General features: G+C 44.3%; 32 protein-coding genes and 2 pseudogenes. 22 read left to right on the top strand and 12 right to left on the bottom strand.

Annotated features, from left to right (window positions below; all coding sequences use genetic code 11):
* The first annotated feature begins 42 nt into the window (after positions 1–42).
* The 7 genes from BHV83_RS08975 (at position 43) to BHV83_RS09005 (ending at position 13963) form a co-directional block, all read left to right on the top strand.
* Positions 43–1023, top strand: coding sequence for a FecR family protein (locus BHV83_RS08975; RefSeq protein WP_122206063.1), 981 nt, complete (start codon positions 43–45; stop codon positions 1021–1023).
* Positions 1024–1256: 233 nt separating this feature from the next.
* Positions 1257–4562, top strand: a complete 3306-nt coding sequence (locus BHV83_RS08980) for a TonB-dependent receptor (RefSeq protein ID WP_286757414.1) — start codon at positions 1257–1259, stop codon at positions 4560–4562.
* 12 nt (positions 4563–4574) lie between these two features.
* The gene (locus tag BHV83_RS08985) at positions 4575–6368 is read left to right on the top strand and encodes a RagB/SusD family nutrient uptake outer membrane protein (RefSeq protein ID WP_122206064.1); all 1794 of its coding nucleotides are present in this window, start codon (positions 4575–4577) and stop codon (positions 6366–6368) included.
* A 101-nt stretch (positions 6369–6469) separates the two neighbouring features.
* Positions 6470–8950: a hypothetical protein gene (locus BHV83_RS08990; RefSeq protein WP_286757415.1), complete on the top strand. Its 2481-nt coding sequence runs from the start codon at positions 6470–6472 to the stop codon at positions 8948–8950.
* Positions 8951–9033: 83 nt separating this feature from the next.
* Positions 9034–10467, top strand: coding sequence for a hypothetical protein (locus BHV83_RS08995; RefSeq protein WP_286757416.1), 1434 nt, complete (start codon positions 9034–9036; stop codon positions 10465–10467).
* A gap of 58 nt (positions 10468–10525) precedes the next feature.
* The gene (locus BHV83_RS09000; RefSeq protein ID WP_286757417.1) at positions 10526–12391 is read left to right on the top strand and encodes an FAD-dependent oxidoreductase; all 1866 of its coding nucleotides are present in this window, start codon (positions 10526–10528) and stop codon (positions 12389–12391) included.
* 120 nt (positions 12392–12511) lie between these two features.
* The gene (locus tag BHV83_RS09005; protein WP_122121848.1) at positions 12512–13963 is read left to right on the top strand and encodes an alpha/beta hydrolase fold domain-containing protein; all 1452 of its coding nucleotides are present in this window, start codon (positions 12512–12514) and stop codon (positions 13961–13963) included.
* Positions 13964–14015: 52 nt separating this feature from the next.
* Here the strand turns inward: BHV83_RS09005 and BHV83_RS09010 are convergent, their stop codons facing one another.
* Entirely contained in the window at positions 14016–14603 is a 588-nt protein-coding gene (locus BHV83_RS09010) for an RNA polymerase sigma-70 factor (protein ID WP_119215826.1), read from the bottom strand.
* A 143-nt stretch (positions 14604–14746) separates the two neighbouring features.
* Between BHV83_RS09010 and BHV83_RS09015 the strand changes: the two genes are divergently transcribed.
* The 7 genes and pseudogenes from BHV83_RS09015 (at position 14747) to BHV83_RS09045 (ending at position 29290) form a co-directional block, all read left to right on the top strand.
* The gene (locus tag BHV83_RS09015) at positions 14747–15679 is read left to right on the top strand and encodes a FecR family protein (protein WP_122206068.1); all 933 of its coding nucleotides are present in this window, start codon (positions 14747–14749) and stop codon (positions 15677–15679) included.
* Between the two features lie 229 nt (positions 15680–15908).
* On the top strand, positions 15909–19235 hold the full coding sequence (locus BHV83_RS09020; RefSeq protein ID WP_286757418.1) for a TonB-dependent receptor: 3327 nt from the start codon (positions 15909–15911) through the stop codon (positions 19233–19235).
* A 12-nt stretch (positions 19236–19247) separates the two neighbouring features.
* A complete protein-coding gene (locus BHV83_RS09025) occupies positions 19248–20948 on the top strand; it encodes a RagB/SusD family nutrient uptake outer membrane protein (RefSeq protein WP_122206070.1) in 1701 nt (566 codons plus the stop codon).
* A 94-nt stretch (positions 20949–21042) separates the two neighbouring features.
* A complete protein-coding gene (locus BHV83_RS09030; protein WP_122206077.1) occupies positions 21043–23508 on the top strand; it encodes a hypothetical protein in 2466 nt (821 codons plus the stop codon).
* 11 nt (positions 23509–23519) lie between these two features.
* Positions 23520–24758: pseudogene (locus BHV83_RS09035) on the top strand (alpha-L-fucosidase).
* A 268-nt stretch (positions 24759–25026) separates the two neighbouring features.
* Positions 25027–25188 (top strand): glycoside hydrolase family 88 protein, encoded by a 162-nt coding sequence (locus tag BHV83_RS21745; protein WP_309369812.1) that lies wholly within the window; start codon positions 25027–25029, stop codon positions 25186–25188.
* Between the two features lie 145 nt (positions 25189–25333).
* The gene (locus BHV83_RS09045) at positions 25334–29290 is read left to right on the top strand and encodes an AlbA family DNA-binding domain-containing protein (RefSeq protein WP_286757419.1); all 3957 of its coding nucleotides are present in this window, start codon (positions 25334–25336) and stop codon (positions 29288–29290) included.
* Here the strand turns inward: BHV83_RS09045 and BHV83_RS09050 are convergent.
* On the bottom strand, positions 29287–30447 hold the full coding sequence (locus tag BHV83_RS09050; RefSeq protein WP_005642503.1) for an MFS transporter: 1161 nt from the start codon (positions 30445–30447) through the stop codon (positions 29287–29289). The two genes, BHV83_RS09045 and BHV83_RS09050, sit on opposite strands and share 4 nt — an antisense overlap.
* 229 nt (positions 30448–30676) lie before the next feature.
* On the opposite strand from BHV83_RS09050, the gene BHV83_RS09055 reads away from it, so the two are divergent.
* The 4 genes and pseudogenes from BHV83_RS09055 (at position 30677) to BHV83_RS21750 (ending at position 38759) form a co-directional block, all read left to right on the top strand.
* Complete coding sequence (locus tag BHV83_RS09055; RefSeq protein ID WP_005635854.1) at positions 30677–33043, top strand: ABC transporter permease; 2367 nt, start codon at positions 30677–30679, stop codon at positions 33041–33043.
* Positions 33044–33076: 33 nt separating this feature from the next.
* A complete protein-coding gene (locus BHV83_RS09060) occupies positions 33077–35449 on the top strand; it encodes an FtsX-like permease family protein (protein ID WP_286757420.1) in 2373 nt (790 codons plus the stop codon).
* A 179-nt stretch (positions 35450–35628) separates the two neighbouring features.
* The gene (locus BHV83_RS09065) at positions 35629–36309 is read left to right on the top strand and encodes an ABC transporter ATP-binding protein (protein WP_119216391.1); all 681 of its coding nucleotides are present in this window, start codon (positions 35629–35631) and stop codon (positions 36307–36309) included.
* A 122-nt stretch (positions 36310–36431) separates the two neighbouring features.
* Positions 36432–38759 (top strand): annotated as a pseudogene (locus tag BHV83_RS21750) (ABC transporter permease).
* Positions 38760–38766: 7 nt separating this feature from the next.
* Here BHV83_RS21750 and BHV83_RS09085 read toward each other — a convergent pair.
* From BHV83_RS09085 to kbl, 5 genes are all read right to left on the bottom strand, one after another.
* Complete coding sequence (locus BHV83_RS09085; protein WP_005638869.1) at positions 38767–39618, bottom strand: DUF6261 family protein; 852 nt, start codon at positions 39616–39618, stop codon at positions 38767–38769.
* Between the two features lie 674 nt (positions 39619–40292).
* On the bottom strand, positions 40293–41960 hold the full coding sequence (gene phoR / locus BHV83_RS09090; RefSeq protein WP_502687961.1) for a two-component system sensor histidine kinase PhoR: 1668 nt from the start codon (positions 41958–41960) through the stop codon (positions 40293–40295).
* A 120-nt stretch (positions 41961–42080) separates the two neighbouring features.
* Positions 42081–42767 carry a two-component system response regulator PhoB gene (gene phoB / locus BHV83_RS09095; protein WP_286757424.1) on the bottom strand — a complete coding sequence of 229 codons (687 nt, stop codon included), beginning with the start codon at positions 42765–42767 and terminating at the stop codon, positions 42081–42083.
* Between the two features lie 104 nt (positions 42768–42871).
* Positions 42872–43717 (bottom strand): histidinol-phosphatase, encoded by an 846-nt coding sequence (locus BHV83_RS09100; RefSeq protein WP_005650269.1) that lies wholly within the window; start codon positions 43715–43717, stop codon positions 42872–42874.
* A gap of 143 nt (positions 43718–43860) precedes the next feature.
* Positions 43861–45051: a glycine C-acetyltransferase gene (kbl, locus tag BHV83_RS09105; protein WP_005638878.1), complete on the bottom strand. Its 1191-nt coding sequence runs from the start codon at positions 45049–45051 to the stop codon at positions 43861–43863.
* A gap of 240 nt (positions 45052–45291) precedes the next feature.
* Here kbl and BHV83_RS09110 point away from each other — a divergent pair, with 240 nt between their 5' ends.
* From BHV83_RS09110 to BHV83_RS09120, 3 genes are all read left to right on the top strand, one after another.
* Complete coding sequence (locus BHV83_RS09110; RefSeq protein ID WP_005642513.1) at positions 45292–46245, top strand: NAD-dependent epimerase/dehydratase family protein; 954 nt, start codon at positions 45292–45294, stop codon at positions 46243–46245.
* 458 nt (positions 46246–46703) lie between these two features.
* A complete protein-coding gene (gene mgrA / locus BHV83_RS09115; RefSeq protein WP_005638883.1) occupies positions 46704–47696 on the top strand; it encodes an L-glyceraldehyde 3-phosphate reductase in 993 nt (330 codons plus the stop codon).
* 40 nt (positions 47697–47736) lie between these two features.
* Positions 47737–50667 carry a PD-(D/E)XK nuclease family protein gene (locus tag BHV83_RS09120; RefSeq protein WP_122206074.1) on the top strand — a complete coding sequence of 977 codons (2931 nt, stop codon included), beginning with the start codon at positions 47737–47739 and terminating at the stop codon, positions 50665–50667.
* A 5-nt stretch (positions 50668–50672) separates the two neighbouring features.
* Here the strand turns inward: BHV83_RS09120 and BHV83_RS09125 are convergent, their stop codons facing one another.
* Positions 50673–51344: a DUF2461 domain-containing protein gene (locus BHV83_RS09125; RefSeq protein ID WP_122206080.1), complete on the bottom strand. Its 672-nt coding sequence runs from the start codon at positions 51342–51344 to the stop codon at positions 50673–50675.
* A 17-nt stretch (positions 51345–51361) separates the two neighbouring features.
* Entirely contained in the window at positions 51362–52231 is an 870-nt protein-coding gene (locus tag BHV83_RS09130; protein WP_022322318.1) for an AraC family transcriptional regulator, read from the bottom strand.
* A gap of 122 nt (positions 52232–52353) precedes the next feature.
* Between BHV83_RS09130 and BHV83_RS09135 the strand changes: the two genes are divergently transcribed.
* On the top strand, positions 52354–53532 hold the full coding sequence (locus BHV83_RS09135; protein WP_119216393.1) for an MFS transporter: 1179 nt from the start codon (positions 52354–52356) through the stop codon (positions 53530–53532).
* Positions 53533–53740: 208 nt separating this feature from the next.
* Here the strand turns inward: BHV83_RS09135 and BHV83_RS09140 are convergent, their stop codons facing one another.
* From BHV83_RS09140 to BHV83_RS09150, 3 genes are all read right to left on the bottom strand, one after another.
* Positions 53741–55147, bottom strand: coding sequence for an aldo/keto reductase (locus BHV83_RS09140; RefSeq protein WP_122205912.1), 1407 nt, complete (start codon positions 55145–55147; stop codon positions 53741–53743).
* Between the two features lie 25 nt (positions 55148–55172).
* Positions 55173–56663 (bottom strand): 4Fe-4S binding protein, encoded by a 1491-nt coding sequence (locus BHV83_RS09145; protein ID WP_286757425.1) that lies wholly within the window; start codon positions 56661–56663, stop codon positions 55173–55175.
* 109 nt (positions 56664–56772) lie between these two features.
* Positions 56773–57633 (bottom strand): alpha/beta hydrolase, encoded by an 861-nt coding sequence (locus BHV83_RS09150; RefSeq protein WP_122205905.1) that lies wholly within the window; start codon positions 57631–57633, stop codon positions 56773–56775.
* Positions 57634–57671: the final 38 nt, after the last annotated feature.

Below are 57671 nucleotides of genomic sequence, written 5' to 3' on the forward strand. Positions count from 1 at the left end.
AAGAAGTAACTTGCGTGTATTTATATATGTAAAGCGATTGAAATGGAATACAAAGACAAAAAATATATACTAAAGAAACTAATGCAGGATGCGCTGACCGAAGAAGAGCGCATAGCCTTGCAATCATCTCGCCGGGTGACAAAAGAAATGGAGCGGCAATGGAATAATGCTCTGGATGCAGTGGAGAGCGATCGTCCGGACGAGCCGTCTATCTGGCGGAATATTTGTAAGGAAGTCTGGCAGCATGATGAAGGACGGAAAGTTGTCTTTTATAAGATATATAGTATGGTCGCCTCCATCTTATTGGTATTGGGGGTGGCAGGGACTGTTTATTTTGCGTTGCGGGACAAGGCGAATGTCCCAATGTATGTTGTAAGTTCCGGCATACAGAATATGGAATCCGTCTCTTTGCCGGATGGAACGAAAGTACAGATGGGACCGGGTAGCCGTTTGACCTATCCGGCTCGTTTCTCCGGTAAGACGCGTGAGATAACATTGGATGGGCAAGCCTTTTTCGATGTGGCGAAGAATCGTGAAAAACCTTTTATCGTCCATACGGAGGGTATGAGTGTGGAGGCTTTGGGGACTGCGTTCGAATTGTTCAGCTACAAGGTGGAAAATAAGATGGAAGCGATTCTTTTGAATGGAAAGATCAAAGTAAGTGTGGCGGATAAGGAAACAGACCAAATGGAAGAATACTTCGTCTCTCCCGACGAAAAGATCTTGGTGGACCGGCAGACCGGCAAGATCACCAAACAGATTGTGGATGCCGACAAATATACCGCTTGGCGCAAACAAAAGATGCTGAGTTTCGAAAACGAAAAACTATCCATGATCATCCCACGTCTCGAACAGTGGTACGGCAGAAAGGTGATGTGCCAAAAGGATCTGGCTGATAAATACCGGTTCACTTTCAAGGTGAGGGATGAGTCGCTAGATCGGATACTTTTTATGATAAAAGCTTCTTCTCCATTACAGTATAAAGAGGAGAAGAATGGTGATTATACATTGACTTTAAAATAACTTATTATAAACAACTTAATTCTAATGCTTATGGGATAAAAAAGAGTTAACCTTTAAAAAATTGGAAGATGCCGGCAAGCACCTTCCAATCAGAGAGTTTTCAAAAAATGCTTGTCATAGGAGTCCAAGCCAAAGACTTGCATTTATTATTCATCAAAAACTATTACAAAGTTATGGAAAAAAACAGTGAGAGGGGGTATTGTATCCCGTTATTTAGAAAAACTAAACGTATCATGAAGATCACAACCTTATTTTCGTTGGGAGTTGCATGCTGTATTTCTGCCTCTACTTATGCGCAGAACTACAAAGTGTCGATCAACAAGCAGAACAGCAGTATTATTGAAATCCTTAGAGAAATTGAAAAAAGCAGTGAGTTTACATTCTTTTTTAACGATAATCGTGTGAATGTCAACAAAACTGTGAGTGTCAATGCTCAAAATGCTACATTGGAAGATGTACTGGACCAAGTGTTGAAAAATACCGGCTACAAGTATCAAATTATCGATCGCCAAGTGTTGATCAAGGCTTCGGACAACCTCTTATTGAGCGGTGTTCAACAGAATAAGAAAACTGTTACAGGTGTAATCCTCGATGAATCCGGCTTGCCGGTCATTGGTGCCAATGTGGTGGAGAAGGGGACTACCAACGGCACGATAACGGATGTGGAAGGGAGGTTCTCCCTTAATGTTGCATCAGATGCAACATTAATAGTTTCCTATATCGGATATATTCAGAGTGAAATATCTGTAAAAAATAAAACATCTGTGTCTATAACAATGAAGGAGGATGCGGAATTGTTGGATGAAGTAGTGGTAATTGGCTATGGATCGGCTCGTAAGGGGGATTTGACCGGTCCGATATCCAGTGTCAAAGGAGCTTCCTTAACAGAACGTTCTACTCAAATGCTGTCTACGGCTATGCAGGGGCAGATTTCGGGTGTGGAGGTTACTCGTTCTTCCGGAGGTCCTGGTAATTCTGCTACGATACGTGTTCGTGGTGTGACGACACTTTCCAATAACGACCCGCTTGTAATTATAGACGGTGTACCCGGTTCATTGAATGATGTCGTGGCTTCAGATGTAGAAACCATGAGTGTTTTGAAAGATGCGGCATCGGCTTCTATTTACGGATCTCGTGCTGCGGCCGGTGTTATTTTGATCACAACCAAAAGAGCTAAGGAGAATAAATTCAATTTAGATTATAATTATGAATATTCCATTGACAAACCGACTACACGACCGACTAATGGAAATGTGATCGATTGGATGAATGTTCAAAATGAGATTAAATGGAACGATGGTGCTTCTAATCCTTATTCGCAATATTCGCAGGAAACCATTAACTCTTGGATGGCTAATAATGCAATGGATCCTTATCATTATCCGAATACGGATTGGGTTGATTTGCTGTTGAAGAATACGACTTCTCATCAACAACATAACTTTAACGTTTCAGGCGGTACAGATAAATTGCAGTCCAAATTCTCGTTCAATTATCAGACGGCAGATGGGTATTATGCGAATAAATCGTATGAGCGTTATGCGGGTCGCGTCAACAACGATTATAAAATCAATTCTTGGATTCGGGCTAATATTGATGTTGATTTTTCTGCGTCGAAAAGTGTATCTCCTGCGACTGTCAATCCTATTTATTGGGCTTATTTGACTGCTCCATATTATAATCCTCGTTGGGAAGACGGGCGCTATGCAGATGTGAAATCCGGGGCCAATCCATTGGCTATGCTCAATGAAGGGGGAACGGATGGAAAGAATTATTATAAGTTTGGGGGAAAGGCCCAACTAGATTTGACTCCGCTTAAGGGATTAACGCTTACGGCCGTTTTTGCTCCTCGATATACGTTTGAAACAGGGAAAAAATTTACAAAAGCAGTGAATGTGTATTATGAGGATGGAAGCTCCATTGCTGCACAAAGTAATAAGACAACATCTTTAAATGAAACACGGAATATGACACAAAGCCGTACTTACCAGTTTTATGCTAATTATCAGAACAAATGGACTGACCATTCCTTGAATGCGATGGTAGGTTATGAGGGGTATAAGCATAAATGGGAAAATTTGGGTGCATCAAGAAATAATTATGAATTGGATACTTATCCTTATTTGAATCTTGGTCCGGAAGATTATCAGTATAATTCGGGCAGTGCAGGTCACAATGCTTATCAATCTGTTTTCGGACGTGCTATGTATTCATATAAGGACCGGTATATGTTACAAGCGAATGTTCGTGCTGATGCCTCTTCTCGTTTTGCTTCTGATTATCGCTGGGGGGTATTCCCTTCTGTATCGGCAGGTTGGGTTATTTCTAGTGAATCTTGGTTCCCTAAAGATAAGCAGATTGATTATTTGAAAGTGCGTGCTTCTATTGGGTCATTGGGGAATGAACGCATTAGTGATGCGGAATTTCCATATCAGGCGGCAATCAATTTCGGAAATAGTTATATGTATGATAAAGGTTCCCAATCGGTGACCGCTGTACAGAATGCTGCACAATATAATTATGCATTTAATGATATTACGTGGGAAACAACTACGACTTATGATATTGGTATCGATATTACTTTGTTGAATAATCGTTTGAGTTTAACAGGAGACTACTATTATAAGAAAACATCCGACATGCTTTTGACTTTAGGTTTCCCCTCTTATGCCGGTTTTTCTGCTCCGAAACAAAATGCGGGTGATATGTATACTCACGGTTGGGAATTTGAAGCAAGTTGGCGTGATCAGATTGGTGAGGTATCTTATGGTGTATCTTTTAATTTATCTGATTATCGTTCAAAAATGGGATATTTGGGAGACAGAAGAACTATAGATGGTAATAAGATTTATGAAGAAGATTCTTATTATTATGAGTGGTTTATGTATAAGACCGATGGTCTGTTTGTTACTGATGCAGATCTGTATGATTCGGAAGGAAACAAGTATCCGACACTCACTGCTAACGATAAGGCTGGTAATATTAAATATGTCGATGTGAATGGAGATGGCGTTATCAATGCAGATGATAAAGTTCGTTTAGGTAATTCTTTGCCGGAGTTTCAGTTTGGTGGTAATCTTTTCTTAGGTTGGAAAGATTGGGATTTCTCTCTTTCTTTTCAAGGCGTGGGGCATCAGAATGTTCTCTTTAATTCTGCATGGATACAGCCATTAAAAGAACAATGGGGAGCTGTGCCTTCTCTTATATTGGGGAATTATTGGAGCCAGCATAATACGGAAGATCAAAACCGGAATGTCAAATATCCTCGTCTTACATATACCAATACTACTAATACTTATACCGGATCTGATTATTGGTTGTTTAATGGAGCTTATTTCCGTGTCAAGAACATTACATTGGGGTATTCGTTGCCGCAGAAACTTATGGATAAGTGTTTCATCAGAGGACTTCGGATATATGCAACAATAAATGATCTACCAGCTATCAGCCATTATCCTAAAGGATGGGATCCGGAAATAGGTGCAAGTTCCGACTTTATATCCACGTCTTTTACATTTGGTGCGAATGTTAAATTTTAAATTTATAGTGATATGAAACAGATAAAATTTTCTATATGTACTGCATCCCTATTCATGCTTATGTCGTGTGTCGATCTTAATTTAAATCCTCTTTCTGAAGGATCAAGCGAGAATTGGTATTCTTCTCAAGCGGAAATAGAAATGTCTTTGAATGATTTCTATCGTACGGATTTTTTTCCGATTGATGATATGAAATGGGGAGATGATGTAACTGCTCGAAATGAAACATCTGCCGTGAATAACGGAACATTGACTTCAGAAGACGGAACGATTGCCAAACGTTGGGAAAACTATTATAAAGGTATCGCACGTGCTTTACGTATAATTAATAATATGGATCGAGCACGTGCTATGGGCGTTTCGGAGAAGGATATTGCTCAATATGAAGGTGAGGCTTACTTTTATTTAGGATATGCTTATGGTATGTTAGCTTTTCATTGGGGGGATGCGATTTTGGATAAGGTGGGTATGAGTTTAGATGAAGCTTATACCGCTTCCCGATCTCCGAAAGCAGATGTATTGGCTTACAGTTACGAATGTTTGGATAAGGCTGCGGAACGTTTACCGAATAGTTATCCAGGCATCCAGCGTGCCACGAAAGGGGCTGCTTATGCTTTTAAAGCAAGAATTGCTATTTATAATGAGGATTATGCAGCCGCTGCTACTGCTGCCAAGAATTGTATGGATTTGAATGTGTACAAATTGCATAGCAACTATCAGGATTTGTTTACGGCTTCTTGGTCTGACGAATGGATTTTCTTCTTCCGTGGAGATGTGACGTTGAAGAAATATTACTGGGCTGCGTCTGATGTGTTGAATAGCATATCTCGCCTTTCAGGAGGATGGGGTGGTCAAAAAGCTCCTTCCTATGAATTGGTCTGTGCTTATCCCTGTATTGATGGTAAACCGATTGATGAATCTCCGCTTTACAATCCGAAAGACTTTTTCGAGAACCGAGATCCACGTATGGCAATGACAATTGTTCCGTTTGCAACAGCATATAACAAGAGTGTGTTGGATGGAACGTATGATCCGAACGATTATGAATGGTTAGGGTATGAGTATTCTCCTTCTCCTGTTAAAACAACCGTTCAGAGAATTTCTGACGGTGCACAAGTGGGAAATAATGATTCTAAAGCAAGAGCGGAACATGCTTCCTATACAGGTTTATTATTTAAGAAATATGTTGATGAGTCATTTTTGGAAAATGGTAAAGCTGGTGCACCGACTACTTATCCGATGTTGCGTTACGGTGATGTTCTGTTGATGTATGCTGAAGCGATGAATGAGATGAATCAGTGTAGCCAAGAAGTGCTGGATGTTACGATTAATAAATTGCGTGAAAGGGCTTATAACGGAACAGGTCTTGAGTATCCACGAGTAACGGAAGGATCACAGCAGCAGTTACGTACGGTTATCCGTACCGAGCGTTTTATTGAAATGGCTTGGGAAGGTCATCGTTATAGTGATTTAATTCGTTGGAAGATTGCAGGGAAGGTATTTAATCGTCCAATTTATTTCTTGAATCGTGCGTGGTCCGGTAATACCTCTTGGAATGGTGATGAAAGTTCTGTCTCGGCCGAATACAAGCAGTTGATTCAGAACTGGAAAGATGGTAACTATCCGATAGGTGGTATTCCACAGATTGATGAAGACGGTATTGCAGATTTGAGTGGAATGGCGGAAAAGGGGTATATTACCGTGGCAACCGAACGTAAATTCGATGAAAGTCGTGATTATTTGTGGCCGGTTCCTGCAGCAGATAGATTAATTAACGAAAATCTGTCACAGAATCCGAAATGGTGATCGGTTTGGGATAGATTCGATATGATATTCATTTAAGGGTTCCTCGGCTTTATATGGTTATATAGAGGATGAGGAACCCTTGTTGTAAAAAATCAAATAATATGAAACTGAATAGTGTAATAGGATTACTGACTGTATTTTCGGTATTAGGATGTACTGCCCAAAAGGATGTCAAAAAAATACCGGAATCGATTTCCGGTATTTATCCCCGTTTGGCTTACTATAATAATGAAGGCGAATGTGGGACAGGGGCAGTCGTACCTTGGGCGGATCGTTTATGGGTGGTTACTTATGGGCCTCATTTACCGAATGGCTCTTCTGATAAATTATATGAAGTGACGTCCGATTATCGGCAGATCATGCATAAGGAGAGTATTGGAGGTACACCTGCAAACAGAATGATTCATAAAGAAAGCAATCAACTTTTTATAGGCCCTTATGCGATTGATAAAACAGGAAAAGTTCGTGTTATTTCATATACCGTAATGTCTGGTCGGCATACCGGAAATGCCCGTCATTTAACAGATCCGTCAAATAAAATTTATTATGGGACAATGGAAGAAGGATTTTATGAAGTGGATGTGAATACGTTGGAAGTAAAAGAATTGTATCAGGATGGCAATAAGAAACAACAGAAAAAAAATGATACGGATGCCGGACCGATAAATGCTTTATTACCGGGAGTACATGGCAAAGGGTTGTATTCTGGACAGGGTTGTATGTATTTTACCAACAATGGAGAAGGGACACAAGAAGCATTAAAGAAGTTTGATGTGGAGGCAGGTGTCCTAGCTGAATGGAATGGAAAAGAGTGGAAAGTAGTTCGTCGCAATCAATTTGTCGAAGTGACGGGGCCGGGTGGCATTTATGGAAATACGAATCCGGAAACAGACCCGATTTGGGCAACAGGTTGGGATTATAAATCAGTTATTTTAGGTGTACGCGATGCCGAAAAAGGGTGGGCTTTTTATCGTTTGCCCAAAGCCAGTCATAGCTATGATGGTGCGCATGGATGGAATACAGAATGGCCGCGTATTCGGAATGTCGGGACAGAGTCTCAACCTGATTATCTGGTGACGATGCATGGTATGTTCTGGCATTTCCCAGGAATGTTTACGGCCGATAATTCTGCAGGCATTCGTCCTCGCTCCGCTTATTTGAAAGTGATTGGTGATTTTACCCGTTGGAACGATCAGTTGGTTTTCGGTTGTGATGATTCAGCTCAGAAAGAATTCTTGAACAAACGAAAAGCAAAAGGGAGTATAGAGGGACCTGGTCAATCGAACTCTAATCTGTGGTTTACTTCTTTGACAAGACCGGATGAATTAGGACCAGCTACTGCAGAAGGTGCTGTTTGGGCAAAGGAAAGCGTGAAAGCAGGTGAGAGCTCTGAACCGTTCCTTTTTAGTGGCTGGACACATCGTTTCGGTTGGGTCAAAAATGAAGGAAAACAACCGGTGATCTTTACTTTTGAAATAGATGAAGCCGGCAAAAATGAATGGAAGACCTTGAAGAGTGTCATAGTAAATGCAGGAAAGTCGGTCTCTGTCCCTTTTGCTTCTACCGAAAAAGGAGAATGGATTCGTGTAAAAACGGATAAAAATACATTGGCAACGGTTAGTTTCAATTATACGACTGCCGATCCCCGTTCGACTTCTTCTGATCCGATTTACCAAGGTTTGACAACAGTTAAACAAAATACGACAATCGGAGGTTTGTTGTATGGGCTTGGTGACAACCGTCGTGCATTGGGAGTGTTGGCAAATGTGACGGTAGATGGAAAAACATCGGAAACCGGTTATTATGAAATGGGAGATAAATTGGAACTGGTTCGTAAGGAAGATACAAAAACGACTGATTTTATTCGATCAAAGTTTGCCATACCTCAACAAGTCGTTTCGATAGAAGAGGGTTCTGTCTTGATTGTAGATGATTTGAACCGGCGTTGGCGTCTTCCTTTGGGGAATGAAACGTATAAAGAATTGACTAACCAAGGTGTACTGCGTGTTTGTCGGGAAGTGGCAACGGAACGCGATATGTTCTCTTGTATGGGAACTTTTTACGAACTTCCTGCGGAGAATGCGGATGGATATGCAAAAATTCGTCCTATATCAACTCATAATTACCGTATCAACGATTATGCTTCTTACCGAGGTATGCTTGTTTTGACAGGTGTGACACCTGAAGAGGGAAAAGAGAATCCGCATATTATTGTTTCAGACGATGGAAAAGCTGCTGTTTGGGTAGGTGTTATTGATGATTTGTGGACATTGGGTAAACCGGTAGGTCATGGTGGCCCGTGGAAGGATACAAATGTAAAAGCGGGTGTCGCTTCTGATCCGTATCTGATTGGATTCTATGACAAGAAAGAGCTTTCGTTGTCGCATCAATCTGATAAGAAAGTCGTCATTACGGTTGAAGTTGATCCTACCGGCAATGGGGATTGGATGGAGTATGCCGCTTATGCAGTACAACCTGGAGAAAGGTTCGTTCAGCAACTCCCTGAAGCATTTCAAGCAAGATGGATTCGTTTTGTATCGGATACGGATACAAAAGCAACTGCTTGGTTGGATTATAAATAAAATGTAGAAATGACATCCGGTGATGATACTGATAAATCAATTACCGGATGTTGTTGAATTGTAATTTTTAAATCTATAGAATCATGAAATACATTTTAATGTCTGTCTTGTTAGTTTGGGGATGTCTGAATAATACAGTTTTGTCGCAGCAGCAAATAAACTGTAGTGGTGTGTTTCCGCATTTAGCTATGGTTGCAGATCAAACTCCGAGAACTGAAGCTGGGACGGGAGCTTTATTCCCTTGGGCAAATAGATTATGGGTTGTTACTTATGTTGCACATTTTTCCGCGACTGGTTTCGGTACTGGACTTTTTGAAATCAATGATAAGATGGAAATACATAAACGCCCGGAAAGCGTGGTGGGAACATATGCGAATAGATTACTCCACGGTCCTACGAATCAGTTGATCATAGGTCCGTATATAATTGATATGAATGGTAATGTACGAGTAATTGATGGGGTAAAAGATCATCGTTTGGCTGCAACAATGACGCATTTGACAGATCCGAAGAATAAAGTTTATTTTCTGGCTATGGAGGGTCAATTTTTTGAAGTGGATGTGAATACTTTAGATACAAAACCATTATTTAACCTTTATGATGAGTTGAAAGAACCGAAAGGGTCGAAACCTCATTTTAAATCTGGTTTTACAAGGCATGGTAAGGTTGTTGTGTGTAACAATAGTTATTCTACAAAAGATTATAATAAAGATTGGAGTGCAGGCCGTTTAGCAGAGTGGGATGGTAAAGTTTGGAAAATAATAGAAGAGAAGTCGTATACGGAAGTATGGAGCTCTTCTCATTTTGGTGCACCAATTTTGGCTACAGGCTGGGATAATGCTTCTGCTGTAATGAGTGTATTTTTTCCGAATACAAAGGAATGGAAGAGGTATCGTTTGCCAAAATCCAGTAAGACATTCGATGAGACGAGTTGTACGGAGTGGCTGCGTATTCGCGAAGTTGAAACAGAACGTGCAATGATGGATTGCCATGGGTTATTTTATGAAATAGGATTTCATCTATATGCTGATCAGCTGTGGGCTATTCGTCCGGTTTGTTCGCATTTGCGTGTAATCCCAGACTATTGCTCTTGGAGGGGCATGTTGGTGATGGGAGGAAATCAGGCGACGCCGATGAAGTTTGGTACTGCTGATGGAAATCCTTTGGCTGGTCAACCTCAAGCTGGATTGTGGTTCGGTAAGACAGACGATTTGTGGTCGTGGGGTAAACCAACTGGTGAAGGAGGGGTATGGTCTGATGATGAAGTTACGGCCCATGTCCCGTCTGATCCTTTTTTAATGTATGGATTTGATCAGAAATCTCTTCATCTTTGGCATGATTCGAATGAAGCTGTTTCTTTTAAAATAGAAGTAGACGTTGTAGGCAATGGGCAGTTTAAGATTTATGAAACCAAGACTGTCGGTTCTGGTGAATATATGCATTATGAGTTTCCTGAGAGCTTTTCTGCTCGATGGGTACGTGTAACCGCAAATAAAAATTGTAAATTTGCAAAATAGAAAATATAGAGAGTGTTGTGTTTTTCTTTGTTTTTGTTAAATTGTAAATATTAATATCATGAAGACTCGTGTAATTTTATCATTATTATTTTTATTGAGTTTTGGATCGGTTCGAGCTGCAGACCTTTTTATTGAGGCTGAAAGTTTCAGTAACAAAGGTGGTTGGAAGGTAGACCAGCAGTTTATGGATTTGATGGGATCGCCCTATTTGTTAGCGCACGGGATGGGTGTACCTGTCGATGATGCTTCGACCGAAGTGACATTTCCTGAAAAAGGAGAATATTATGTATATGTCCGTACCTATAACTGGACTTCCCCGTGGAAAAAAGGGGAAGGCCCCGGTAAATTCAGTTTGTCTGTCGGAGGAAAGAAGATGACTTCTCCATTGGGAGCGGAGGGTTCTGCCTGGATGTGGCAGATAGCTGGAAAAGTATCTGTCAAGAATCTGAAAACTGTAATCAAGCTGCATGATTTGACGGGATTTGACGGTCGTTGTGATGCGATCTACTTTACCACGGAAGTTGGCAAGATGCCTCCGTCGGATGTAAAGGAACTGGAAGCATTCCGTCGTCAAGCATTGGGATTACCGGATGAAGCACCGGTTGCCGGCGAATATGATCTTGTAGTCGTGGGAGCCGGTATAGCCGGGATGAGTGCCGCTGTGTCGGCCGCCCGTCTGGGTTGCAGGGTAGCTTTGATTAATGACCGTCCTGTGGTAGGTGGTAATAACAGTTCGGAGATACGTGTCCATTTAGGAGGCCGTATCGAAGAAGGAACTTATAAGGAACTTGGCGGTCTGCAGAAAGAATTTGGTCCGGAAAAGGGAGGAAATGCACAACCTGCAGAATATTATGAAGACCAGAAGAAAATGGATTGGCTAGCAGGTGAAAAGAATGTGTCTCTTTTCCTGAACTTTCGTGCGATAGGGGTGACAAAGGAAGGTGATAAGATCACATCGGTTATTGTCAAACACATCGAAAGCGGTAAAGAACTGAAGTTCGAGGCTCCTCTGTTTTCTGATTGTACGGGAGACGGGACGATCGGTTACCTGGCGAGGGCCGACTACCGTATGGGGCGTGAAGGTCGTGACGAGTATGGTGAGAGCATCGCTCCGGAGAAAGCAGACAAGTTGACAATGGGTTCTTCCGTCCAGTGGTATTCTGTGGATAACAAGAAATCGAGCCCTTTCCCGGAGTTCAGCTATGGAGTGGAGTTTAACGACAAGAATTGTGAAAAGGTGATGATGGGAGAATGGACGTGGGAGACAGGTATGAACTTCGACCAGATCAAGGACTTCGAACGTATCCGTGATTATGGAATGCTGGTTGTCTATTCAAACTGGAGTTATCTGAAAAACCGTATGAAGGAAAATGACCAGTATAAGAACCGAAAATTAGGTTGGGTTGCTTATGTCGCCGGCAAGCGTGAATCACGTCGTCTGATGGGGGATTATATTTTAAAGGAAGACGATATCACGAAAAACGTGTCTCATGAAGATGCTTCTTTCGCCACGACATGGAGTATCGATTTACATTGGCAGGATCCGAAAAACAGTGAACATTTTCCAGGCAATGAGTTCAAAGCGGTGACAAAGCATATTCTGATCCATCCGTACGCCGTTCCGTATCGTTGTCTGTATTCGCGTAATGTGGACAACCTGTTTATGGCCGGCCGTAATATCAGTGTGACTCACGTGGCATTGGGAACGGTCCGTGTGATGCGTACGACAGGAATGATGGGAGAGGTAGTAGGTATGGCTGCATCATTGTGTAAGAAATATGATGTGACACCTCGTGGTGTTTACCGTTCGCATCTGGAAGATTTGAAGACATTGATGAAAGAAGGTGTGAATAAGAAAGGGCTACCGAATAACCAGCGTTATAATGAAGGCGGTATGTTGAAAGACAAACCGGTTGTCCAATAATCAGAAAAGTATGGTGTGTGTCAAAATGTACTTGTCTCTGCGTCAAGCGTGGGGATAATCACATTTTGACACACATCTTTTTAATATATGCCCATAAAACTATTGCAAGTTTAAAAAGCCATGAAACATAAAGCTCTTTATTTATATCTGATATTATTTTTTTTATTGTGCTGTTCCGTTACTACCACCGGACAAGAGAAAAAACAGGAACGGTTTACCTTGATGGGATTAGGTGATTCCATTACGGAAGGAGCGGATTTCTTCACTTGCTATTTGTATCCACTTTGGGAAAAATTATTTACAGCCGGGTATCAGTTTGATTTTATCGGCCCTCGTGAGAGTAAATGTCGGATCGGGACGCTTAATCATTGTGGTTTCAGCGGTAAGAATGTGGAGTTTCTGGAGTCGAAGATCGACAGCCTTTACCGGCTTTATCCGGCAGATATTGTATTGCTCCATGCCGGTCATAACCATTTTGCGGAAGAGAAACCTATTCCCGGAATGATAGCTTCTTACAAGTCTATTATCAACAAAATACAGGCGATCAATCCGAATGTCCGTATTTTGATTGCCCAGGTAATACCAAGCGGGAAACTACCTAAATATTCGTATATCCCGGAATTGAACGAGAAGATTGCGGAAATGGTTGCCGGATTAAACTCCGGACAGGTCTTTTTGGTCAATCAGGCTCAGGGATTTAACTGGCAAGACTATACGGTACACGATAAAGTACATCCGAATAAGGCTGGTGCGGAGAAGATGGCGACTGTCTGGTTCGAGGCCTTAAAGAAAGTACTGGCTTCATCGGAGACGGTGTTCTCTCCTGAAATCGTTCGGTATAAGACATTAGAGGATGGAGATTCCCTGGCACTTCACATCTTCAAGCCCCGGAATATGCAGGCTGGGGAAAAAAGGCCGGCTATTGTATACTTCTTCGGAGGAGGTTGGAAGTTAGGTACTCCGATTCAGTTTTATCGTGAATGTGCTTATTATGCTTCAAAAGGAATGGTTGCTGTATCGGTTGATTATCGTATCGGATATCTGCACCATTCTACTCCGTTCGAGAGTTTTGAGGATGCCAAAGATGCGATATGTTGGTTGCGTAGCCATGCTTCGGACTATCAACTTGATCCGGACAAGATTGCCGTAGCCGGTGGTTCTGCCGGTGGACATCTGGCTGCCGCACTCGGAACGATCGGGAGTGATGAGACTGTTCCGGCGGGTTACAGGCCAAACCTCTCCGTGTTATATTATCCGGTTGTAGACATGGTTTCGCGAGGTTATGGTTTTCCGGAAATAAAAAGGGATTTTGAAAAAATTTCACCGATCCATCATGTGTCGGAAGCAACTCCCTCCACTCTTATATTGCTTGGCACGAAAGATCCTATCGTATCGGTCGAAACGATCGAGGCCTATCAAGATAAACTTTTGCAGAAGGGAGTGGATTGTGAACTCCATCTCTTTGAAGGTGCCGGGCATCCGATCTTTCTATACAGAAAGCCGCTTACGGAAGAGTATTATAAGGTTCGAAAGTTGACGGATGATTTTTTGAAAAGACAGGGATTCCTGTAGTATTTGTTATTTTTCTTAATCAGGATCTTCGTTTATCCGGGGTTATTGTAAATTATGGGATACAGTTAAGAAATAACAGGAACGGAAGATAATCTTTCAATTCTTTTTTCAGGATGTCAAGTGCTTTGTTCCGGTAGCGCTCTACTGTACGAACGGAAACTCCCATTATCTCTGCTATTTCGTCCATGCTTTTTTGTTCCATCCGGCTCATTTCGAAAGCCATTCTATACTCCGGGGGGAGTTTAGCCAAAGTTTGCTCTAACAATGTTTCCAATTCATTCAACATATACAGGTCTTCTTCCCCGTTTGAATAGATCGGGGGATTATCAATGATCTTTTTTTGATAGTCCTCTTTGTAGCCTTGTTTTCTCAGATAGTTCAAGCTTAAGTTTTTTACACAGGTGACCAGATAGTTTCGGGCGGAAATATTAGTTGATATAGATTTTCTTTTCTCCCAAATATTGAAAAAAATATCCTGCACAATATCTTCCCGTACATCCCGATCCTCTATGTAGCGTTTGGCAAACAGACAAAGAGCTGCATAATAGTGTTCAAACAGAGAACGATAGGCAATTTCGTCATCATTTACGGAAATATTCCACAGGAGATGATCAATATCGGGTACATTGGTGTCTTTCATTTTTAAAAGAAGAATTCTATATCTTTTGGTGTTGGCAAAAGTAATGAAATATAAGAGACATAAAAATATTTTTATAAGAAAAAGATAAAAAGCCTGTCGGGTTTGTCATCCCCGTGTGTCTATTTAGTAAAAGAGAATAGAAAATGACAGAACATACAGATGATATAAAGAAAACGATTCGAATAGCTAAAGCGATTGAGAATGACATTCGTGAATATAAATCTTTCGATGTACAGGCGGCATATCAAAAAAACAGGAAGAGACTGGATACTGGACGGAGAAAGTACCTTTTAACTTTCTATATATCGCGAATTGCAGCCATTTTGTTGTTGCCCTTAATCATATCGACAGGAGTATTATCTTATTTATATACCCGACAGTTGAAACAGGCCGATACCGTTTCTTATCTGGAAGTTTTATCTGCTCCGGGAATTGTTACCCAAGTCTTGCTGCCGGATAGTTCAAAAGTTTGGTTGAACGCAGGAAGTTCGCTTCGGTATCCTTCCCGTTTTACGGAAAAGGAGAGAAATGTCCAATTGAGTGGTGAAGGATATTTTGAGGTGCAGTCAGATAAGGAGTACCCTTTTTATGTCTCTTTGGACAATGGTATAAAAGTCAAGGCACATGGTACTAAATTTAATATAAATGCATATAAAGAGGACCGGGTTGTGGAAACGACATTGGAGGCCGGGCTGGTGGATGTTATATCTGCTTCCCGTACTATATGGTTAAAACCGAACGAGCAGGTCTGTTATGATAAGGAAGATGGACATTTTACCACTAGTGTAGCCAATATTGAAGAGAAAACAGCTTGGAAAGAGGGTAAATTGGTTTTCCGTAATGCGACCCTTGAAGAAGTCGTGAAAAAACTATCCAGAAGATATAACGTCGATATCGTGTTACATCGGGAAAACCAGAAAGACTATAAGTTCAGAGCTACTTTCTCATCGGAAAGTATCACACAAATATTGGATTATCTACGTATGGCAGCTCCGATAAGTTGGTCGTTCGCAGATATGAAACAACAGCAAGATTATACTTATCCGCGCCAACGGATAGATGTTTGGCTGAAATAAAAATAAACATGTTAAATTAATGAAGAAAGGAGAAATGATTATGATATAAATATATAAAAAGAAACAAGGCAAGTATAAGCGCCAACTCATACTTGCCTAAAAAAGAGAAATAACTAGTTAAGTACGACGCCAATCGTACAAAAGTTTTAAATCCAAATACAAAGTTATGAATTTTTCAAGATCAGTAAGGGGTAATACCCCATATTATTTACTTAAATTAATGCATATTATGAGAGTAAGCTTACTTTTACTATTCATTGTGATTGCTCAGCTACATGCCGAAAATTTGTACTCGCAAAGTACGGTCATTAATTTATCACTCCGAAATGTAACGGTCGAACAAGTCTTGGACAGGATCGAGAAGGATACGGAATTCTCATTTTTGTTTACAGACAAATCTGTCGATACGGACAGAATTGTCGATATGAATATCCATTCGAAAAATATTAATGAGACATTAAAGATCTTGTTTGGCGGTACGGATGTTAGCTATCGCATTGTAGACCGGCAAGTTATTTTATCAAAGAAGAAAGAGGGCACAGACGGTATAAATCAGTCAAAACAGGTGACCGGTGTGATAAAAGATGCCAACGGAGAGTCTGTTATTGGAGCGAATGTCGTAGAAAAAGGAACGAATAACGGTACAATTTCTGATATTGATGGAAAATTTTCGCTCAACGTAGCACCTGGTGCTACGTTGATGATAACCTATATAGGTTATGTTTCACAGGAAATAAAAGTAGACAATCGTAACTCTTTTTCTATTGTCCTGAAAGAAGATTCGGAAATGCTGGAAGAGGTTGTTGTTGTTGGTTATGGAACGATGAAGAAGAAAGACCTGACCGGTGCGGTTGCCGCAGTCAAAGGCGATGCTTTGGCTTCCCGTAAGACCACCCAATTGTCAACGGCTTTGCAAGGAGCTGTTGCCGGAGTGACGGTGACTCGTGACAATAGTGCTCCCGGTGCAGCAGCCGGTAGTATCAAAGTGCGTGGTGTCACGACTATCGGCGATACCAGTCCATTGGTTATTATAGATGGCGTACCGGGAAGTATCAATGATGTGAACCCGAATGATGTCGAAAGTATGTCAGTATTGAAAGATGCCGCTTCTTCTTCTATTTATGGCTCTCGTGCTGCTGCAGGTGTAATCTTGATTACGACGAAGCGTGCAAAAGAAAAGGATCTTTCGATTAACTATAATTTTGAGTATGGTTTGGAGATTCCGACAAAACAACCGGAATATATGGGTGTCAAACGTTTCTTGGAAACGACCAATGAATTGCGTTATAATGATAATAAATCGGGTGGATGGAATCAGACCTATTCTGAAGATGAAGTGAATAATTGGGAAAAATATAATCAGACAGATCCAGATAAATATCCGATGACAGATTGGGTTGGTATGATTTTAAAGGGATCAGCTCCTCGGCAGACACATACGATTAGTGTGGCTGGTGGGTCGAAAGCCGTTAAATCGAATGCGTCATTTGTTTACGATAAGGTCGATGGGTTGTATGCAGATCGTTTTTATGAACGATTTATGATTCGTGCAAACAATGATTTTACGGTGAATAAGTATTTGGGAGCAACCCTGGATTTCAACTTTAAACGGACAAAAAACCATCAGCCCTATTATTCTCCATTTTCGGATATGCGTTTGGCTCCGATGATCTATCCTGCTGTTTGGGCAAACGGAGAGTATGCCAGTGGTAAAAACGGTAATAATCCGTATGCACTTGTCAACTCTGGCGGAACCAAAGACGAATGGTACAATAAAGTAGGTGGACGTGCGGCCATTAATATTACTCCGATAGAGGGATTGAAAATTTCCGGGGTGATTGCTCCTAACTATACATTCACAAAAAATAAGGATTTTCGCAAAGCTGTTCCTTATTCCTTGGAAGATGATCCGAACACGATCGGTGGTTATATGGAAGGCTATAATACGACAAAGTTATCTGAAAAAAGAAATGATAGCTACGATGTGACGATCCAGGGCATTGCAAATTATATGAAAACATTCGGGAAGCACGATTTAAATGTGATGGCTGGTTATGAAACGTATCGTTATTTTGGTGAAAACTTAGGGGCTTCACGTGATCAGTATGAACTTAGCAATTTCCCTTATTTGGATATCGGCCCTTTGGATCTTCGTGATAATAGTGGAAGTGCCGTGCAGTTGGCTTATCAATCTTGGTTCGGTCGCGTCGCTTATAACTATGATAATCGATACTTGTTGCAGGCGAATGTGCGTTATGACGGATCTTCACGTTTCCATTCAGACTATCGTTGGGGTGTTTTTCCTTCGGTTTCTGCCGGTTGGGTAATGAGTGAAGAAGTCTTTGTGAAAAATGCGGATATAGATTGGTTGTCTTTCCTGAAATTGAGAGCTTCTTACGGGACGTTAGGTAATGAACGAATCACAAATAGTGATGGTAATCCTCTTTATTATCCGTATCAGGCATTTATTAATTTCAGTGATGTATTGTTTTATCAGAATGGTGCGATAGTACCCGAATTATCAGCTGCGCAATGGGCATATGCAGTAGAAAATATTTCTTGGGAGACGACAAGTTCCGTTGATGTCGGTCTGGATGCTACATTCTTTAATAATCGTTTGCGTTTTACTGCCGATTATTATAACAAGCAGACAAAGGACATGTTGTTGGCTTTGGAGATCCCGGATTATGTCGGATTTGACAATCCCCAGCGGAATAGCGGTAAGATGTATACCAACGGATATGACCTTGAACTTGCCTGGAATGATCAGATCGGTGATCTGACATATGGCATCTCTGCCAATTTTTTCGATTTTGTTTCTAAAATGGGAAATTTGGATGGTACGGAATTTTTAGGCAGCCAAGTAAAAATGGAAGGCAGTGAATTTAATGAATGGTATGGTTATCTGAGTGACGGCCTGATGTTGACGGAAGAGGATTTGAAAGGCCCTAAGTTGAATAATAATGTACAACTCGGTGATGTGAAATATAAAGATATTTCCGGACCGGATGGTGTACCTGACGGTAAGATCTCACCGGAATATGACCGTGTCTTGCTGGGTGGTTCACTGCCGAGGTTCCAATATGGCGGATCGTTAAACTTAGGTTATAAGGGGTTTGATTTTTCTTTAGCCTTTCAAGGAGTTGGACGCCAAAATGCACGTTTATCTGATAGGATGGTACAACCTTTGTTTGCAAATTGGGGAAACACGCCTGCAATTATTGATGGTAACTATTGGAGTGAAAAGAATACGGAAGCCCAGAATTCACAGGCCTTTTATCCCCGTTTGACGTATGCTAATGCAACCAAAAACTATGCTATGTCGGACTATTGGATGTTTAAGGGGCGTTATTTCCGTTTGAAGAATTTGACATTCGGATATACATTGCCGACAGCTTGGACTGAGAAAGTGACGATTAAGAAGGCACGTGTATATGTCGCAGCCAATGATTTGTTCTGTATCAGCAAATATCCGAGCGGATGGGATCCGGAAATGGGAAGTTCTTCTTATCCGATCACAACATCTTTGTTGTTTGGTTTTTCTATTAATTTTTAAAAGAGTGAAAAGATGAAACGTACATTAGTAATATTATTGGGATGCTGTTTGGGGGTGAATTCATGTTATGAATTGGATTTGAATCCATTGTCACAGGCATCTAGCGAGAATTGGTACTCCAGCGAAACGGAAATAGAAATGTCTGTCAAGGATTTTTATCGGGATGACTTTTGGCCATTAGATAATGAAGACAAAACCGATAATTTTATTTATAGAGAGACTCCGTCTGAAATACTAAAAGGAACTTTTAACGGACAGAGTGACGATGTGACAAAATTGTGGGCTAATCAGTATAAGTCCATAGCACGGGCAAATACAATATTAGCTAATATGGATAAGGCTGTAAATATGGGTATTTCAGAGGTTAAATTGAAGCAGTATGAAGGAGAAGCTTTTTTTCAAAGAGCTTCTTGTTATGCCCGGTTAGTTACTTATTTCGGAGATGTTATTTATGTGACAGAGGTCGTTGATATAGACAAAGCTTTTACGCTTGGACGGACTGCGAAATCAGAAATCGTACCAAAGATATATGAGGATTATGATAAAGCAATAGAAAATTTGCCGGAAAAATATTCTGGCTTGTCTTCGCAGCGTGCCACAAAGGGAGCGGCTTTGGCCTTGAAAGCTCGTTTTGCTTTATATATGGGAGATTGGGACATTGTCGCTGATGCAACTAAAAAGTGCATGGATTTAGGTATTTATAAATTGCACAAAGACTATTCAGACCTTTTCCTGAGTACGACAAAGAACTCGGAAGAATCAATTTTCCTCTTGCCCCGCTCCATAGAATATAAAGTTACGTTAGGAAACTGGACGGTTATGAATGAAGTATCAAGAAATCCTGGTGGCTGGGGTGCATTTGCTCCTTCTTGGGATTTACTTGCCGCCTATACCTGTACCGATGGCCTGCCAATTGATGAATCACCCTTGTTTGATCCGCATAATCCGTTCAAAAATCGTGATCCGCGTTGTACGGCAACCATAGTGGAGTTTGGTACCCGGCATCTTGGCTTTGAATATAATCCGCATCCGGATGCCGTACAAGTAATGAATTATAACACAGGAAAGATGCAGAAAAACAATGATGCCCGTGTCAATGCCCAATTTGCTTCTTTTAATGGATTGTTATGGAAAAAAGGGATTGATGAAACATGGTTGGAAAATGGCAAGGATGTGGATCCGGATAAAATTATTATCCGTTATGCAGATGTCCTCTTGATGTATGCCGAAGCAAAAATTGAATTGGGGCAGATCGATCAGTCTGTTTTGGATGCAATCAACCAAGTTCGTGCAAGAGCCTATGGGGTGGATTATACGAATACGGCTGCTTATCCGGCAGTGACAACTACCGACCAGCAAAAATTACGTACAATCTTGCGTACGGAACGGCGGGTTGAATTTGCCAAAGAGGGATTGCGCTATATGGATTTGGTCAGATGGAAATTGGCAAGCAAAGCCTTGATACGTCCGAATTACGGTATGTTGTATCCGGTTGATTTGTTAAGAGAAAAGGTTGTAGATAAAGGGTTATGGTTCTGGCCTGGTATTCCCCAAATAGACGAAGACGGTATTCCTGATTTCTCGGCTATGGAAAAAGCTGGGTTGATTGCTCCGATGTCGCAGCGTATGTGGAACGACCGGCAGTATTTATGGCCGATCCCAACCAAAGAAGTCTTGATTAATGAAAATTTGGAACAGAATCCTGGATATTAATTGTATATAAATTAGTAAGGCTTCTTTTGATCTTTGTTTAAAAGAGTAGGAAGAAGCCTTTATTTTAACAATATATTATTAGAAAAAGATGAAAATGAAGATAAAAAGTTCTGTAGCTTTTGTTGCAGCATTGTCCGTGATGAGCTGTACTGCTCAAAGAGATGTAAAAAAGACTCCGGATTCCATATCCGGTATCTATCCCCGTTTAGCTTATTATAATAATGAAGGTGAATGTGGAACCGGGGCGGTGGTGCCTTGGGCCGATCGTTTATGGGTAATAACATATGGGCCGCATTTACCGAATGGCTCTTCCGACAAATTGTATGAAGTGACATCAGACTACCGGCAGATCGTACGTGATGAAAGTATTGGAGGAACTCCTGCTAATCGAATGATTCACAAAGAAAGCAATCAACTCTTTATAGGTCCGTATGCAATAGATAAGACAGGGAGTGTTCGAGTGATTCCCTGGCAGACGATGCCGGGCCGTCATACCGGTAATGCACGCCATTTGACAGATCCGGCAGGTAAGATATATTATGGGACTATGGAGGAAGGCTTTTATGAGGTGGATGTGAATACATTAGAAGTAAAAGAATTATATCAGGATGGTAATAGTAAGAAAGGTATAAAGGACGACACAAATAATGTTTTACCGGGTGTACATGGAAAAGGACTTTATTCAGGCCAGGGAGTAATGCTCTTTACAAATAATGGAGAAGGAACACGGGAGGCATTGAGGAAGTTTGATGTCGAAGCTGGTGTTTTAGCAGAATGGGATGGTAAAGACTGGAAGGTTGTCCGTCGGAATCAATTTGTTGAAGTGACAGGCCCGGGTGGAATCTATGGAAATGCCAATCCGGACACAGATCCGTTGTGGGCGACCGGATGGGATTATAAATCCGTTTTGTTAGGAGTTCGTGATGCCAAGAAAGGATGGTCGTTTTATCGTTTGCCTAAAGCAAGCCACAGCTATGATGGGGCACATGGTTGGAATACGGAATGGCCGCGTATCCGAAATGTAGGAACAGAATCGCAACCTGATTATTTAATGACGATGCACGGGATGTTCTGGCATTTTCCGGGTACGTTTACTGCCGATAATTCAGCAGGAATCCGCCCGCGTTCCGCTTACTTGAAGGTAATCGGTGATTTTACCCGTTGGAACGGGCAGTTGGTTTTTGGTTGTGACGATTCTGCCCAGAAGGAATTTTTGAATAAACGGAAAGCGAAAGGAAATATGGAAGGCCCCGGCCAATCCAATTCAAATTTATGGTTTACTTCTTTGACAAAACCGGATGAGTTAGGACCGGCAACAGCCGAAGGTGCGGTTTGGGCAAAAGAGAGCGTAAAAGCAAATGAAGCATCAGAGCCGTTTCTTTTCAGTGGTTGGACAAACCGTTGTGGCTGGGTGAAGAATGAAGGTAATCAACCTGTGAATTTTACATTTGAGATAGATGAAGCCGGAAATAATGAATGGAAGACTTTAAAGTCTGTCACTGTTAATGCAGGAAAAGCCACTTCCGTTCCTTTTCTTTCGACAGAAAGAGGAGAGTGGATTCGGGTGAAAACCGATAAGAATACGATGGCAACAGTAAGTTTCAATTATACTTCTCCTGATATCCGTTCGACATCTTCTGATTCGATCTATAAGGGTTTGACTACGGTTGACAAGACAACAACAACCGGAGGTTTATTGTATGGATTGGGTGATAATCGTCGTGCTTTAGGTTTGTTGGCGAATGTGACGGTCGATGGAAAGATTTCGGAAACCGGTTATTATGAAATGGGGGATAAATTGGAACTGATTCGTAAAGAGGATGCCAAGACAGCCGATTTGATCCGTAGTAAATTTGCAATTCCACAACAAGTAATATCGATAGAAGAAAGCTCTGTTCTGGTGGTGGACGATTTAGGTCGCCGTTGGCGCTTGCCGTTAGGAAATGAAACATATAAAAAACTGACAGACCAGGGAGTGCTGCGTATTTGCCGTGAAGTTGCTACAGAACGTGATCTTTTCTCCTGTATGGGTACATTTTATGAACTTCCTGCTGAAAATGCGGATGGCTATGCTAAGATTCGTCCTGTATCGACACATAATTACCGCATCAATGATTATGCCTCTTATCGTGGTATGCTTGTCTTAACGGGTGTGACCCCCGAAGATGGGAAAGAAAATCCGCATGTTGTCATTTCCGATGATGGAAAAGCTGCTGTTTGGGTGGGTGTCATAGATGACTTGTGGACTTTGGGTAAACCGGTCGGTCAAGGTGGCCCGTGGAAGGATACGGATGTAAAAACAGATGTCGCATCTGATCCTTATCTGATTGCTTTTTACGATAAAAAGGAACTTTCTTTATCGCACCGGTCTGATAAAAATGTCGTGATAACCGTAGAAGTTGATCCGACAGGAAACGGTGACTGGATGGAGTATGCATCTTATACGGTAAAGCCGGGAGAAAAGTTCGTTCAGCAATTTCCTGAATCGTTCCAAGCGAGATGGATTCGTTTCGTATCGGATACGGACACGAAAGCGACTGCTTGGTTGATGTATAAATAAAAGAGTAGGAAATGAAGAAAATATTGATATTATTAATTGCTTTTTGTTATTCTTGCTTTGTTTATGCTCAAGAGCAAACGTGGAGAACAATACCTTATTTCCTGAAAGGCTATGAGGCGCAGTATGAAAAATCTCCCAAAGAAGCCGCTTTGGCTTGGTTTAAAGATGCCCGCTTTGGTTTATTTGTTCATTGGGGGCCTGCTTCGCTATATGGAAAAGGCGAATGGGTGATGTACAATGAGCAAATACCGGTTAAGGAATATGAACAAAAGGCACGGGAATTTAAAGGTGAAAAGTTTAATGCACAGGATTACGTTGATTTGGCATTGAAAGCAAAGATGAAGTATATTACTTTCGTTGCAAAACATCATGATGGTTACACCCTATGGGATACTAAAGCGACGGATTACAATAGTATGGATTATCCTGCCCAGCGTGACTTTGTAAAAGAGTTGGCTGTCACTTGCCGGAAAGCCGGATAGGGCCTGTTTATTTATTATTCGGTGGGTATAGATTGGCATCATCCCTACTTTTTGCCAAATACGATGTATGATCCGGCTCGTCCCCACTATAAAGAGGTTCCTGAGTCTTACAGATTCCGTAATGTGGAAGATTTTAAGCATTATCTGAATTATGCAAAAACGCAAATAATGGAATTGTGTACTCAATATGGGCCGATTGCCGGTATATGGTTTGATACGGTTGGAGGAGTGTATCAGTATTCTGAACTTTTTAATATTCAGGAAATATATGATATGATTCATCAGATTCAGCCTCATGCATTAGTCGTGTTTAAAACAGGTGCGAACGGTAATGAGGATTTTATAACCGGAGAAAGAGAAATGGGATCATTGGCTCCTGTCTTTAAAAGTGTCGGATTACCTAAAAAGGTACAGGACGCTGCCGATTTTTCTTGGGAGAGCAATAAAGAAAAGCCGGCTGAGTTGAACATCCCGATCCAGGCTTTAGGGTGGGCATATCATACTTCTTCGCGACAACGGCAGAAATCGGCTGAAGAGGTTATGGAGCTATTGAGATATTGCGCAGATATGAATGCTAATTTATTGTTGAACATTGGCCCTCGTCCGGATGGAACCATTCTGGAAGAGAATATTCAGACCTTGGAAAAGGTTGGTAGGCAATTGGAGAAGGATGGTTTTCCAAAATTGAATACGAAATCGTATATGGACTTCCGTATGAAAGCGAGACAGACGGTTCAGACAGAAAAAGAAAATCAGACTGCTAATTAATTTATACCAAATAAATTACCGTAAAAGGAAGTGTGTCAAAATGTACTTGTCCCTGCGCTTGACGCACTTCCTTTTTTGATGATTTCTCAAATTGATATATTAGACGACTAATTATCTGTCCGCTCGAGAAGAAGGCGAATATGGATAATTAACAATTCATATTGACACCGAGAGATAATCCCAATCATGCTGCATTTTGGATGGCCATCGTCTTATGATGAAGAGCCCGAAAAATTGCCAGAGTGAAAGCGGCATGTAGAACCTGTTGGTGGATAAAACTGATTGCTGGCCGGAAGCATCCGGTTCTGCAATGTTTGCCTATGCTATGATAATGGAGGTGAAAAAAGGTTGGCTGGATGCTGCCGAGTATGGTCTGGTGCATGGAAGGTATGGAAACTTTTTCGTAAAGAGGTCTGTTTTTGGGGAGTAAGAGACAGGCTTCTTTTTTATGGTCATTCTTAAAATATAGTCGGAATTTTTTTTGTGCTTGGAATTAAATGAGTACTTTCGGGCTCATATATATAATTTTAGAGGGTAATTGTTGAATTAATAATCTTATTTTTAATATTATAACTATGATGAATGATGTACCTGTCCTTGATAAAGAAATGTCGACAACAGGAAAAAACTTATCTGATAGTATTGTGGAAAAATATGCTTTTGTATTTCAATCCTGTGATGTTGATATGAAGTTGCTGGTGGAGAATAAAGTCTCGCATTATCCTGCTTCAGATGTATTATTGAAAAAAGCTCGTTTCCTGTATCGGAATCAGGAGATTGGATGGATCGAGGCATTGGCTGCTTTTCAGGAAAAACATGGAGATTGCCTGGCCTTGGATGGAAAGGATGCCGCTAAAGCTTTAGAGAAGGCCTTCGACCTTTGCCGGTGGATGGGAGAGGAATCGGACTATTTGCAAACAGTATACCAGAGGAGGGCGGATGAAAAAAGAACCGAACTGTTTGACAGGATGGATCGTCTTTCTTTGAAACTGAAAGTTTGCCGTTGCTTGCCGGAAGGAAAGACGAATGAATATCTGAAGGCTGTTTTGCGTAAGTTGGAACAGAGTGGAAACATTTGGCATGTACATGACGAGATCCTAAAAATATATTATCTGCTGTTATACGATTTGACTGGTTTTTCCCAGAATCTTCCGGTACTGATCGATATCGTTTGCAGGCTGATTACCAATGGTCTGATGACAGAAGAGGAATGCAGTGATTTTTCCGGCGTATTGAAACGGAAAGCAAAGGAGATGGATGATAAGGTATCTGAATATTGGTTCTCCGATGATTGGGACACGCTTCATCCTCTGATAACCGAGTCGGTCCGTTTGCATACTTTTGTCTTCTTGATCTGCGGACAATGTCGGCAAAAGGAGGATGACCTTTCACTGATTGCTGCCCGTATATGCCGTTATCTTTCCCGTATACCATCACCGTATAGTGAACTGCTGAAAAATAAGTCATATACTTTGCTCACTGGCGAGAATACATTGGGTGACCGTATCCAGTGGGAGCATCTCCAACATTTTGATGAGATAAAGATCTTGGAACGTCTCATCATGATACAGGCAGATGATAAAGCATGTCTTTTCCAGGAAGATAGTAAAAAGTGGAGGCAATGTCGAAATGAAAAAAATATGATCACCCTTGATAACGATGGATTTACGTTGAGCCCATTGGTTGAATTGGAATGTAACTCGTGGAAAGGGCGTAAAGACCGGGCTACTGTGTTGAAAAACCGTTTGTTTGTTGCTTCTTTTAGCCGGTTATCTTTGAATTTTGATGCTTGTAAGAGTATCCGTGATTTCCGTTCATATTGGAATCTGGTAGCGGAAGATTATCCTTTGTCGCAACCAATGTCTTCTCCGGCTTTTGTGGATACCGGATCAGATGAGAAAGAGATTGAGATACCGGAGATCGAGATGGAAGAGGAAGAGGTGGAGACAGACCATTTTCTGCGTCCGGATCAACGGGTCAAGGTCCGGATCCTGCATATCGACAAGGAAGACATGTCTCTGAAGATGGAAATTATAGATGCCCCATACCGGGGAATGAAGGCCTGTTTGCCATTCGCTTACATAAATTCATGCTATTATATCATCCCTGGTTTTATGGATATGTTTGCTGTCAACGAGATATTCCGTGCGAAAGTAAAGAGCGTGGAAGGAAGTGAAGTCAAGCTTTCCCTGATACGTGATTTCAATGAATATATGTATCCGGATTGCGTCAGGAAGAAAAATGTAATCGGGAAAGTGATCGATATTGCAGAAGGCAAAGTCTGGTGGTTGCTTTCTACCGGCATGACGGCAACAACGACTAATCCCCATAAGAAGTATAAGGCCGGTAACTTCTATAAGGTGGAATATGGAGGTTTATCGGCGGACAAATTGAAAAATACGATCAAAGTGCTGTCCCATATCCCATTTCCAGACGAAAAAGGTTTTTATAATAATGTATTGGAAAATTTGCGCAGTTTCTTTTTCTTCATGACGAAAGAAGTGCTGAAAGTCAATAAAGACAAGGAAGAGTTGCAACGTTTGAAAGAAAAAAACAATCCTTTCTTCGTCGCTTTCCAAAGCCTAAATCTTGAAGTTCCGGAGAGTGCTCTTGATGAGTCGGCTCAGACTGATGAGATGCCTGAAAGTGAAAGTAAAACAGTAACTCCCGATTTATATGACGAGTCGGATAGGATAACGGTGAGCCAGTTGAAGGAACTCATTTATTGTGTAGATTCGTTGATAGGCGACAGCGAAGATATATGTGGATGCTTCAATGCTTATAATGTCCTGATATTTTTGTGCCGTTTTGTGGGAAACAAAGAATTGGCTGATTATTACGGGCTTTGTTCCGACTATATCTATTGGGTTAATTCCCTGGACTCCGAATTATTGAAAAACAGAGAGGGAGTTGAATGCCGGCAAACTTTTAAGGGATTGTCGGATCGTATGGAAGCGTTAGATATGGACCGGTACAGCTTGCGTTTGCGTAATAACAAACAGGTTATACGAGTATTACAGACTTGGTTCGACTCCCGTCCCCTGACTTCCGTCCAGTCCGATTTGCAATCGTTTATGCAAAATAAAAACCGTACGGTAGCTGAGTTGGCACGCTATTTTAATATCATGTCCTATCTGAAAGAAAAGGATGATGACCTGCAGGAACTGATTTGCGAGAATATTAATGTTTTGCTTGGTTGTAAAGTCTGGGAGAAAAAAACTAGAGTGTACATACCCGTATTTTTCGGCCATGAAGGAGTAGAAAAAGAATTTAAGACATCTGCATTTATCCATGCCGACAAAAACGCGACAGAGGAGCAGAGCCTTGTCCTGGCTCGTGTGATTGCATCGTTCATGAATACGGAAGGGGGAACACTTTATATCGGAGTCAATGATAAGGGATATCTGACCGGATTGGACCAGGAGTTAAGGTTTGCTCATAATGACAGCGATGTTTACCTTCGTTCTGTCAATCAAAATGTGATCAGGCTATTAGGTAAAAAAGAAGATCGGGATCGTTATCAGGCGTATATACGTTGCCGTTTGTATGAATATGAAGACGGACGTCTGGTTTTGGCGTTTCGAGTGGCGCCAATCAATGAAGTGGTAGAGGTGAAAGGTGAAGTATATACGCGTTCTGCCAGTTCCAATCTGATCAAACCGGTTGGCAACGTGGCGGATTTTGTCAAGTTGCGCCATCGGCAAAAGCTGGATTCTGTTCCTAAGATGCCGGAGTTTCCTGCGTATTTTAGTGCAGAACGGAATGAATATATTTTTGATAAACGTTCTGTAGTCCCTGAAATGACAGCGGTTCAAGAGGTGGAAGCGGTTGCTCCGGTTTTGTCCGTAAACGAAGAAAATGTCCAGGAAAAGGCTTTGCGCATTAAAAATGCAAACACTCAAATTAATTTAGGAATCCGGACATCAGCTCTGCGTTGCAATCCTTTGCAAAAGAAGCATGACCTGGGATACACGCCCAACCATGTCTTTGTCTCCTTGTTTAAAAATGGCAAAATAGCCTATTCCATAAGTCCCAAGATCGGAAAGTGGGGAGGAGAAGGGGGAAGTGTTATTTTCTCTTATAACCCGGAAGACAAGGAAGATTTGCTGGTTACGGTTTTTAAGAATGGCGAAGTAGGCCTGTCCAATCTGAAAAAGGGAATGTCACAACCGAATATGCTTTTTGCTTTTGCCGGTTCGATTGATGATATACTATTTATTTCTCCGGCTCGTAGTACTGATTATCTGTTATTGATTTCGGATAAGGAAGGTGAAAAGCGTTACCGCATTGTCCCACTCGATATGCTTGAAAAATCAATGTCTATACAACCCAAGAGCAATCTTGTCCTTGTACCGGAAAAAGGCATTTTTGTTTTTGCCGAGATCTTGATACCGGAACTGGTGAATAGCCTTGATGATGAGAAATCATTGCAGGATACTTTCGATCAATATTGTGCCGGACGCCTGTGGGAGCATAATTCCTATATCAAGAATGTAGATAAGATCAGCAATTTGTGCAATGTCCCTTTTTAACTTGTTTCTTTTCTAAACTGAAGCCCCAGAAATATCCCTCCCGGCAGCAATATGATCCCTGCTGAGACGAGTAGGGCAACCTGGAGCGAATACATGTCATTCAGCCAACCGATAAAGGGGGCGATAGCGGCGAACATCAGGCGTATTATGAAGTTGCGGATGGAAAGCACTGTCGCCCTCATGTCGGAAAAAGTCATTTGGTTGATGTATCCTTTGAGGATGGGGGTGGCAAAACCGCGGAAGATATAAAAGACGAACAAGATGGCAAGGCCGGCGTACGTAAGGTTGAAAGCCAGGGATACATATCCGCCGACTATAAAAACGAGGATCAGGATTCCCATCTTACGCGGACCGAAGTAGTTGTCCACCCGGTCGGACCAGAGAGCGGCGAAGCCGACCGTCAGATTCAGTACCGTCCAAATAACGCCATACCAGGAAACGGGAGTTTTCAGATACATTAAAACCGGTTGTACGAACCAAGCCATCGTGAGAGTCGCTGCCCCGATTATACCTGAATACATGATATTGTAGCAAAGTTGCTTGTTCGTTACCAGTGAATATCTGATGATCCGGACAATCTCGTTTACCGGATTCTGTATTTTATTGGAACGGTTGACCTCCTTAAGCATGAATGCTGCCGGAATACCTGTAAATGCAATCACAGCCTGCGCATAAAAAGGAAGACGAAGGGAATAAGTCGCCAATAAACCACCAAAGATACCTGCCAGCGCTTCAGCGAAGTTGCCGATCATCGTGATCCGTCCTTCATATCGTAAGTATAAATTTTCTTTCTTGTATTGGGCGGTAGTATCGTATAACAGAGCGGAATCTGCACCATTTACCAATGTTTGTCCTGTCCCCAACAAGATTTCAGCGAAAAGAAAAGCCGTGAATGTCGAGGTGAACGAATAGCATAGATATCCGAAGAAGAAAAGGATACATCCTAATATCAGACATTTGCGGCGTCCCCAAACATCAGCCAGATAGCCTGAAGGGATCTCCAAGGCTACGGCTGCTATCGAATAGACACTCTTCAAGATAAACACATCCTGCAATCCTAATCCGTGTTTTTCGTAAAAAAGCACGATGATAGGCATAACCAATGTGAACCATTTGGATAGTTTGATCAGATAAAGAGCGAGTATATTCCGTTTCATGTTTGCAAAAGTACAAAATATATGAAATATCCTTGTGGGACGTCAATTGCATTTCCGTGAACTAGTTTCGATGTTTTACCCATCAGGAGTGTCTAATTATTGTACACCATTGTCAAATAATTGGACACTTAAAAAAATGATCGTGCTTTTATCTATTTGTATTTTAGTTTATTGACTCTTTTGGCACGCTTTTTGAATTTTAATGGACGGAATATAATAAATACGCGATATGAAAAACTTGAACATAGCATTACGTTCGCTTTTTAAGAAAGGAAGAAGTAATGGGATAAAGATTTTATCTCTGGGAGTCGGACTGGCGATGGGACTTGTCCTGATATCGAAAGTGTGTTTTGAACGTTCGTTTGATAAGTTTTATCCGGACAGCGACCGTATTTATCGGTTGCACGAAAACATCATCCGGGATGGTGAATATAAGTCCTACGGGCAGGTGAGCGGAGGCGTGGCTACAGCTATGCAAGTCGAGATACCGGAGGTTGAAAAAGCAACTCGTTTGACCTATATCGGGGGTGACAAGGAGTTGTTCAAGACACAGGATGGAAACCGTTATTCCGCCCGTTATGTCGTGATGGGCGATACGAATGTTTTCGATCTGTTGCCGCGTCCTATCCTGATCGGTGATCCGAAAGAGACTTTGTCCCGTCCGGGATATGTGATGATCTCGAATCGCATTGCCAAACTGTTGGGAGGTGCAGAACAGGCAGTGAACAAGGAATTTGAATTTGAATCCAGTCCAGGACAAACCTATACGATAGGAGGTGTGTTTGAAGATGTACCTGAAAATTCCCACTTGCGTTTTGAGATTGTTGCATCTTTGGAAGGTATGAGCAAGTGGAGTCGTGAAAATTGGCTGGGGAATGACCGTTATCTGGGATATGTAAAACTTTATCCCGGCACTGATCCGGAAAGCCTGACGACTGCCATTCGTGAGATGCAAGGACGGCATTGCGATCTGGAAGAGGTGAAAAAAGCGGGAATTGATTTGACTTATAGCCTGGTTCCGTTGATGGACATGCACAGTAACAGTGATGAGGTGAAGAGCATGAATTCCCTGTTGGGCTTTCTGGCTTTTGTGCTCATCTTTACGGCTGCGATGAATTATGTGCTTATCGTGATTTCCACGTTGATCAACCGGACCAAAGAGGTGGCTGTTCATAAATGTTATGGGGCTTCAGATAAGAACCTGTTCGGTATGATCATGTCGGAGACGTGTTTGCATATGCTGATTTCTTTGTTGCTTGCCGCTTTTCTGATCGTTCTGTTCCGTACGAAAACGGAAGAATTGTTAGGGGCAACGTTGGGAGCATTGTTCTCGACACAGACTATTGTGATACTGATAGGAGTTTGCATCGTGATCTTTTTCATTACCGGTTTGATCCCGACCTATATGTTCCTGCGTATTCCGGTGGCTGCCGCATTCCGTAATTTTAAAGAATCCCGCAGATACTGGAAACTTTGCCTGCTGTTCATACAGTTTTTGGCAACAGCCTATCTGGTGGCATTATTGTCGGTTATCAATAAGCAGTATGACTATATGGTAAATGTCGATCCCGGATATGCCTATGAGAAGTTGGCTTATTGCTCGACACAGGGTGTGGAAGAATCCGTCCGTAATACGGCAATCGAGGAATTGCGCAAGATACCCGAAGTTGACAAAGTTTCTGCCTGCTATGACCTGCCGATTTCAGGGATGTCGGGAAATAATGTTTCACTTCCTGGAGATGACCGCGAACTGTTTAATATTGCCGATATGTACTGGGTGAAAGATGATTTCTTTTCCTTGATGGAGATTCCGGTTATTGAAGGAGAGGTGTTCCGTTCTGACGGTTCGGCTTCGAACAAAGTGATGGTCAGCCGTTCTTTTGTCGAAAAGATGGAACAGGTGGCTGGTTGGACCGGGAGTGCGATTGGCAAGAACATTATAATTACGGAACATAGCCAGAATGGAGAACCGTTTACCATCTGCGGTGTGTATGAAGATGTTTGTATTGGCAGTACCGGTAATCCGGATACACGTCCGACCGCCCTGTTCTATGATAGATATGCACCGATGATCCTGATCAAATTCCATGAGATGTCACCGGAGAATATAAAAAAGGCACAAAAGGTGCTGGAAGATGTAATGCCCGACCGAAATGTTACAGTGACGGCTTATTATATGGATATGATAGACCTGTATAAGGATTCCCGCACGTTCCGCGACTCGGTTATGATCGGGGGAATCGTGACCTTGATTATTGCATTGATCGGTCTGCTGGGATATACCAGTGACGAAACGAACCGTCGTGGACGCGAAATTGCGATCCGTAAGGTGAACGGGGCGACGGCATGGAGTATCTTGAAGATGATTTCGAAAGACATTTCCTATATTGCGATTCCCGCTATCGTGATCGGTATGACTGTCGCTTATTATTCCGGTACGGGATGGTTGGAGAAATTTACGGAAAAGGCGCCCATCGGATTTTTTATCTTCCTGGCCGGAGCGATGATGGTCTATGTTTTGATCATTGCTTGTGTCCTGTACCGTGCATGGGCCGTTTCGAATTCTAATCCGGTTGATAGTTTGAAATCAGAGTAACGATAGTAGGAAAAGCAGATAAACACGATAGATATGAGAAACTTGAATATTGCCATACGCTCATTGTTCAAAAAAGGACGTCATAATGTAATGAAGATCATCTCGCTGAGTGTGGGGTTGTCTGTTGCGTTGGTCATGATTGCGAAGATCTATTTTGAACAATCTTACGATACCTTCTATCCGGATGCGGACCGGATTTACCGGATCTATGAGAATTATAGCATGAACGGGAAAGAGGAAGACTATTATCAGGTAAGCGGTGCTGTAGCTCCCGCTATGCGGAGTGAGATTCCGGGCGTGGAAGACGCTACCCGGCTTACCTATATCGGTGGAGATAATACCCTGTTCACGACACCTGACAAACAACGTTATTCCGCCCGTTATATCATGATGGCCGACAGTAATGTGTTCGATATCTTCCCTGTGCCGATCCTGTCCGGTAATCCGAAAGTGGTGTTGGCCAAACCGTGGTATGCTATGATATCCCGTTCGTTGGCGGAAAAGATGGGAGGTATCGAAAAAGTGGAAGGCTTGACGATCATCCCCGATGAGAATCCCGGTTTGGAGGTGACGATCGGAGGTGTATTCGAGGATCTGCCCCAGAATGCCAGCTTGCGTTACGATATGTTGGTTGCCATGTCCGGCATGGATCCGGAGAGTTTGAACAACTGGTTGGGTAACGACCGTTATGCCGGTTATGTGCGTCTGTCACCGGGAGTCACGCCTGATAGCCTGACTCCGGCTATTCATGATATGACGCTCCGGCACCACGATCAGGAAGCTTTGAGAAAGTCGGGCTACGAACTGACTTATACGCTTAGGCCCTTGCTCGACTTGCATAGCAAAGCGGGAGAGGTAAAAAACATGGTTATGATGTTGGGGATTCTGGCCTTTGCCCTTTTGTTCACGGCTATCATGAACTATATTCTCATTACCATTTCTTCGATCGTCAACCGGACGAAAGAAGTAGCCGTGCATAAGTCGTACGGGGCTTCGGAAACGAATATCCATAGCATGGTTTTGTCGGAAACGCTGGTACACATGGTCTGTTCGATCATGGTGAGTATTTTCTTGATTTTTCTTTGTCGGGATATTATTTATGATTTATTGGATGTTTCGGTCGAAACGTTGTTATTATCCAAAGGGGCTTTGGTACTACTGGGGGTTTGCGTGATTGTGTTTCTGGTGACCGGCTTGGTTCCGGGCTGTTTGTTCGCCCGTATTCCGGTGGCTGCCGCGTTCCGTAATTTCCGTGAAAGTCGCCGTGTCTGGAAACTCTGTCTACTTTTCCTCCAGTTTATTGCAGCGGGTTTGCTGGTGACCTTGTTATTGATTGTCGGCAGACAACATGCGTATATGGTGAACAGTGATCCGGGTTATTCGTATGACCGGCTGGCCTATTGCAGTATTTCGGCGATCGATTCCACGACTCGTTATAAGGTGCTGGATGAAGTGATGCGCCTGCCGGAAGTAGAAGCGGTGTCGACTTCCTATTCGTTGCCTTTTGGGTCGATGTCGGGCAATAATATCGCTTTACCGGAGTCGGAAAAGGAACTTTTTAATATTGCAGACCAGTATTGGGTGAGCAACGGATTCCTTGACTTAATGGAAATACCGGTGATAGAAGGCCGCTCGTTCACCGAGAATATCCCAGTTTCGGACGAAGTGATGGTGAACCGTGCTTTTGTGGAGAAGATGAAAGAATTCGTGGACTGGCCGGACGGTGCAGTCGGTAAATCCATTTATATATCGGAACATGATCGGTATGGCTCGAAGTATTATACGATTTGCGGGGTATATGAGAATTATATCATGGGGTCGCTCATCGATATGGATGCACGTCCTTCCGTCTTGTTCTACCGTCAACGTCCTTCTGCCCATTTGTTGGTGAAATTCCACCGGATGACTCCTGATGCAGTCGGAAAAGTAAATGAGAGATTGAAAGAGCTGATGCCGGACCAAGAGCCGAAACTGACGGTTTATTCCGTTCAGATGGTCGACCTGTACAGCAGTTCCCGGAAGTTCCGCGACGAAGTGATGATCGGGGGATTAATAACGCTGATAATCTCCCTGATCGGATTGATCGGCTATACGAACGACGAAGTGAACCGACGCCGCAAGGAATTGGCCATCCGCAAAGTGAACGGGGCTACGATGAAGGATATTCTACGGATATTCTTGAAAGACGTCCTTCGTATCGCCCTCCCTGCGATTTTATTAGGATGCGGCATATCTTATTTTGTCGCGGAACACTGGCAGCAGCAGTTTGTGGAAAAGATACCTCTTAGTGCGTGGATCTTCTTGGCAGGGGCATTGTTTGTCTGCCTGGTGGTCTTGATATGTATCGTGTACCGCATCTGGGATGTCGCGAACGAAGATCCGGTCGATAGCTTGAAATCGGAATAATCCGGGATCTCGTTTTCCCGGCGAGTGTCTAATATCTTTACACCACTGTCCAAAAATTAGACACTCGCGGAAAATATTGAAATTATTATAGGGTTGTAAATAAATGGTTTATGTGCTTTGGCACGCTGTTTGCCTATAGATAGGCAAGAAGAAGCAATAATAAAAAAACAGATACAGTCATGATTAAAATTGAAGGATTAAGTAAGTTTTTCCGTACGGAAGAGGTGGAAACGATCGCGTTGAACGGCGTGTCGATGGAAGTGAAGGATGGTGAGTTTGTGGCAATCATGGGCCCTTCCGGCTGTGGCAAGTCCACCTTGCTGAATATCCTGGGCCTGTTGGACAACCCGACATCGGGCAACTATTACCTGGCGGACAGGGAAGTCGGACACTTGAAAGAAAAAGAACGTACGCAGGTGCGTAAAGGAAATATCGGTTTCGTGTTCCAGAGTTTCAATCTGATCGACGAACTGAATGTCTTTGAAAACGTGGAGTTGCCGCTTACCTATCTCAAAGTGAAGGCAAGCGAGCGCAAGCAGATGGTCAATGACATCTTGAAGCGCATGAACATCAGCCACCGAGCCAACCACTTCCCACAGCAGCTTTCCGGAGGTCAGCAGCAGCGTGTCGCCATCGCCCGTGCCGTTGTTTCGAATCCGAAAATCATCCTCGCCGATGAGCCGACCGGTAACCTGGACTCCAAAAACGGAGCCGAAGTGATGCAGCTCTTGACCGAACTGAACAAAGAAGGAACCACCATTGTTATGGTGACACACTCCAAACACGATGCGAGCTTCGCCCACCGGGTGATCAACCTGTTCGACGGAAGTATCGTGTCGTCCGTAAACGAATTCATTTAATTTTTGTAAAATAGAACATAGACACATTCTAATTGTTTTGTGATCATATCCGGCTTGGGAAAGTCGGATATGTTCTTTGTGAGATATGAGTTTGGGGTTATGAATTATAAATGGAATACACTATGAATAATCTGTTGAATATAAAATCTTTTCTGAAATTCCTGAGCCGGAACAAGGGGTACACGGCGATCGACGTCTTCGGGCTGTCTGTTTCGCTGATGTTCGTGATCCTGATTGCGGTGTATGTGGAACGGGAATTGAATATCGACAAACAGCAGGCGAATTACGACCGAATCGTCGCCGTCGGCAATGAAGATTTCCTGGAATCGGCCGTCCCGGTTTCCTATTGGCTGGAAGAGCGGTATCCGGAGATCGAGAAGGTCTGTCCGGTCATCACGGACCAGGGGGAGGGCATGCAGGTCTTTTATGGCGACAAGAAGCTGAAGGCCGGCGTTATATTTGCCGATTCGACGTTCTTCGACATTTTTTCGTTCAAGCTGCTCGATGGCGACCGCAGCCGGCTGTTGGAAGATCCTTACGGCGCGGTCGTTTCGGAAAGTTTTGCCCGTAAGGTGTTCGGCAATGACGATCCGATCGGGAAGAGCTTGCGCATCAGCGACTCGACGAGTGTCATGGTTACCGGTGTCATGGAAGACATCTTCGGTGATTCCGAATGCGGACCTGTTGGTGCGTATCGAGCGGGTGACGGAGTTCAACCAATCACTGTCGAAGACGAATCCGGGTAACGCCGGCTCGTGCGTCTCGTTCCTGTTGCTGAAGCCGGGGATGGACTTGAAGGGGCGGACGGATGAGATACAGAGCTTTTTCAAAGAGCGGTATTGGATTTACCGGTATGATTTCGTGAAGGAAGCACGCGTTGTTCCACTTTCGGATATCTATTTCGGAAATACGGCGTCGCATAGCTTGAACCAAGGCGACAAGCGCTTTTCGTTGGTCTTGATGTCCGTCGGCATTCTGATCCTGATTTTCGCGATCATCAACTATATAAACCTGACGGTGGGGCACAGGCCGGCCAGCGGGCGAAGGAGATGGCGACACGCCGCCTCTTGGGGTCTTCGCGTGTGGAACTGTTCCTGCGGTTGATGTTGGAGGCTACTTTCCTGACAGTCGTTTCGTTTGCCATCGGGCTGATGTTTGCCAAGGCGGCACTGCCGTATGCCAATGACTTGTTGCAGGTGCGCTTGACGTTCGATGTGCTGGCGACACCGCTTTGGATAGGGGCGATCCTCCTGTTTATCGTGTTGACGGGAGCCTTGTCGGGGGTGCTTCCGGCATTGATGATCTCATCGGCCAAACCGATCGACGTGGTACGCGGGACGTTCCGCCGGCAGACGAAGATGGTGTTCAGCAAGGTCTTCATCACGTTCCAGAATGTGATCACGATCGCTATGATCGCCGCTTCGCTGACGATGTATCTCCAGATCGACCATCTGATCCACGCGCCGTTGGGCTACAACACGACGAACATAATCGAATCGGATAACATTTTCCGTTCCAAAAGCGAGATGGAACGGGCGGAAGATATGTTGCGCCAGCTTCCGATGGTCAAGGCTGTCGGCCACAGTAACGGAACACCTTCGAGCGGAACGAACAATATGAGTGGAACTTACGAGGACAAATCGCTCAGCTTCCAGCAGATACAGGTCGACAGCGCCGCTTTCCGCATTTTCGGTTTCGAGATCAAGTCGGACAACCGGGTGGCCAACGCCGATGGGGGGTGGTATTTGAACGAGCTGGCTTTTAAACAGATGGAATTGTCGGAAGATGCCCCTTCTTTCAGGTGGGGCGAAGATGCGACACCCGTCTTAGGGGTGATCCGTGATTTCCAGTTGAGGGACATTACGCAGGAAAATTCGCCGGTAATGTTCCGTTTCCGGAATATGGAATCAGGCTGGTGGCCGTGGAGCTACGTGATCGAGGTGCATGGTGATCCCGTCGAGGCATACGAGTCCGTGCGCAAAGTCTTCGAGGAGGTGTCGGGTGTTCCTTTCGAGGGACAGTTTATCGACCAGGGCATCCGTACGCATTTCGAATCGCAGATTCGTCTGGCCAAGATCGTGGTGATCTTCGCCTGCATTGCGATCCTGATCTCGCTGTTGGGTTTGCTTGCGATGTCTACCTATTTCATCCTGCAACGTTCGCAGGAGGTAGCGATCCGCAAGGTGTTCGGTTCGGACAACCGGGGAATCCTGGTGCGCCTCGTCGGTACGTTCCTGACATATGTCGGGATTGCGTTCGTGATCGCGACACCGTTGAGCTGGTATTTCATGAAGCAATGGCTGGCGGACTATAGCTACCGGATCGCGCTTAGCCCGCTGATTTTCATCGTTGCTGGTCTTTTCTGCCTCCTGATCTCCTTCCTGGCGGTATTCTTCCAAAGTTGGAAGGCGGCGAATGCAAATCCGGTAGAAAGCGTGAAAAACAATTGACAATTGTTTACAGTTCCCCCGGTCTTTCCTCCCCCGGCTTGCCGCCGCCTTCCGGCTTTTGGGTGGCTCTTTTGGCGTTGATGGTTTTGCGGGTGGCGAGGATGGCTTTCTGGCGGTCGATGAGACGGTTGATGTTATTGATGATCTCCAGATAGTCCGTCTCACCGTTCACTTCGGCCAGCGCGTTGAGGCGTTTGACGACAGCGCGGTAGGCGGCATCGGTTTCCTGGCGGGCCGCTTTGGTCGCGCCGGTGACGATGGTAGCCTGCTGGCTGTTGCGGTTGGTGAAGAAGGAGATGAATTTCTCATTCGCTTCCTTCAATCGCATCACCCATCTTTCGAGGCCGGCCATCTGGAGACGGTTCGTGACGTCTTCCAGCGAAACACCGTCCAACGGCGAGTTGGTCGGATCGGACAGTTCGCCGGGGCGTTCTTCTTCTTCCGAGTGGTTGTCAAATTCTTCCAAATCCTGGATCAGGTTTATCACAGCACTGTTTTCAGCCAGGTAAGGCAGTGAGCAGGGATCGCCGTTGCGGCGCAGGATGATATCGATTTGGCGGGCGATCTCGGCGATCACCGGATCGAAATCATTCATCGCGACATTGTTCTGGCGTTTTAATCCTCTGTAGGCATCGTCACGGACCTTGTCGAGGCGGGTGACATCATAGGAGAGGACGTTTTCGCCGCCGCTGACTTTCATGGAACCGTCAAATACGTTGTATTTAACTTTGTAGTTGTTTACGAACTCTGTGATTTTGGAGTCTTTGCATTTCTCAAACTCCACGATCGCGAAACTGTGGAAGCCAAAATTTTCGTCTTGGGTAAGACGGGATAAATCAAAACCTTTAATTTCAGACATGGTACATCGTTTAAATATTATTCTTCTGTTTTCATGCTGTCGGGAGTCCCGTCAACGTGTTTTTCTTTGTTTTCATGCTGTCGGGGGTCCCGTCAACGTGTTTTTCTTTGTTTTCATGCTGTCGGGGGTCCCGCCAACGTGTTTTTCTTTGTTTTCATGCTGTCGGGAGCCCCGTCAACGTGTTTTTCTTTGTTTTCATGCTGTCGGGAGTCCCGCCAACGTGTTTTTCTTTGTTTTTGTGCTGTCGGGAACCCCGCCGGGATGTTTTTTTCCGTATCTTTATTATCGGGCATCACATCGCTGACAAATATACCTTAAATTGGGCAGGAAACAATTATTTTATCCTTTAATTTTCAACAGATATTGAAAAATGTTGGAATTGCCGGGAGGAAGGCGACGCGAAACTGTCAAAATATTGGACACTCCTGTCTGAAATTTGGACAGAGGGTGCCGGTTGTTGCTTGATTATTATTCTGTTATCCAATTGATTATGTGTTGTGGTATAATTTTTGTATCTTATTGGGCAGAATAGAACAAATACAGATAGCGTGAAGGAGTAGTGACTTTTCTTTCAAGAGAAAAGTCACAGAATCAAATCTTTTTCTTGAGTGTGAAGAAGAATGTCATCCCCTTGCCCAGTCCGCTCTTGGCTGAGATCTGTCCTTTGTGGAAGTTTACGCCGTTCTTGACGATGGAGAGTCCCAGCGGCTGCGCCCCTTATCGACGCGGTAGAAGCGTTCGAAGATGCGGTTCACGTGCTCTTCCGAGACGCCGATGCCATTGTCCGAGAAACTGAAGTAGTAGAATTTCGGATCTTCCTTGTAGCAACTCACCGTGAGATGGATGCCTTCGCCCGCATACGCGATCGCGTTGTCGTAGAGGTTGCGGAAGATCGAGTAGAGCAGCGAATAATTGCCATAGATCGTAGGGTTGCCCGGAAGAGCCACCTCTGTCGTGATCTTCTTTTCTTCCATCTCCTTCGAACATTCCTTCTCGATCTCGCCGACCAGTTTTTGGATGTTCACTTCCGACAGCTCGAACATTTCGGAAGCTTCGTCCAGCCGGTTCAATACCGAAATGTCGCGCAGCAGCCCCGTCAGCCTCGTGCTTTGCGAGTAGCAGCGTTCGAGGAAGAACTGGCGTTTGTCGTCCGGCAGCTGCGGATTGCTGATGATCGTTTCGAGATAACCCTGGATACTGCTGACAGGAGTTTTCAGCTCGTGCGCCACGTTCTGCGTCAGCTGCCGTTTCATCCGGCTCTCTTCTTCCTGGCGGGAGATGTCGTTGATAGATATCTCATAGCTGTTGTCGAGGAACAGAATGCATTCGATCAGGAAAATCTTTCCGTTCTTGTCCACCGTGACCGATTCGCGCAACACTTTCCGCTTGCGGTTCGTGTTCGGGATGTTTTTGGAGAGGAACAGATGGATCGGTTCCAGTTCCGGAATGTCGACCGCGTCTTCCGACTGTCGTATCTGCATGTCGGAAATCAGGTTCGCGAACTGTACGAACAGGATATTGGACAATATCTCCCTGCCTTCCGGTGTGAACATGGCGAAACCTTCTTTTGCGTACTGGAAATGCTTGATCAGCTTCTCGCGTTCCATCGAAAGCTCGTCCTTGGCCTTCTGCTGGCGGTGGTAAAGCCCGACGATATTCTTCGATATGTCTCCAAGCTCGTCGTTGGGAAAGACATATTCGTTCTTCGGTATGCGGTCTTTCTCCACGTTCAGGGCGAAGTCGCGCAGCTTCGAGATCGTCCGCCCGATGCTGAACGTGAAGCGGGAGAGGACGAAGAAAAATATCAGCGTCATCAACGCCATAAAATAGATGAAATCCTTGTCGATCGTCAGTACGCGCTGTGTGTAAGGGTCCCAGGGGAGGGCGGAGCGGTAGATATACCCGCCGATATTCGTCGCCGTGTAGAAATAGCGCTTGCCGGTCGAGTTGGACGAACGGATGGCGAACCCTTCATTGTAGAGGCGTGCCTTGCGTACCTCGCTGCGGTCGTTATGGTTGTTGAATTCCTCGGCACCGCTATTGTCGAACAACACTTTCCCTGCCGGATCGATAATGGTCACGCGAAGATCCTTTTGGGGGATGTCGTCGATAAACTGGTGAACCACCTGGTTGATATCCTCAGTCTGTTGCGTGCGGCGGAACAACTGGTAGTTGTAATTCCCCAACACGTTGTTCAACTTCTCTTGGGCAAACTCCCGTTCCCGCTGATACTGGAACAACAGGAAGCAAGCCGTGAACCCCAGGAACATGGCGAATATCGACCAGAAAAGTCGCTGGCTGAAAGGTATTCTGCTGTTTGTCGTTGATTCTATCTTGACCATGGGGTAAATTAAGAATTAAGAAGTAAGAAGTAAAAATTAAAAATTAAGAAGTAAGAAATCATCTTGGAATGTAAGAATAAGTGCCCGTTCGTTTATTTTGTAATTTTTAATTCTCAATTTTTAATTTTCAAAGCAGTATCCGAAGCCGAGCCGCGTCACGATGTTTTTGCCGTATGGTCCGATCTTTTTGCGCAGGCGGGTGATGTTTACATCGATGGTGCGGTCGAGCACATATACTTCGTCTTTCCATATCCGGGAAAGGATCTCCTCGCGCGAGAAGACGTTCCCTTTGTTTTCAAGAAGGAGTTTCAGTATCTCGAATTCCTTTTTGGTGAGCGGGACTTCCTGTCCGTCTACGGAGGCTTTTATGCGCTTCGTGTCGAGTGAGAGAGTTTCATATTTGAGGCATTCGTTTTCCGGCACTTTCTCCTTGTCTGATGTGCGGCGCAGCACGGCTTTCACGCGTGCCACCACCTGACGGATGGAGAAAGGCTTGGATATGTAGTCGTCGGCTCCCAAGTTGAAGCCTGTCAGCATATCGTTTTCAGTGTCCTTGGCTGTCAGGAAGATGATGGGGATATCGACCGTCTTTTCTTCTTTCTTGAGGATGCTGGCCATCTTGAATCCGGATATTTCACCCATCATGACATCTAAAAGCAGCAGTTGGTAGGAGGCTATATCCATCTTTAACGCTTCCTCGGCACTGAAAGCCGTGTCTACTTCATACCCTTCTATCTCAAGATTGAACTTGAGGATTTCGCATAAATCCTCTTCATCGTCCACTACAAGAATCTTCGGCATATCCATAATCTTTGTCTCTTTTTTATTACAAATATAATTTATTTCTGCAAAGGACGTATTTCTGTATTTCGATGAAATGAAATACGTATTACAATAGCGTTACAAATGCGTCAGATCGCCACATCCTGCCACTGTCCGCCGATCAGTTCGCGGGTGGATTTGAACCCGGCCTTTTTCAGCAGTTCGAATGCTTCCGCACGTCCGTCGTTCACCAGGTCGGGATAGTGGCAGTCTGAGTTTACCATCACCGGAATATCCAGCTCACGTAAGCGGTGCAGATAGTCGGTATGCGGGTAGACCTCCTGTTTCTTCACGAGGTTTTTCGTGTTGACTTCGACCATCAGTCCCTTTTCGGCGATCAGGTGCAGACAGTCGTTGAACGGTTTTTGATACCAGTCCGCTTGTAGGTCGAAGCCTTCGCATTTGTGCCCGTTCATGTATATCTTGTCCATGTGCCCGACGATGTCGATTCCGCCTGCCTCGATCATTCGCCGTGTGGAACTGAAATAGTGGGCGACCAGCTTGCGGATATCTCCGTCGTAGTAGGCGTCGACAGACTTCTGGTATTCCCGGAAAGGACCGTCGATACACACCATATTCTCTTCCGCAAGCGGCTGTGCGATCGGAAGAAAGTGGATGGAACCGATACGGTAATCGAGCGGCAGATTGCGGAAGTAGGGGATGGACGCGTTGTAGCTCTCGTCTAAGAAATCGATTTCCAGTCCTACGTATATTTCCAACCGGTCACTGTATTTCTTTTTCAGTCGTTCTATTTCTGTCAGGTATTCGGGCATGTCGTCTTTAGACATGTTCCAGAATGTTTCGAACGGCAGTGGTGAATGGGATGAAAAACCGTAGGCGCGGAACCCGTGCGCAACAGCGAATTTAATGAAGTCTTCCGGCGTGCTCCGACCGTCACAGAATGTACAATGGCTATGGTAGTTACTGAGTTGCATAAATTTTTACTTGTAAAAGGGCAAAGATAATTTTTTTATCCCGAAAGACAACCTGTTTGATAAAAAAAGGCTTGATTGCTGCCTAAGGGTTAGCGGCAGAATCAAGCCTTGAAAAACACGTGAATAATGAAAAATCGTATGTTTTATTTTATTACGTTCAGTTCTTTTCCAACTTTGATAAATGCAGCGATTGCTTTATCCAGATGTTCCGTTTCGTGGCCTGCGGACAACTGTACGCGGATGCGGGCCTGGCCTTTCGGCACTACCGGGTAGTAGAAGCCGGTAACATAAATGCCTTCTTCCTGCATCTTGGCTGCGAAATCCTGGGATAATTTAGCATCATACAGCATAACGGCGCAGATTGCGGACTGAGTCGGCTTGATGTCGAAACCGGCTGCTAACATCTTTTCACGGAAGTAGCTGACGTTGTTCATCAGTTTCGTATGCAAAGCATCGCTTTCTTTCAGCATCTTGAACATTTCCAGGCTGGCGCCTACGATAGCGGGAGCGACAGAGTTAGAGAACAGATAAGGACGGGAGCGCTGACGCAGCATGTCGATGATCTCTTTCTTTCCGGTTGTGAATCCGCCCATGGCGCCACCGAATGCTTTACCTAACGTACCTGTGAAGATATCGACTCTTCCGTATACATTATATTGTTCAGCCACACCGTGTCCTGTCGGGCCTACTACACCGGCAGAGTGGGATTCGTCAACCATTACCAATGCGTCGTATTTTTCTGCCAGTTCGCAGATTTTGTCCATCGGGGCCACGTTTCCGTCCATAGAGAACACACCGTCTGTTGCGATGATGCGGTGACGTTGTGCCTGGGCTTCTTGCAGGCAACGTTCCAGGTCGGCCATGTCTGCATTGGCATAACGGTAGCGTTTTGCCTTGCAAAGACGTACGCCGTCGATAATGGAGGCATGGTTTAAAGCATCGGAGATGATCGCATCCTCTTCAGTGAACAACGGTTCGAACAGACCGCCGTTGGCATCGAAACATGCAGCGTACAGGATCGTATCTTCGGTCTTGAAATAGTCGGAGATAGCGGCTTCCAGTTGTTTGTGCAGATCCTGTGTCCCACAGATGAAACGTACGGATGACATGCCGTATCCGTGTGTGTCCATAGCTTCTTTGGCAGCCTTGATCAGACGTTGGTTGTCAGACAGGCCCAGATAGTTGTTTGCGCAGAAGTTCAAAACGTCGCTTCCTGCGTTTACTTTGATGTCGGCTCTTTGAGGAGTGGTGATGATACGCTCGTTCTTATACAATCCGGCAGCTTTGATGTTTGCCAATTCCTGAGTAAGGAAATCTTTCAGTTTACCGTACATAACTTTGTTTTTTGTTAGTATTTTTAATTAAGTTGACAATTATATCTCTATTATCGCAGACAAGTGGCAAAATATTATTCTTGAAACCATTTTTTTCTTTGTCTCTGATTTGTCTGCCGATGCGGCAAAGGTCATATTTTTTTTGAATATATAGGCTAAAAAATACAAGAAATTCATACCGGAATGTTTTTATTCTCTATACCTTTGCCATCGAAAAAACTTAAAAGAACATCAAACGCAATGAAGAATGTATTAGTAATTGGTTCTACCGGTCAGATTGGATCAGAGTTAACCATGAAGTTGAGAGGTATCTACGGTGGAAACATTGTAGCAGGTTACATCCCCGGACAGGAGCCTAAAGGCGAACTGCTGGAATCAGGACCTTCTGCAATTGTCGACATTACAAACGAACAGCAGATTGCTGAGACTGTGTCCAAATATAAGGTAGATACGATTTATAACTTGGCTGCACTGCTGTCAGCCGTTGCAGAAGCAAAACCGCAGCTTGCCTGGAAAATCGGTATGGGCGGTTTGTTTAACGTATTGGAAGTTGCGCGTGAAATGCATTGTGCTGTATTCACTCCGAGTTCAATCGGTGTGTTTGGCAATAACACGCCGAAAGACAAGACTCCGCAGGATACGATCCGTAACCCGCGTACTATGTACGGTGTTACGAAAGTTTCAGGCGAGTTGTTGAGTGACTACTACAACATCCGTTTCGGCGTCGACACCCGTTCCGTACGTTTTCCGGGACTTATCTCCTATGTAACACCTCCGGGTGGTGGTACGACCGACTACGCAGTTGATATCTATTATTCGGCTGCTAAAGGTGAGAAGTTCGTATGTCCGATCAAGCAGGGTACATTCATGGATATGATGTATATGCCGGACGGTCTGCGTGCAGCTATTGAAATTATGGAAGCCGATTCGACGAAGTTCGTTCATCGTAACTCTTTCAACATTGCATCCATGAGCTTTGATCCTGAAATTATCTACAACAACATCAAAAAGTATGTTCCTGACTTCCAGATGGAATATGATGTGGATCCGTTACGTCAGGCTATCGCAGAATCATGGCCTAACTCTTTGGATGACACGTGTGCCCGTGAGGAATGGGGCTGGAAACCGGAATATGATCTGGATTCCATGACTCAGGATATGTTGGCTAAATTGAAAGAACGTTTCAATAAGTAAGAATTAATTTTCCGATCATTAACAGAGCGGTAGGAAAGAGGCGACTGCCCGGTGCGGGCAGTCGCTTTTTTGTTTGGATCGTTTTTATCTAGTATTGTAGGCTGTTTCAATCATAATGTGTCTGTTGCTTGTGCAGGGAATGACTAAGTCAAAAGTGTATGAAAAATTATGTTGTAAAACATGAAATGGTTAAATCAGGTTAAGAGAAAGCTTTTTTTTGTGGAAATATTATGCTGCATAACATAAACTCTCTATATTTGCACTGTGTTTTTCATGGTATTAGATTTAAGGTTAACAATGAAGATTGGCTGTCCGTGAGGATAGCCTTTTTTTATTTATACCCGGTTGATGTTGTTTCCTCCGAGAAGCGATCATTTTATCCGAATTGCCCGTTCTTTTCGTATTCTTGATTATATTTGTATATCAGAAAAGATTCATTGTAATAAAAATATCTTTATATGGAAATGTACAAAGCAAATGACAACCGGTATGCCGATATGGCTTATAGGCGTTGTGGGCGGAGCGGATTGCTATTGCCGGTCATCTCTTTGGGATTGTGGCATAATTTCGGCAGTGTAGATGTGTTCAGTAACTTTATTCAGATTGCGTATGCCGCTTTCGACAATGGGATTACACATTTTGATCTTGCCAATAATTACGGTCCTGTGTATGGATCGGCAGAGGAAAATTTCGGCCGTATCCTGAAGAAAGGTCTGGGGCAATATCGGGATGAACTTGTTATTTCCACAAAAGCCGGATATGACATGTGGCCTGGTCCGTATGGCAACTGGGGAAGTCGCAAGTATCTGATGGCAAGCCTTGACCAGAGTTTGAAGCGGATGGGATTAGAATATGTGGATATTTTCTATTCGCATCGTCCGGACCCACAGACGCCGATCGAAGAAACGATGGGAGCATTGGCTGATATCGTCCGCCAGGGAAAAGCCCTGTATGTCGGGATATCGAATTACACTGCCGGACAGACGGAAAAAGCACTTGCCGTATTGAAAGAACATCGTGTGCCTTGCTTGATCCATCAAGCGCGTTATTCGATGCTGGATCGCAGGATCGAACCGGACTTGTTGCCTCTGTTGAAGCAGGAAGGAGTAGGGATGATCGCCTTCTCGCCATTGGCACAGGGCATGTTGACGGATAAGTATCTGAACGGTATTCCCGATAATTCGCGTGCGGCCAAATCTACAGGCCATCTTCAACGTGAACAGGTGACGGAAGAAAAAATAAATAAAGTAAGACAACTGAATGACCTTGCCAAACAACGCGGACAGACGTTAGCGGAAATGGCGATTGCCTGGCTGTTGAAAGACGACCGGGTGACGAGCGTCCTGGTGGGAGCCAGTTCGGTTGCACAGTTGATAGATAACCTGAAGGCGTTACAAAATACAGCCTTTTCAGCGGAAGAAATACAAATGATAGAAAATATATTACAGTAATATACACTGATAAATCATCATTTATTAATCCAAACAATTAATGAAACCATTCTTATATCAGGTTGCATCCCTTTTTTATTCTGAATACGGGGCGGAAGTGAGCCGTCTGGCCTTTGTTTTCCCGAATCGCCGTACCGGGCTGTTCTTCCAGAAATACTTGTCGGAAGTATCTGAGAAGCCTCTTTTCTCGCCGACGATCCTGACGATCAATGATCTGTTTGTACAGTTGAGCGGAAAGCAGGCTGCCGATCGGATCAGCATGCTGTTTAAACTATATGATATTTATTTGAGACATAGCGGTTCTTCCGAAACGTTCGACGAGTTCTTGTATTGGGGGGAAATGCTGCTGAATGATTTTGACGATATCGATAAATATATGGCAGATGCCCGTATGCTCTTCACCAATGTGACGGACCTGCGTGAGATAGAGAATGATTTTAGTTTTCTGAGCCCTGAACAAATTGCGGCTATCCGGACCTTTTGGTCTTCTTTTTATCCGAAAGGAGATACGCCCAACCAGGAACAATTTCTGGCGGTCTGGCAGATTTTATATGCCCTATATACCGATTTGCGGGAAGCGCTTGCCACCGAAGGCAAAGGATATGAAGGTATGATTTTCCGGGAAGTTGTCGAACAGATGGAGAAAGACGAATGTTGCGACCTTCCCTATACAAAGGTTGTATTTGTCGGACTGAATGCCCTCTCGGTGGCTGAAGAACGTTTCCTTTCCGGGTTGCAAAAACGGGGAATAGCTGATTTTTACTGGGATTACGCCTCTCCGAAAGTGACGGACCCGGATAATAAAGCCTCTTACTTCGTGGAGCGCAATTTGCGGCAATTCCCGTCGCAATTAATTGAAAATGGACAATTGACTATTGACAATGAAGATGACGACAAAAAGAAGATCGAGGTGATCGGCATCCCTTCCGGAATCGGACAGGCAAAGCAAGTGTGCAGCATTCTGAACGAGCTTTGCAAGGAAGACGAAATGAGTGCGGAAGAAGCGTTGCGGACGGCTGTGATTCTGCCGGATGAACATTTGTTGATTCCGGTTCTGAATGCTATTCCCGAACAGATCAAACGGATCAATGTGACGATGGGATATCCGTTGGCCGGTACACCGGTCGCATCTTTGATGGAATATATTCTGGCTTTGCAAAAGAATATTCGTTATGTGGACCGGAGGCCGGTGTTCTATTTCCGGGATGTCTTGCCAATCCTGAACCATCGGTATATCTCGACTACTTCTCCGGAAATGGTTTCTAATCTGGTAAAAGATATTTCAGAAAACAACAAGATTTACATATCGTATGACGATCTGAATAAGACGCCATTGTTGTCCATCCTCTTTACTCCGGTGACTGCGGTGGAAACTTTCTCCGATTATTTGATTAACGTGTTGCAGGAACTGAATAAAGCAGTTGAAGGTGGAAAGTTGAAAGTTGAAAGTGTAAATAGTGACGCGGAGCCACTTTCAACTTTCAACTCTCAACTTTCAACTATTAACGACATCGAACAGGAGTTTATCTTCCATTATTTCGCTACGGTTAACCGGATGAAGGAAGTCATGCGGGAGGCGAATGTAGAAATGAAAATCGACACCTATTTCCGTTTGTTGAAACGTGTGACGGACACAATTACGATTCCTTTCCAAGGTGAACCTCTTTCCGGTTTGCAGATCATGGGTGTTTTGGAGACTCGTGCGCTTGACTTTGACCGGTTGATTATCCTTTCGATGAATGAAGGAATTTTCCCGTTGAGGAAAGCGGCTAATTCATTTATTCCTTATAATCTTCGTCGTGGATTCGGTTTGCCGACATACGAACATCAGGACAGTGTTTGGGCGTATCATTTCTATCGTTTGATTTATCGTGCCAGCCATGTCAGTCTGCTTTATGATACAAGAAGCAACGGATTGCAGACAGGCGAGGTTAGCCGTTTCGTGCATCAGTTGCATTATCATTATGAGGAGCCGATACAGAATAAGTTGGTTGTTTACAATGTCTCTTCTTCCAAGACTCCTGCCTTGCAGGTAGCTAAGACGGAGGAAGTCATGAACCGTCTGGCTGATTTCCGGAGTGGCGGGACGCGAGCGATATCGGCGAGTGCAGTCAATACCTATCTGGATTGTCCACTTAAATTCTATTTCTCCGTTGTCGAGGGAATACGTGAAGAAGAGGAGGTAAGCGAGACGATCGAAAGTAATGTTTTTGGAAGTATCCTGCATAAGGTGATGGAAGAATTGTATCAGCCATTCTGTGGAAAGATGGTGACGGCTGATCTGCTGAAAGCGATCCGAAAAGATACGCCTATGTTGACGGGAGCAGTTGCCCGTGCCTTTGCCGAAATTTTCTTTAAAACGGACATTGTTCGTCCACTCACCGGACAGAACTTCCTGATCGGCGAGATGATTCGCAAATATGTGGAGAAAGTGCTGGAACGTGACGCAAAACAGACTCCTTTCCGTTATATCGAATCGGAAAAGAAGATAAAATGCCTTTTCCCATTGACGGATAAAAGCAATATCCAGTTGAAAGGATTTATCGACCGTATAGACGAAGTACGCGATGTCGTCCGCATTATTGACTATAAGAGTGGGAGCGGGACGACGCAGTTTACCTCTGTAGAAGCTCTTTTCGACAAAGCAGATACGGATCGTTCCAAAGCGGTTATGCAGGTCTTTATGTATGCATGGATGTATAACAGGTCAGTTCAGCTTTCAACAGCTATTCAGCCGGGTATCTATTATATGAGGACCCTCTTTTCTTCCTCTTTCGATCCTGGAATTTACCATCGTACAGACCGGTTCAAAACAGAACAGGTTTTGGACTTCGCCAACTATCGCACGGATTTTGAAGACAACCTGCGAAATTGCTTGGATGAAATCTTCGACACAGAAACTCCATTCGTGCAAACCCCGAACGGCAAAGCCTGCATGTATTGTCCGTTTAAGGATATTTGCGGAAAATAGTGTTTTTACAGATTTCCCATATATTCATCCACAATTTCATTCAGGAAGCGGTTGAATGGAAGAAGCTTTCGAAAACAATCGATGGTTTCTTCCATCCAGTCCGGCTGGCTGAAAAACCTGTCGGGCTTAATACCTATAACGCTGAAGTCTTTGTGCCTTAATATATGACCGTAAGGAGAATCGGAGGGGAAACCTGCCGGGATACGTTTTAGCATGTCCCCTTCGAGTGACGGGTACAGAGCTTTGAAGGAAGGCTCTTCGATGATGGAAACAAATTCATCTATGTTGTTGTATATTTCACGTCGAAGGACTTTCAATATTTCCGGTTTGGGATACCAGATACCGCCAGACAGTACGCAGTATTCCGGTTCAAGATGAAAGTAGTAAGCTCCCCGGATACTATGACGTCCTCCTTGAGCAATACAGGCTGACATATAAGTCTTGTAAGGCGACTTGTCGAGGCTGAAGCGGATGTCGCGATTAATACGGAACAGACATTTCCGGGCATCCAATCCCCGTATATCAGGATCAAATACGCTGATTCGTTCGATTAACTCTTGTACTTCGTTGATAAAAGCACAGCGAAGTTTGTCATATCGTTCTCTATTTTCATGGAACCAAACGGTATTATTGTTTCGTCGTAAATCGTCTAAGAATCGGATAATTTCTGCATTCATATTAGGATATTCTTTTTTTATTGTATTTTGTATCTCCATTGTTTCGGAGTCATCTGTTTCATCTTTTTGAAATAACGATTGAAGTAGGGAATGTCGGTGAAGCCGCATTGCCAGGCTATTTCGTTAATGTCCTTATCCGGAAAGTTGCGGAGTAAAGTGCCAACGGCCTCTATCCGGTATTCGTTGATGAAGTTTGTAAACGTTTTGCCTGTTTCACGTTTGAAAAACGAGCAGAACGCCGTTGTGCTCATGCTGATTACGTTTGCGGCGTCCGAAAGAGTTATTTTCTCCTTGTAATGCTCGATGACGTATTTGAAGATCAGTTGCATGCGTTGCATGTTTTTGGTAATGCCGTTGAATACCGTTTCCTGCAAACCGATAGGGATTAAATCGGTTGTGGTTCCGATTTGTTGCAGGATGCGGATCAACATCAGCATCCTTTCGCTTGCATTCAGGAGGTTCATTTCTTCTAAGCAGGATTTGATCTTTCCGGCTGTTTCGCCTGTCAGAAGGATGCCTTGCTGGATTGCCGATAACCGGTGAGCAGCATATTCCCATTCGGTAAAAAAAGACAGGCCGGTTTGTAGCAAGTCGGGATTGAATTGCACAACTATGCATCTCCGTTTTCCATCAGGCTCGCAGCTTTCGGGGTTATACATCCAACAATGTGGTTGGTTGGTCGGGACCAGTACGACTTCTCCCTCCTCGAACGGCTCCAGAAAGTCGCCTATCATCCGGTAGCCTGAACCTTTCACAACATAACATATTTCTATTTCGGGATGAAAATGAAGAGGCATTTCGTCTTTCGGGTACAAGCTGGAATAATCGTAGCGTAATGAGGCACAACTATCTTTTTTGATTTGTTCGAATTTTAGTTTCTCGTGCATGTCGGATGAACTTTCTGATAAAACACAGTAAAATTAGACAATAATTGCATAATCTGCGACAATTACACTTAATAATTTTGTTGTTTCTTTGCGGCCGGAAAAACAGAAAGATTGAATAGGTTATGAAGAAAGGTTTGTATGCATTGTCTTTTGGCACATTTGGGCTGGGGATTGCAGAGTTTATTATGATGAGTATCTTGCCGGATGTGGCGGCAGGATTTGATATTTCCTTATCCGAAGCCGGGCATCTTATTTCGGCTTATGCGTTGGGTGTATGTGTGGGAGCGCCGTTGGTAGTGGTGGTGGCCAGGAGTTGGCCGTTACGTACGATCTTGCTTGCTTTGGTTGGGCTTTTTGTTGCCGGGAATCTGCTTATGGCTCTGTCGGCCGATTATTGGATGGGGTTGTGTGCCCGGTTTGTATCGGGGTTGCCGCATGGGGCTTATTTCGGAGTCGGTTCGATTGTTGCCAGCCGTTTGGCGGAGAAAGGGAAAAGCACTTCTGCTGTAGCTATTATGATAATGGGGATGACGATTGCCAATTTGTTCGGTGTCCCGGCCGGGAATTTCCTGGGGCACTTTCTGTCCTGGCGTTTGGTTTTTGTGATTGCAGCGTTGTGGGGCGGCATAACGATTTGGTTTATCCGGAGGTGGGTTCCTGTTTTGCCCGCCCTGCCGGCGACGAATCTGAAAGGGCAGTTTCGTTTTTTGAGAAGGCCGGAACCATGGATGCTGATTGCTGCTACCATGTTAGGAAACGGGGGAGCTTTTTGCTGGTATAGCTATGTCAATCCGTTAATGACGGAGGTGTCCGGTTTCAGTGTCGGGACAATGCCTGTATTGATGTTGCTGGCGGGTGCGAGCATGTGTGTCGGTAACTATTTGGGAGGGCATTTGTCTGATCGTTTTACACCTGGTATCGTAGCGATGTCCATGCAGTTTCTGATGTTTGCATCACTTCTGCTGATTTATTTTTTTGCTTCGTACGGCTTTTTGTCCGCTTTGCTGATGTGCGTTTGTACTGGTTGCCTGTTTGCAGTTTCTTCTCCACAGCAATTGTTGTTGCTTCAATATTCTCCTGGCGGAGAGATGATGGGCGGGGCGATGGTCCAGCTTGCTTTTAATTTGGGGAATGCCGTGGGGGCTTATTTTGGAGGATTGTCGATCGAACATGGGGCAGGGCTGGAAAGTACGGCATTGATCGGTTCGTTTTTTGCCCTGTTAGGAACTACGGTGTTTCTGGTATTCAACTATATGGTGTTTAAACCTCAGAGGAAATTACTTTTAAAGGGGGGAATATAATTTCCGAGGATCAAGACGGTGTTTTTGGACATAGAAACAGCCGTCCGAAATCGGGACGGTGTTTTTGGAGATAAAAAACAGCCGTCCGAAATCGGGACGGTGTTTTTGGAGATAAAAAACAGCCGTCCTAAAAAACAGCCGTCCGAAATCGGGACGGTGTTTTTGGAGATAAAAAACAGCCGTCCGAAATCGGGACGGCTGTTTGGATTTATAATGTCTCTTGTTTCAGTTGTTCGACGAAACGATCGATTCGCTGTAGTTCTTTCGGAATATCGATTCCCTGCGGACAGTGCGGATTGCATTGATTGCAACTGGTGCAATGATCCGCCTGGCGGAGTTTCGGGACGCTGCGGTCGTACCCGATCAGATAAGCCCGACGGGCTTTGCGGTAGTTTTCATCCTGTCCGCTCTGCGGGACATTCCCCTCGTTCACACATTTATTATAATGAAGCAAAATTCCCGGAATATCGATACCGTAAGGACAAGGCATACAGTATTTGCAGTCGTTACATGGGATGGTCGGATACTGCATCATCAAGTCGGCGGTGTCGAACAAGAAACGGTTTTCCTCTTCCGTCAACGGTTGCAACGGGCAGTAGGTGCGGAGGTTGTCTTGCAGGTGCTCCATGTAAGTCATGCCGCTCAGCACGGTGAGTACGCCGGGAAACGAGCCGGCAAACCGGAAAGCCCAGGAGGCGACGCTCCGTCCCGGTTCGCGTTGCTTCAGGCGGGCGACGATATGGTCGTGCACGTTCGAAAGCCGTCCTCCGAGGAGTGGCTCCATGATGATGGCGGGAATCCCCCGTTTCTGTAATTCCCCGTACAGATATTCCGCATCGGTGTTTCGCGGGTTGATCTCTTTGGCATGTTTCCAGTCCAGGTAATTCAACTGGATCTGGACGAAATCCCATTGATATTCGTCGTGTTTCGAAAGCAAATAATCGAACACCTCTATATCTCCGTGATAGGAGAAACCTAAGTTTCGGATACGTCCTGCCTTGCGTTCTTCGAGCAGGAAGTCGAGTATGCCGTTCTTGATATACCGGTTTTCATAGGCTTCCATACCACCCATGCCGATCCCGTGGAGCAGCATATAATCGAGATAATCGACTTGCAGCTCCTTGAGCGAATTGTTATACATCGCGATAGAGGCTTCGCGGCTCCATGTGTCGGGAGAGAAGTTCGAAAGTTTGGTGGCGATGTAATATTTGTCACGTGGATAGCGGCTGAGGGCGATCCCCATAGCATGTTCCGAACGTCCTTTGCAGTAGGCGGGCGAGGTGTCGAAGTAGTTCACACCGTGCTCGATGGCATAGTCAGTCAGCCGGTTGACCATCTCCTGGTCGATTTCGTCGTCGCTGTCTCTTGCGCTGTTTTTGGCAATAGTCGGCAGACGCATGCATCCATAACCGAGGATGGAAACTTTGTCTTTTGTGGACGGCGTCGTGCGGTATGTCATTCGGTCCGTGGGAATAGGGGTGGAGCTTCCCGAACCTGAGGCCATCCCGCTGTCCGAACTGCACCCGGAGAGCAACGGGGCGGTAGTTGCCGTGCTGATTCCTACAATCTTCAGGAAATCGCGACGGTTTATCGCTTGATGATTGTCTTTTTTCATATATGATGATTCTTTTATTTCTTGATCAAATATTCCGGTGTTGTTCGTGTCCTTCCACATATATGGCGCTGAACGGACGCGACGGGCACAGGTTTTCACAGGCTCCGCAGCCGATGCATTTTTCCTCGTTTAGCGAATCCGGGTCGTTCGGGTCTTTTGCCACCATCAAGATCGCCTGGGTAGGGCAATGGCGGGCACAGTTGCCGCAAGTGACACCATCCCGGTTGACGATGCAATTTTCCTGAATCAGTACGGCATGTCCGATCTGGATGGCCGTTTTGTCTGCTTTCGTGATTGGACGGATCGCTCCGGTCGGGCAAACTTCCGAACATTTGACGCATTCGGGACGACAGTATCCTCGCTCGTACGATACTTCTGGCTGCATAAATGTTTGAAGGTTCCCCGAAGGACGCAGCACATGGTTCGTACAAACCGATACACAAAGCTGGCACGCGGTGCAATGCTGGGAGAAATTGGCAGCGCTCAGCGAACCCGGAGGGGTGATCGGGGTTGTCCGGTCCGGTTTCTTTTTATCTTCGATGATGGCCAGTCCGCCGTCGACTTTCTTGTCCGGGAGTTGTACTTTTTCTTGGGCTTTCAATGCGGCAGAAGTGGCAAGTAATGCCGATACGGTAAAGAACTTGCGACGATCGGGCTTGTCTACGACCGGTTGGTTGGTCTGTGTTTCAGCCTTGTTTGTTTTTCTGCGTGTATATCGGATGGCCCCTTGTCGGCATTTGTCTATGCAGTCCATGCAATCGACACAGCGGCTATAGTCGATCTCGTGTACTTTCGCATTGATACAGGCTGCTTTGCAATTACGGGCACACAAGCCGCAACCATTGCATTTGGACGTATCGATAACCGGTTTGAAAACGGAAAAACGGGAGATCAATCCCAAAAACGTTCCTACTGGGCAGATCGTGTTGCAATAGGTTCGCCCATTCCGCCAGGCAAGTATGATCAGTATAATGAAGGTAACTGTGGCAATGATAAAGGTCGGGAGGCTTCGTAGCCAGACTTCCGTCTCGTAGAAAGCATAACTGCCCGCCCGTTCCGCCAAGTAGGCCAGAAAGTTGTTCCCCCATTGCCAGAGGGGTACGAATAAGTTGGAGGCGATGCGCCCGTAAGCGCTGTAGGGTGCGATCAAGGCCGCCCATGCCCCTAACCCGCTGATCATGGCAAGGATAAAGATCACCATCACCCCGTATCTTAGCCAGGACAAGGCGGGGGAATACCGGAAACGATTTTTCTTCCGTTTCCCCGCCAGCCATGAAACGACATCCTGGAATATACCGAGAGGGCAGATTACAGAGCAGTAAACCCGACCGAAAATCCAGGTCAATGCAATGAGCAACAGCACCACGCCGAGGTTGAGTGCCAATACCGCCGGCAGGAACTGTATTTTCGCCAGCCACCCGAACCATGTATGCAACGTCCCCGTGAAATCGAGAAACAGCAGGGTGACAAGCGTAAAACAGATAAATGCAGTTGTAAGTCTGATTGTTCGCAACATAATAAGCTCTTTTTTAGATAGTCTGTTATTTTATGTCGCAAAAATAGTGAAAGGAAATGATTTACAACTTATACGAATTACAGATTGATATACCAATATTACGGTTTTGTCAACTTCGGCAAAAAGTCTGGCTGACAAACTTCAGGACTTCCGGCAAAGCCGTCCGCCAATAGGTCCAGCTATGGCCGCCGTCGCGCACTCGGAATTCATGCCTGATCCCTTTCTGCCTCATGATCTGGTGCACCTGCATGTTTCCGTCCAGCAGGCCGTCGTCATCACCGCAATCAATGTAATAACGAATTTTGGGCAAATTGTTTTGATTCCAGTCGGAAAGGATCTTCAAGACATTGTTTTGCTTCCAGTGTTCGTCTCCCGGCCCGAACAGGCGGTTGAATAAATCCTTGTGCGATTTGTTTTTTCTTGCCTCCATGACTGTGTCGTCGAAAACGGCGGCACTCAACGGAGCACATGCGCAGAACATGTCCGGATGATGCAAGCTGTACAGGAATGATCCGTAGCCACCCATCGACAATCCGGCAATTGCCCGGCTTTCTTTGTCACTGCGAATCCGGTATGTTTTTTCCATATAGGGGATAAGTTCTTCAAAAAACATGTCTTCGTAAGGTACTTTTCCGTCATACTGGTTGATATACCAAGTGTCCCATGCGTCCGGCATGACGATTATCATCGGCACGGCTTCCTCGTTTGCGATGGCACGGTCGGCAATCGTTTTCATTTGTCCCATCTGTATCCAGTTGGTTTCATTGTCCGTGTAACCATGCAAGAGGTAGAGGACCGGATAATTCCTTTTCGAGGTGTTGTAGTCGGAAGGCAGGTAGATGGAGTAGGAGACTTTCCTACCTAATTTGTTACTTTCGAAAGAGAGCGATTCGAAAACTGTACTTTGCGAATATCCTGCAACGTTGAATAGAAAGCACAGGATACAATAGAGATAAAATTTGTTTTTCATATACTATTAATAATTAGATTTGTTTGTCTGGACAGAGT

The organism is Parabacteroides sp. merdae-related_45_40, assembly GCF_001915675.1.

Coding starts and splice junctions, on each gene's coding strand:
- BHV83_RS08990 (WP_286757415.1), top strand. CDS start 6,470: ATGAAACTGAATAGTGTAATAGGATTACTGACTGTATTTTCGGTATTA.
- BHV83_RS09000 (WP_286757417.1), top strand. CDS start 10,526: ATGAAGACTCGTGTAATTTTATCATTATTATTTTTATTGAGTTTTGGA.
- BHV83_RS09120 (WP_122206074.1), top strand. CDS start 47,737: ATGAAACCATTCTTATATCAGGTTGCATCCCTTTTTTATTCTGAATAC.
- BHV83_RS09015 (WP_122206068.1), top strand. CDS start 14,747: ATGACAGAACATACAGATGATATAAAGAAAACGATTCGAATAGCTAAA.
- mgrA (WP_005638883.1), top strand. CDS start 46,704: ATGGAAATGTACAAAGCAAATGACAACCGGTATGCCGATATGGCTTAT.
- BHV83_RS09135 (WP_119216393.1), top strand. CDS start 52,354: ATGAAGAAAGGTTTGTATGCATTGTCTTTTGGCACATTTGGGCTGGGG.
- BHV83_RS09085 (WP_005638869.1), bottom strand. CDS start 39,618: ATGTCTGAAATTAAAGGTTTTGATTTATCCCGTCTTACCCAAGACGAA.
- BHV83_RS09100 (WP_005650269.1), bottom strand. CDS start 43,717: ATGCAACTCAGTAACTACCATAGCCATTGTACATTCTGTGACGGTCGG.
- BHV83_RS09130 (WP_022322318.1), bottom strand. CDS start 52,231: ATGCACGAGAAACTAAAATTCGAACAAATCAAAAAAGATAGTTGTGCC.
- phoB (WP_286757424.1), bottom strand. CDS start 42,767: ATGGATATGCCGAAGATTCTTGTAGTGGACGATGAAGAGGATTTATGC.
- BHV83_RS08995 (WP_286757416.1), top strand. CDS start 9,034: ATGAAATACATTTTAATGTCTGTCTTGTTAGTTTGGGGATGTCTGAAT.
- BHV83_RS08975 (WP_122206063.1), top strand. CDS start 43: ATGGAATACAAAGACAAAAAATATATACTAAAGAAACTAATGCAGGAT.
- BHV83_RS09050 (WP_005642503.1), bottom strand. CDS start 30,447: ATGAAACGGAATATACTCGCTCTTTATCTGATCAAACTATCCAAATGG.
- BHV83_RS09010 (WP_119215826.1), bottom strand. CDS start 14,603: ATGAAAGACACCAATGTACCCGATATTGATCATCTCCTGTGGAATATT.
- BHV83_RS09145 (WP_286757425.1), bottom strand. CDS start 56,663: ATGTTGCGAACAATCAGACTTACAACTGCATTTATCTGTTTTACGCTT.
- BHV83_RS09020 (WP_286757418.1), top strand. CDS start 15,909: ATGAGAGTAAGCTTACTTTTACTATTCATTGTGATTGCTCAGCTACAT.
- BHV83_RS08980 (WP_286757414.1), top strand. CDS start 1,257: ATGAAGATCACAACCTTATTTTCGTTGGGAGTTGCATGCTGTATTTCT.
- BHV83_RS09110 (WP_005642513.1), top strand. CDS start 45,292: ATGAAGAATGTATTAGTAATTGGTTCTACCGGTCAGATTGGATCAGAG.
- BHV83_RS09030 (WP_122206077.1), top strand. CDS start 21,043: ATGAAGATAAAAAGTTCTGTAGCTTTTGTTGCAGCATTGTCCGTGATG.
- BHV83_RS09025 (WP_122206070.1), top strand. CDS start 19,248: ATGAAACGTACATTAGTAATATTATTGGGATGCTGTTTGGGGGTGAAT.
- BHV83_RS09150 (WP_122205905.1), bottom strand. CDS start 57,633: ATGAAAAACAAATTTTATCTCTATTGTATCCTGTGCTTTCTATTCAAC.
- BHV83_RS09060 (WP_286757420.1), top strand. CDS start 33,077: ATGAGAAACTTGAATATTGCCATACGCTCATTGTTCAAAAAAGGACGT.
- BHV83_RS09045 (WP_286757419.1), top strand. CDS start 25,334: ATGATGAATGATGTACCTGTCCTTGATAAAGAAATGTCGACAACAGGA.
- BHV83_RS09125 (WP_122206080.1), bottom strand. CDS start 51,344: ATGAATGCAGAAATTATCCGATTCTTAGACGATTTACGACGAAACAAT.
- BHV83_RS09065 (WP_119216391.1), top strand. CDS start 35,629: ATGATTAAAATTGAAGGATTAAGTAAGTTTTTCCGTACGGAAGAGGTG.
- BHV83_RS09005 (WP_122121848.1), top strand. CDS start 12,512: ATGAAACATAAAGCTCTTTATTTATATCTGATATTATTTTTTTTATTG.
- BHV83_RS09140 (WP_122205912.1), bottom strand. CDS start 55,147: ATGAAAAAAGACAATCATCAAGCGATAAACCGTCGCGATTTCCTGAAG.
- BHV83_RS09055 (WP_005635854.1), top strand. CDS start 30,677: ATGAAAAACTTGAACATAGCATTACGTTCGCTTTTTAAGAAAGGAAGA.
- BHV83_RS08985 (WP_122206064.1), top strand. CDS start 4,575: ATGAAACAGATAAAATTTTCTATATGTACTGCATCCCTATTCATGCTT.
- phoR (WP_502687961.1), bottom strand. CDS start 41,960: ATGGTCAAGATAGAATCAACGACAAACAGCAGAATACCTTTCAGCCAG.
- kbl (WP_005638878.1), bottom strand. CDS start 45,051: ATGTACGGTAAACTGAAAGATTTCCTTACTCAGGAATTGGCAAACATC.